This is a genomic window from Streptomyces sp. NBC_01471, assembly GCF_041438865.1.
GTDB lineage: Bacteria > Actinomycetota > Actinomycetes > Streptomycetales > Streptomycetaceae > Streptomyces.
In genome coordinates this window covers 457,039-513,291 of the sequence record NZ_CP109450.1, presented here as the reverse complement: position 1 = coordinate 513,291, position 56,253 = coordinate 457,039, and the positions used below count along the sequence as shown (strand labels likewise).

Sequence of the window (56,253 nt, the reverse complement as noted above, 5' to 3'; positions counted from 1 at the left end):
GCACCCCGACGACGCCCCGCACGTCTGGCGGATGCACGCCGAACTGGTGCGTGGCGACCGTGAGCACTACCGCGTCGAGAAGCCGTACTACCGCAACGACGGCACCGTCCTGTGGACCAATCTCACGGTGTCGCTGCTGCGGGACGCGGAGGGCAGGCCGCAGTACCAGCTGGCGCTCATCGAGGACACCACCGAGCGGCGGCTGCTCAATCTGCGGTTGCGGTACGAGGCGACGCACGACGCGCTGACCGGACTGCCCAACCGCACGCTCTTCTTCGAGCGGCTGGAGAAGGCGGTCACCGCACCCGACGCGATGCGCTTCGGTCTCTGCTACCTGGACCTCGACGGCTTCAAGGCGATCAACGACAGCCTCGGGCACTCGGCGGGCGACCGGATGCTGGTCGAGGTCGCCGACCGGCTGCAGAGCTGCGCAACGGCGTCGGGTGAGATGGTGGCCCGGCTCGGCGGTGACGAATTCGTCGCGCTCACCACGGGATACGAGTGTGCCGACGAGGTCGAGGAACTGGCCGTACGCATCCTGTCGGTGCTGGCGGCCCCCATCCGGATCGACGGCCGGGAGCTGACCGTCCGGGGGAGCATCGGGGTCGTCGAAGGGCTGTCCGGGGCGCAGAGCGCGGCCGAGGTGCTGCGCAGCGCCGACATCACGATGTACCGGGCGAAGGCCGCGGGCGGCAACCGCTTCCAGCTGGCCGACGCCGAGGCGGACGCCCGCGCCATCACCCGGCACGGACTCACCACAGCGCTGCCCGCGGCTCTGGAGCGCGGTGAGTTCTTCATCGAGTACCAGCCGCTGGTGCACCTGGGCGACGGCACCGTGCACGGCGCGGAGGCGCTGGTGCGCTGGTCGCATCCGCAGCACGGCATACTCGGGCCCGACCGGTTCATCTCGCTCGCGGAACACACCGGGCTGATCGTGCCGCTGGGCCGCTGGGTCCTGGAGGAGTCCGTACGGCAGGCGAGGGGCTGGCAGCGACTGCACCCCGCGCACAGCGACGGCGGGCCGCTGCGGATCAATGTGAACCTCTCGCCCACCCAGCTCTACCACCCGGGCCTGGTCGCCGACACGGTGGCGGTCCTGGAGCGCACCGGTCTCGATCCGGGCGCGCTCTGCCTGGAGGTCACCGAGTCGGCGCTGATCGGCGCGGACGACGATCTGCTCAAGCCGCTGCGGCAACTGGCCGACATGGGTGTGGACATCGCACTGGACGACTTCGGCACCGGTTACTCCAACCTCGCCAATCTGCGCAGGCTGCCGGTGAGCGTGCTGAAGCTGGACCGGTCGTTCACGCAGTCGATGCAGCAGCATCCGGCCGACCCGGTCGACCTCAAGATCGTCGAGGGGATCGTCGCGCTGGCACACAGCCTGGAGCTGGCGGTCACCGTCGAGGGCGTGGAGACCGGCGCGCAGGCCGACCAGCTGAAGGAGCTGGGCTGTGACACGGCCCAGGGCTGGTACTACGCGAGGCCGGGCGCCCCCGACCGGATTCACACCCTGTCGCTGGCCGACGCCGTGTGACCGGAACCGGTGCCTGCCGGGGCGCTGGCGAGCAGTACGTCCTGGAGGACCCGGGCGGCCCGCGGCGGCGCCACATCGCTGCGGTGGGCCAGCGCGATCGTACGGCGCAGTCCGGGCCGGGCCAGCGGGGTGACCCGCAGCCCGTGCCCGGCCCGCGCCGCGATCATGCTGGGCACCACCGCGATGCCGAGCCCGGCCCGTACGAAACCGAGCACCGCGTCCATCTCGCCGCCCTCGACGGTGAAGTACGGCTCGAACCCCTCGGCGCGGCAGGCCGACAGCGTGAGGTCGCGGAGGTCGTAGCCGTGCCGGAACATCACCATCGGCTCGCCCTCCAGATCGGTGATCCGCAGGGGTGAGCGCGGCGTGGCGGCAGTGGGCGACGAGACGACGACCAGGTCCTCCTGGAGCAGCTCGACGGTGGTGAGCGCGGGCGACGGGGTGGGCAGCGGGAGGACGACCAGCGCGAGGTCGAGCGCGCCGCGCGCCAGTTCCCGTACGAGGTCGTGCGAGCCGCCCTCCTCGATCATCAGCTGGATACCGGGGTGCTGTTCGTGGAAGGTGCGCAGGACGTCGGGGAGCAGACCGGTGCAGAGGCTGGGCGTCGCGCCCAGCCGTACCCGGCCGCGCCTCAGCTGGGCCAGTTCCTGCACCTCGTGGCGGGCGGTCTCGGCGTCCGCCAGGATCCGGCGGGCGAGCGGCAGGAGGGTCTCGCCGGCGTCGGTGAGGGTGATGTTGCCCCGGGCCCTGCTGAACAGCTCGGCGCCGAGCTCCTTCTCCAGCGCCCTGATCTGCTGGGACAGCGAGGGCTGGGCGACATGCAGCTCCTCGGCCGCGCGGGTGAAGTGGCGGGTCTCGGCGACGGCGACGAAGTAGCCGAGCTGCTGGAGCTGCATGTCTGCCACGGTAGCCGATCGCGATAGCGACTGCCTATGGATATGAGCTGTTCCATGTCTTGGACCTCTGGCCATCCGGAGCCGTAACGTCTTCTGACATGGCACTGGCAACAAAGACGGACCAACGGCCGTCCATGGCGCGATCGGTCTGGGGATCGACCGTCGGCAAGAAGACGATCATGGCCGTGAGCGGTCTGATCATGCTGCTGTACCTGGTCGTCCACATGTTCGGCAACCTCAAGATCTTCTTCGGCTCCGGGCAGTTCAACAGCTACGCGCACTGGCTGCGCACCATCGGCGAGCCCTTCCTGCACTACGAGTGGGCGCTCTGGATCATCCGCGTCGTGCTCGTCGCCGCCGTGGTGCTGCACGCGGTCTGCGCCTACCAGCTCAGCCGCCGTGATCTGCGCGCTCGCCCGGTCGCGTACGCACACAAGCGCGCGCGTGCCAGCTACGCCACCCGCACCATGCGCTGGGGCGGCATCATCATCGTGCTGTTCATCGTGTGGCACCTGCTGGACTTCACCACCCTCACCGTGAACACCAACGCCCAGCCCGGGCACCCGTACGAGAACGTCGTGGCGACGTTCCACACCTGGTACGGCGACGTCATCTACATCGTCGCGATGCTCGCGCTCGGCCTGCACATCAGGCACGGGTTCTGGAGCGCGGCACAGACCCTCGGCGCGGGGAAAGCCACCCGCGACCGGGCGCTGAAGGCCATAGCCAACATCCTCGCGCTGGTGCTGACGGTGGGCTTCATCTCGGTACCCGTCGCCGTCATGACCGGAGTCGTGAGCTGACATGACCGACTACACGCAGTACACGACCGGCACCCCGGCAGCCGACACCAAGGCCCCGCAGGGACCGGTCGCCGAACGCTGGGACACCCGCCGCTTCGAGGCCAAGCTCGTCAACCCGGCCAACCGCCGCAAGCACACCGTCATCGTCGTCGGCACCGGGCTCGCGGGCGGCTCCGCGGGCGCCACCCTCGCCGAACAGGGCTACCACGTCGTCCAGTTCTGCTACCAGGACTCACCGCGCCGCGCCCACTCCATCGCCGCGCAGGGCGGGATCAACGCCGCCAAGAACTACCGCAACGACGGCGACTCCGTGCACCGCCTCTTCTACGACACGGTCAAGGGCGGCGACTTCAGGTCCCGCGAGTCCAACGTGCACCGGCTCGCCCAGATCTCGGTGGAGATCATCGACCAGTGTGTCGCGCAGGGCGTGCCGTTCGCCCGTGAGTACGGCGGACTCCTCGACACCCGTTCCTTCGGCGGTGTCCAGGTCTCCCGTACCTTCTACGCCCGCGGCCAGACCGGGCAGCAACTGCTCCTGGGCGCCTACCAGGCGCTGTCCCGGCAGATCGCGGCGGGCACCGTCGAGATGCACCCGCGCACCGAGATGCTCGATCTGATCGTCGTCGACGGCAAGGCCCGGGGGATCGTCGCCCGCGACCTGATCACCGGGAAGATCTCCAGCTACTTCGCGGACGCGGTGGTGCTGGCCAGCGGGGGCTACGGCAATGTCTTCTACCTCTCGACGAACGCCATGAACTCCAACGCCACCGCGGCCTGGCGCGCCCACCGGCGCGGCGCCTGGTTCGCCAACCCGTGCTTCACCCAGATCCACCCCACCTGCATCCCGCGCACCGGCGAGCACCAGTCGAAGCTCACCCTGATGAGCGAGTCGCTGCGCAACGACGGCCGGATCTGGGTGCCGAAGGCGAAGGGCGACGACCGCCCCGCCAACGAGATCCCCGAGGAGGAGCGCGACTACTACCTGGAGCGCACCTACCCCTCGTTCGGAAACCTCGTGCCGCGCGACATCGCGTCGCGCGCCGCGAAGAACGTCTGCGACGAGGGACGCGGTGTCGGCCCCGGCGGCCAGGGCGTCTACCTGGACTTCGCCGACGCGATCAAGCGCATGGGCCGCCGGGCCGTCGAGGAGAAGTACGGCAACCTCTTCGACATGTACGCGCAGATCACCGCGGAGAACCCGTACGAGACACCGATGCGCATCTACCCGGCCGTGCACTACACGATGGGCGGACTCTGGGTCGACTACGACCTCCAGACCACCATTCCCGGCCTGTTCGCGATCGGTGAGGCCAACTTCTCCGACCACGGCGCCAACCGGCTCGGCGCCTCCGCGCTGATGCAGGGGCTCGCCGACGGCTACTTCGTCCTGCCGTCCACCATCAACGACTACCTCGCCCGCAACCCGCACCACGAGGAGGTCACCGCCGACCATCCGGCGGTGGCCGAGGCCGTCGCCGAGACCGAGGACCGGCTCAATCTGCTGCTCTCGGTCGACGGCGACCGCACCCCCGACTCCTTCCACCGGGAGATCGGTGAACTGATGTGGGAGCTCTGCGGAATGGCCCGTACGGCCGACGGCCTGCGCAAGGCGCTCGACCGGCTGCCGCAGATCCGCGAGGAGTTCTGGCGCCGCATCAAGGTGCCGGGCACCGGCGAGGAGTTCAACCAGTCGCTCGAGCGCGCCAACCGCGTCGTGGACTACCTGGAGCTCGCCGAGCTCATGTGCCTCGACGCCCTGCACCGCGCCGAGTCCTGCGGAGGCCACTTCCGCGAGGAGTCGCAGACCCCGGACGGGGAGGCGGCGCGGCGCGACGAGGAGTTCTCGTACGCCGCCGCCTGGGAGTTCACCGCCACCGGCGACGCCCCCGTCCTGCACAAGGAAGACCTGGTCTTCGACTACGTCCACCCCACTCAGCGGAGCTACGCATGAAGCTCACCCTGCGCGTCTGGCGCCAGCAGAACGCGGCCGCCGCCGGCGCCATGACGACCTACGAAGTCGAAGACATCTCACCGGACATGTCGTTCCTGGAGATGCTCGACACCCTCAACGAGGAACTCACGCTCAAGGGCGACCAGCCCGTCGCCTTCGACCACGACTGCCGCGAGGGCATCTGCGGCGCGTGCAGCCTGGTCATCAACGGCGACGCCCACGGCCCGGAGCGCACCACCACCTGCCAGCTCCACATGCGTTCCTTCCGGGACGGCGACACCATCGACGTCGAACCGTGGCGTGCTTCGGCCTTCCCGGTCGTCAAGGACCTCGTCGTGGACCGCTCGGCCTTCGACCGGATCATCCAGTCCGGCGGCTACGTCAGCGTCCCGACCGGCGCGGCGCCCGAGGCGCACGCCACGCCCGTGCCGAAGCCGGACGCCGACTACGCCTTCGAGCACGCCGAGTGCATCGGCTGCGGCGCCTGTGTGGCGGCCTGCCCCAACGGCTCGGCGATGCTGTTCACATCGGCGAAGATCAACCATCTCAACGTGCTCCCGCAGGGGGCTCCCGAGCGTGAGACCCGGGTGCTCGACATGGTGACGCAGATGGACGACGAGGGGTTCGGCGGCTGCACCCTCACCGGAGAGTGCGCCACCGCCTGCCCCAAGGGCATCCCGCTGCCGTCGATCACCGCCATGAACAAGGAGTGGCTGCGGGCCACCCGCAAGGTCGGCCGCTGACCTCTCAGCGGTCCTGATGGGTGGCCGGCCGGGGTGCGTCCGGTCACCCGCCACTCAGCGCCCGCATCAGATAGGGCGCGGTCCGGCTGCCGGGCGCGGCGGCCACCTCGGCCGGCGGGCCGGCGGCGACGATCCGGCCGCCGTCGCCGCCCCCGCCCGGCCCGAGGTCGATCACCCAGTCGGCCCCGGCCACCACCGCCATGTCGTGCTCGACCACCACCACTGTGTGGCCCGCGTCGACCAGGCCGTGCAACTGCCGCATCAGGACCTCGACATCGGCCGGATGCAGCCCGGTGGTCGGCTCGTCCAGGACGTACAGCGTGTGCGCCCCGCGTGCGCGCTGGAGCTCGCTCGCCAGCTTGATGCGCTGCGCCTCACCGCCCGACAGCTCGGTCGCGGGCTGCCCGAGCCGCAGGTACCCGAGGCCCACGTCGAGCAGGGTCCGCAGGCTGCGGGCGGCGGCCGGTGAACCGGCGAAGAACTCGGCGGCCGCCTCCACCGTCAGGTCGAGGACCTCGGCGATGCTGAGTCCCCGGTGCCTGATCTCCAGCGTCTCCGGGTTGTAGCGCGCGCCGTGGCAGTCCGGGCACGGCGTGTACGTACTGGGCAGAAACAGCAGCTCGACGGAGACGAACCCCTCGCCCTGGCAGGTCTCGCACCGCCCGCCCGGCACATTGAAGGAGAACCGGCCCGCCCGGTATCCGCGCGCCCGTGCCTCGTCGGTGGCGCTGAACAGTTTCCGTACGGTGTCGAAGAGACCGGTGTACGTGGCGAGGTTGGAACGGGGCGTACGGCCGATGGGCTTCTGATCGACCGTCACCAGACGCTTCACGCCGGGTAGTTCCTCGGTGATCTCGCCGACGAGAGTGGACTTTCCGGAGCCCGAGACGCCGGTGACGGCGGTGAGCACGCCGAGCGGAACCGTCGACCGCAGGGCGTCGAGATTGTGCCGGGTCACCGGGCCGATCTCCAGCAGCCCGGACGGCTCCCGCACCGCCCGCGCCGGCGCCGGGGACGCGTCGAAGAGATAACGCCGGGTCACCGACTCGGCCACGTCCGCGAGGAGTCCCGGCGGCCCGCTGTGCAGCACCCGGCCGCCGTGCTCACCGGCGTCCGGCCCCACATCGACCAGCCAGTCCGCACGGCGTACGACATCCAGCTGGTGCTCGACCACGAAGACCGAGTTTCCGGTGTCCCTGAGCCGGTCGAGAACCACCAGCAACGCCTCGGTGTCGGCGGGGTGCAGACCCGCCGACGGCTCGTCCAGCACGTACACGACGCCGAAGAGGCCCGACCGCAACTGCGTTGCCAGCCGCAGCCGTTGCAGTTCACCTGAGGAAAGGCTCGGGGTGCTGCGGTCCAGGCTCAGATAGCCCAGGCCCAGTTCGGTGACGACCGCGATGCGCGCCAGCAGATCGGCGGTCAGTACCGTCGCGGTCTCGCCGCCGTCCTCGCCGGCCAGCACCCCGGCCAGACCGGACAGCGGAAGCGCCGCGAGCTCCGCGATCGTACGGCCCGCGAAGGTGACCGCGAGCGACTCGGGGCGCAGCCGGTGGCCACCGCACACCGGGCACGGGTCGCTGGTCAGGAAGCGCTCGGCCCTGGCGCGCAGCGACTGGCTCCTGGAGTCCGCGAAGGTGTGCAGCACATACCGTTGTGCGCTCATGTACGTGCCCTGGTACGGGCGGTGGATCCGCCCCGCGTCCCGCACCGGGTGCACGGTCACCACCGGCTGCTCGTCGGTGAGGAGGATCCAGTCGCGGTCCTGCTGCTCCAGCTCGCGCCACGGCCGGTCGATGTCGTACCCGAGCGCGTCGAGCACGTCCCGGAGGTTCTTGCCCTGCCAGGCCCCGGGCCAGGCCGCGATGGCGCCTTCCCTGATGGAGAGCGACGGGTCGGGCACCAGCAGCGCCTCGCTGGTCCGGTGCACCCGTCCCAGGCCGTGGCACTCCGGACAGGCACCGGCCGCGGTGTTCGGTGAGAACGCGTCGGAATCGAGCCGCTCGGCTCCCGCCGGGTAGTCGCCCGCACGCGAGAAGAGCATCCGCAGTGAGTTCGAGAGCGTGGTGACCGTCCCGACAGAGGACCGGGACGTGGGGGCCGACCTGCGTTGTTCGAGCGAGACCGCGGGCGGCAGACCGCTGATCGAGCCGACCTTCGGCGCGCCGACCTGGTGGATGAGCCGCCGCGCGTACGGAGCGACCGACTCGAAGTAGCGCCGCTGGGCCTCCGCGTAGACCGTCCCGAAGGCCAGCGACGACTTGCCCGAACCCGAGACCCCCGTGAACACCACCAGGGAGTCACGGGGGATGTCCACGTCGACGCCGCGCAGATTGTGCTCGCGGGCGCCACGGACACGGACATACGGGTCATGAGGGCTTTGCATACCGGAATTCTAGGCGGCAGCCGTCCGGCAGTGCGGCTCTCACAGGCCGACATCCCGGCGCCGTACGTCGTCCAGCGACTCCCGGCGCACGAGCACCCTGGCGGCCCCGTCCCGCACCGCGACCACCGGGGGGCGGCCGATCAGGTTGTAGCCGGAGGCCATGGAGAGGTGGTAGGCCCCCGCTGCCGGTACGGCCAGCAGATCGCCCGGCCGTACGTCAGCGGGCAGCGGCACCCGGTCCGCCACGACGTCGCCCGCCTCGCAGTGCCGCCCCACGACGGTGGCCTCGGCCGGCCCGGTGGCGGAGCGGCGGCCCACGAGCCGGGGTGCGTACCCGGCCCCGTACAGCGCGGGCCTCGGGTTGTCGCTCATTCCGCCGTCCACCGCGACGAAGGTGCGCTCCCCGGTGCGCTTCACCGACAGCACCCGGTAGAGGGCCACCCCGGCGGGTCCGGTGACTGCCCGGCCCGGCTCCAGAGTGAGGCGCGGTACCGGCAGTCCGGCCCGTGCGCAGCCGTCGGCCAGCTCCGCGCGCACCCTCGCTGCCAGCGTGTCCGGGCCGAGGCTCTCCTCGCCCGGCCGGTAGGCGATGGCATGGCCGCCGCCGATGTCCAGCTGACGCAGGGTCACACCGTGCTGGTCCCGGATCCGGGCCATCAGCCCCACCATGCGCCGGACGGCGGCGGCATAGGGCTTGGCCGACGCGATCTGCGAGCCGATGTGGCAGTGCAGCCCGACGAGGTCCAGCGCCGGTTGGCCGAGGATCTTGGCGACGGCGTGCGCGGCGGACCCGTCGCTGAGGGAGAGACCGAACTTCTGGTCGTCCGTTCCGGTGCGGACCGCCGCGTGCCCGCCGGCCGAAACGCCGGGGACGACCCGCACCATGACCGCCCGGGGCGGGCCGGGCGGCACGGTCGCGGCGAGCCGGGCGATCTCGGACGCGCTGTCGACGACGATCCGTCCGACGCCGAGCCGGACCGCCGCACCGAGGTCCTTGGGGCTCTTGGCATTGCCGTGCATCACGATCCGTTCGGGCGGAAAGCCTGCGCCGACGGCCAGTTCGAGTTCGCCCGCGGAGCAGACGTCGAGCCCCAGGCCCTCCTGGTGGACCCAGCGGGCGACGGCCCGGCACAGGAACGCCTTGGCCGCGTAGATGACGTCGTCCTCGGGGAAGGCGGCCCGGTAGGCACGGCAGCGCTCCCGGACCTCGGCCTCGTCCAGCAGGTAGACGGGCGTGCCGAACTCCTCGGCGGCCTCGGTGAGGGAGACCCCGCCGACAGTGACGTCGCCGTCGGGCTGGGGGCGGGCGGAGGCCGGCCAGACGGACAGCGCGGCGGACTCGGCGGGATCCGCGGGAGCGGGCTCCACGGTCTCGGCCGCGGAGGCGGGAGCGGTGGCGGCGGATACAGCGACAGGAGCGGACATGTTTTTCCCCTCAGCCGATCAGCAGATCGAGACAGGTGGTGACGGCGCTCTCTCCGGTGCGGCCGGGAGCCCCGGCGCTCCGCTCGTCGCGGCCGGAGCGGGTCGCGGTGGGCGCCGAGAACTGCGGGTCGACGGTGAGCACGGCGATCCCCAGCGGCCCCACGAGCGCGCGCAGCGCCGGTTCGGAGAGCCTGATCCACGCCTGGTTCCGGCCGAGCGTGTCCCGCAGCCGCGCCTCCGAGGTGAAGCCGACCGCGGTGCGCACGCCGGGAGGGGTGCGGAAGACACGGGCCGTGCAGCCTGTGGGCCCCGGCCGGACGGGGACGTAGAGAGGTCCGGCCGGGGGTTGTTCGGGAGGTTCGGTGGCGGTGGCCCGGGCGCTCGTGGACATGGCGGCTCTCCTGGTGGAAGAAGGCGGTCGGCGCCCCGTCCGGGTCGGATCGCGGGCGCATCGATGACGCTATGCCCGCAGGGGGAGGTGGCCGCCGGGCCGCTGACGGACACTTGACGCGCGGCCGCCCGGTACTGACGCGATGCTGACGCGGGGCGCGGGGCGCGAGTGCGGTTCCGGCCGGTGCCGGTCAGCCCACGTGGACGCGGGGCCGCCGGGCCGGATCGGGTTCCGCCCGGCGCAGGACCTCACGGGTCACCGGGGCCACCTCGCCGTGGCCGAAGACCAGGAAGCGCAGGAGATGGCCGACCGGGCTCCCCTCGGTCCAGTTGAAGTAGGCGTGCGGCACCTGGCCGGTGCGGTCCCTGAGCTGGAGGAGCACCGCGGCGATGGTGTTGGGCACCCCGGGCCCGACGACGCGCAGGATCCGTACCCCGTACCGTTCACCGCCGGTCACCGGCATGCTCACCGTGAAGTCGGACGAGTCCTGCACGGTGACTTCGAGGAAGAGGACCGGGCTCCCCTCGGGGATGTGGGTCTCTTCGCGCTGGCTGCCCTCCTTCGCGTGGTACTCCGCCGCGTCGCGTTCGTGCGGCTCGTTGGCGATGACGCGCAGCGGCCCGAGCCGGGCGGCCGCGTCCACCAGCCGGGCCGCCGTGTCGTCGAAGGTGACGTCGGCCGCGCGCAGTTCGAAGGCGCGGTGCACCCGCGAGGCGAACGAGGTCAGCAGGATGGCGACGATGAACAGGGAAGCGATCTTGAGCCCGTCGGGACGCTCGATCACATTGGTGACCAGGGTGTACGCGAAGACCGCGGTGATCAGGCCGAACCCGGCCGCGGCCCGCCGGCGCCCCCGGTGCAGGACCGCGACCGTCGACGCGAAGGACGCGGAGAGCATCAGGACCAGCACCCCGGTGGCGTACGCGCCGCTCTGCTTGTCGACGTTCGCGTCGAACTGCCAGGTGACGAAGAAGGCGATCGCCACGAAGATGAGCACGAGCGGCCGGACGGCGCGCGCCCACTCCGGCGCCATCCCGTAGCGCGGCAGATAGCGCGGTACGAGGTTGAGCAGTCCGGCCAGGGCCGAGGCGCCGGCGAACCACAGAATCGCGATCGTGGAGACGTCGTACACCGTCCCGAAGGCCTCGCCGAGGTGCTCGTGCGCCAGATAGGCGAGCGCCCGCCCGTTGGCCCGCCCTCCGGCCTTGAACTCGGCGGCGGGGATGAGGATGGTGGTGGCCAGGCTGGAGACCAGCAGGAAACCGCTCATGATCAGTGCGGCGGTGGTGAGCAGCCTGCGGGTGTCCCGGATCCGTCCGGCGGGCTTCGCGTACGTGTCCGTCGCGTCACCCCTGATCTGCGGCATGACGGCGACGCCGGTCTCGAAACCGGACATGCCGAGTGCCAGCTTGGGGAAGACGAGCAGCGCCACGCCGATCATCGCGAGCGGCGAGGAGTGCGCGGCCCTCGCGGCCTGCCACCAGTTGGACACGTCCACCGAGTGGGTGGCCACGTTCCACACCGAGTCGGCGAGGACGACCAGGTTGAGCCCCAGGTAGATCCCGACCAGGACGACCGCGATGCCGATGGCTTCCTTGAAGCCCTTGAGGAAGATCGCGCCGAGACCGGCTACCAGCGCCAGGGTGATCCAGAGATTGGCGCCCTGGAGCCAGTGCGGTGCGAACGGGTTCTCCACCACATGGGCGGAGGCGTCTGCGGCCGACAGAGTGATGGTGATCATGAAGTCGGTCGCCGCGAAGCCGAGCAGCACGAGGACGAAGAGTTTCCCCGCCCACCACGGCAGCAGCCGCTCCAGCATGGCGATCGAACCCTCGCCGTGCGGGCTCTCACGGGCCACCCGCCGGTACACGGGAAGCGCGCCGCCGAGAGTCAGGGCGAGCAGCACCAGGGTGGCGAGCGGCGAGAGCAGGCCGGCCGCAAGCGCGGCGATCCCCGGCTGGTAGCCGAGTGTGGAGAAGTAGTCCACACCGGTGAGGCACATCACCCGCCACCAGGCATGCCCCTTGTTCTCGGCGGGTGGTGTGCCGTGCGGTCCCGGGTGCCGCGCCGACTGCTCGGTCAGCCCTTCCAGCAGCCAGGCCCGCCCGCGTGCCGCGGGGCGCGCGGGCTCCGGCGGGGGCGCGGCCTGGCTGCCGGTCATGCGGGGATCCCCCTGTTGTCTGTTGTCTGCGGTCTGCGGTCTGCGGTCTGTGGTGACCGGCGGGCGGTCGCCCTCACGGCCGAGGGGCAGCGGTGTCCCTCACATCGTCACCCGGCCTGCTGCGACGAGCGACCGCGCCGGCGTACGACGGCTGCCGCCAGCTCGCCGATCAGGCGCTCGGTCTCGTCCCAGCCGACGCAGGCGTCGGTGACGCTCCGACCGTACGTCAGTGTGCTGAGCGGGCCCGGCTCCTGGCGTCCCTCCAGCAAGAAGCTCTCCACCATCAGCCCGGCGATGCCCTGCTCGCCCGCGGCCACCCGGCCGGCGATCTCGCGGACGACCTCCGCCTGGCGCACCGGGTCCTTGCCGCTGTTGGCGTGGCTCGCGTCGACGACCAGACGGCCCGGCATCCCCGCCTTGTCCAGCAGCGCGAGCGCGTCGCTGACGTCCTGGGGGCCGTAATTGGGCCCGCCGCGGCCGCCGCGCAGGATGACATGGCAGTCGGGATTGCCGGACGTCGAGACGACCGAGCCGTGGCCTTCACCGTCGATTCCGAAGAAGACATGGCTGCCCGCGGCCGCCCGGCAGCCGTCGACCGCCGCCTGCACGTCCCCGTCCGTCGCGTTCTTGAATCCCACCGGCATCGACACCCCGGACGCGAGCTGGCGGTGCACCTGGCTCTCCGGCGTCCGCGCGCCGATCGCGCCCCAGGTCACGGCGTCCGCGATGTACTGCGGGCCGGTCGGCTCCAGGAATTCGCAGCCGACCGGGAGCCCGGTGCCGAGCACGTCGAGCAGCACCTGACGGGCGGTGCGCAGTCCCCGCTCGACGTCGTGGGTGCCGTCCAGGTCGGGGTCGTTGATGAGCCCCTTCCAGCCGAGCGTCGTCCTCGGCTTCTCGAAGTAGACGCGCATGACGACGCAGAGCTCACCGCTCAGTGGTGCGACGGCCGCCGCGAGCCGCTGGGCGTACTCCAGCGCCGCCGCCGGGTCGTGGACGGAGCAGGGGCCGACGACGAGGAGGAGCCGGTCGTCCTCCCCGGCGAGCACGGCCCGCACCGCCTCCCTGCTGTCGCGGACCAGTGCCACACGCTCGGCGTCCAGGGGGAGTTCGTTCCGCAGGGCGGACGGTGCGACGAGGCGCTGGAAGCCGGTGACCCGCAGGTCGCCGGTGTCGGGCGCGTCGGTGGTGGGGGTGTTCATGGGGGTTCCCGTTCTGCTGCGGCGGGAGGCCCTGTGCGTGCGGTGCACGCCCGCCCGGTACCAGCCCGCCTGTACGACGAAAGGCAGAGACGACGCGTCTCTGCCTTGCTGGCTCCGGGTGATCGGTCGGTCAGCGCACGTGACCTCCGGCTCCACCCGGAGCCGGCTCATAGCGCTGATACCAACGGATCACTGACATGCGGAAACCGTAGCAGAGCCCGAGCAGCGCCCGGGCGGGCAGCTTCCGCTTGATAGGCAACCGATTGGTTGCCTATGCTGTCGGGGTGAGCATGGATGAGGCGTTCCGGGCCCTGGCCGATCCGAACCGGAGGCGGCTGCTGGACCGGCTCAACACCCGGAACGGGCAGAGCCTGCGGGAGCTGAGCGAGGGCCTGGAGATGAGCCGGCAGGCGGTGAGCAAACACCTCGCAGTGCTGGCCGGGGCTCATCTGGTGACGGCCGTCAGACACGGCAGGCAGAAGCTGCACTACCTCAACCCCGTGCCCATCCAGGAGATGGCCGACCGCTGGATCGGCCGGTACGAACGCGGGCGGCTGACGGCGCTCTCGGAGCTCAAGCGGACCTTGGAAGGACCAGTCATGGACAAGCCGGAATTCGTCTACGTCACGTACATCCAGACCACTCCCGAAAAGCTCTACCAGGCCCTGACCGACTGGGAGTTCGTCAAGCGGTACATGGGCGGCTGGGGGCCCCGTTCGGACTGGGGGCCCGGTTCGGTGGTCGAGTGGAAGATGGGGGCCGACGGGGATTTCGAGGACCTCGGCCAGCGGGTCCTGGAGGCCGAACCGGGCAGGCGGCTCTCGTACACCTGGCACACACTCCAGTCCATGCACCGGGAGCTGTTCGACGAGGTGTCGGACGAGGAGTCCGAGGCGGCACGGCAGGAGCGCTCGAAGGTCACCTTCGACATCGAGCCCGCCGAGGTGCCGTCCGCGGGGGTGAGGCTGACCATCACGCACGACGGCTTCGACAGCCCCGACAGCAAGATGCTGGAGGGCGTCAGCGACGGCTGGGTCATGATGCTCTCGGCGCTGAAGACCCTGCTGGAGGGCGGCCGGACGGTCGCCGAATAGCGGCTCGGGCAGGCGCGGGCAGCCTGCTCAGCCGGTGATCCGCGCCAGTCGCCGGTAGGAGTCGAGCAGCGCCGTGCGGTCGTACGTACTGGTCGTGACCAGGAACTCGTCGGCGCCGCTGCGGCTCAGCACCTTCTCCAGGCCGTCCGCCACCTCGTCCTCGGTGCCGTGCAGCTGACCGCGCTGCGCCTCCTCGAAGAGGGAACGCTCCCGTTCGGTCATCCGCAGACCGGTGATCCGCTCGGCGGGGGCGAGCGGAGGGAAGGTGCCGTGGGTGCGCGAGTAGGCCGTGGACCAGGCCTCGGGCAGCAGGATCCGGCGGGCCTCCTCGGAGGTGGGGGCCACGGCCACGGTGCCCGAGAGCACGACGTACGGTCGCTCACCCCAGGCCGACGGCCGGAACGACTCGCGGTAGCCGTCCACGGCCCGCAGCATCTCGTCCTCCCCGCGCACCGCGGCGATCACCAGCGGCAGTCCGGCCGCGGCCGCCACCCGTGCTCCCGCGCCGGTCGCAAGAAGGAACGCGGGCACCCGCAGCCCCTCCGCCGGGCGGGCGTGGACCTGGGGGTGCGCGGTCTGGTCGCCGGAGAAGTAGCCCAGCAGCTCCGTCACCTGGGCGGCGAAGTCCTCGGCGTCCTGTCTGCCGTGCCCCAGCGCCCGGCGGATTCCGTCGGTGAACCCCACCGACCGGCCGAGCCCCATGTCGATCCGGCCGGGGAAGAGCGCTTCGAGCACCCCGAACTGCTCGGCGACGACGAGCGGCCGGTGGTTGGGCAGCATCACCCCGCCGGTACCCACCCGGATCGTCGAGGTGGCGGCCGCGACGGCCGCGGCGAGAACGGTGGGTGCGGAGCCCGCGACCCCCGGCACGCTGTGATGCTCCGAGACCCAGAACCGGTGGTAGCCGAGGGCCTCGGCCTGCTGCGCGAAGCGCACGGTGTCACGCAGGGCCTCCGGACCGTCGCGCCCCTCGCGGGTACGGGAGCGGTCCAGTACGGAGAACGGGGTCGAGGAGATCGCAGAGCTCACGAAAGGTTCAACGTCCGGGCCCGCCGTGCATTCCCCGGGGCCTCGGGGTCACCCGCCGTCCTCCAGCCGGAAGCCGACCTTCAGGCCGACCTGGTAGTGCTCGACCTGTCCGTCCACGATCTGCCCGCGCACCTGGGTGACCTCGAACCAGTCGAGGCCCCTGAGTGTGCCGGCCGCGCGCGCCAGGCCGTTGCGGATGGCCTGGTCCACGCCCTCGTGGGAGGTGCCGACGATCTCCGTCACCCGGTAGGTGTGGTCCGTCATGACCCGCTCCTTTCGTCGCCTCCCTCCACGGTGCCGTACGGAGCCGTACTCCGCGCGGTGCCGGCCGGTCACGGGACCCCGGGCGCGCAGGGCAGGTGCGGGCGCCGGGGGTCTTGACCCCGAGGATTGGTCTGTACCAAACTCCAGCCAACCCGTTCAAGCCGTCTGTGCTTCCCCCACGTCGGGTCATGAACTGCCGTGTCCGTACGACAGAGGTGACCTCCGTGAAGAACCGTCCCGGCCTGAGCTGCGCCGCCCTGCTCGCCGCCACCGCGCTCGCCGCCACCGCGCTCACCGGCTGCGGGTATCTTCCCGGCACGGGCGACAGCACCACCACGGTCACGGTGTGGCTGATGAAGGGCAGCGCGTCCGACGGATTCGTCCAGCGCTTCACCCGGGAGTACGAGAGCGAGCACAAGAACACCAAGCTGGATGTCCGGATCCAGGAGTGGGGCGGCATCGGTGCCAAGGTCACGGCGGCCCTCCGGACCGGCGACGGCCCCGACCTGATCGAGGTCGGCAACACCCAGGTCGCGATGTACGCGGAGAGCGGCGGGCTGCGTGACCTCACCCTCGAATCGGTCCGCGACCTCGGCTCCAAGGACTGGCTGCCCGGTCTCGCGGATCCCGGAAGCATCAACGGCGCCCAGTACGGAATCCCCTGGTACGCGGCCAACCGGGTCGTCATCTACAACAAGGACCTGTTCAGGGGGGCGGGGATCACCAAGGTGCCGAGGACCCGGGCGCAGTGGATCAAGGACACCGAAGAGCTGAACGGGAACGGCCGGCAAGGGATCTATCTCGCCGGGCAGGACTGGTACACCCTCTCCGGCTTCATCTGGGACGAGGGTGGTGAGCTGGCCGATGAGGCCGGCGGTAATTTCACCGGCGCCCTCGACAGCCCGGCCGCGATCAGAGGCATGGACTTCTACAAGGAGCTCCAGAGCCTCGGCAAGGGGCCCAGGAACGCGGACGAGGCCCATCCGCAGCAGGCCGACGTGTTCGCGGACGGCGACGTCGCGCAGATCATCGCGGTGCCCGGCACGGCGCAGACCATCCTGAAGAACAATCCGCAGCTCAAGGGCAAGCTCGGCTTCTTCCCGATTCCCGGGCGGACGGCGGGCAAGCCGTCGGCGGTCTTCACCGGCGGCTCCGACCTGATCATTCCCGACAAGGCCCGCCACGGTGACGCGGCGGTCGGGGTCGTGGAAGCACTGGCCGGACGCAGGTGGCAGACCGAGCTGGCCCGGGCCATGAGCTACGTCCCCAACAAGACGACGCTCGCGGGCGTCGTCAAGGGCGAGGAGGGGACGGCCGCGATGGCCGCGGGCGCGGCGCGCGGCCGGGCCACCCCGAACTCGCCGCGGTGGGCGGCGGTCGAGGCGGACAACCCGATCAAGCCCTACATGACGGACGTACTCACCGGCCAGGACGCCGAAACGGCCGCGAAGAAGGCGTCGAAGCTCCTCACGGACGAGCTGGTGGACCGCTGAGCGACAGGGCGAACCGCCCACCGGAATCCGTCCACCAGTGCTGCAACGACAGTCCCGCCGCGCCCAGTTCGGTCCGCACACGCTCCTCACGGAACTTGGCGGACACCTCCGTCCGCATCTCCTCGCCCGCCGCGAACGGCACCGCCAGATCCAGCTCCGGGATCTTCACGGTGAACGCCGTGCGGGCCCGCAGCCGCATCTCGATCCACTCGTTCTCGCGGTCCCAGACCGCGACATGGTCGAAGGCGGCCGGATCGAAGTCCGCCCCCAGCTCCCGGTCGATGACGCTCAGCACGTTCTTGTTGAACGCCGCGGTGACACCGGCCGCGTCGTCGTACGCGGGGACCAGCACGCTCTCGTCCTTCACCAGGTCCGTGCCCAGCAGCAGATGGTCGCCCGGCTCCAGCAGACCCCGGACGGACCGCAGGAACGCCGCCCGTTCGGGCGGCAGCAGATTCCCGATGGTGCCGCCCAGGAAGACGACGAGCCGGGGGCCCGGAGCGGGCGGCAGTGCCGGCTCGCGGGTGAAGTCGGCGATCAGCGCGTGCACGGAGAGGCCCGGCCGCTCGGCGAGCAGCGCGTCCGCCGCCGCGGTGAGCGCGCTCCCGCTCACGTCCACCGGGATGTACATCTCCAGCGCGGGCAGCGCGTCGAGCAGGTGCCGGGTCTTCTCCGACGACCCCGAACCCAGCTCGATCAGCGTGCGCGCGCCGGTGGCGTCCGCGATGTCGCCCGCGCGGGCGAGCAGGATCTCCCGCTCCGCCCGGGTCGGGTAGTACTCGGGCAGCGCGGTGATCTCCTCGAAGAGCTCGCTGCCCCGCGCGTCGTAGAACCACTTGGGCGGCAGCGTCTTGGGTGAGCTGGTCAGGCCCTGGAGCACGTCCGCGCGCAGTGCGGCGTCCGTCGCGTCCTCGGGCAGGGTGCGGGTCAGCTGGAACGGGCTCACGCCGTGGGCTCCTTGAGTGAAGTCAGCTGGACATCGGTGCGGGTCGCCACGAGCAGGGTGCGGTCGGGGACTTCCCGCCAGCCCGGACCGTCGTCGTACGGCTCCGATGCGACGACCGTGCGGCCGCCCGCCGCGGCGGGCGTACCGGGCTCGGTGAGATACCAGAGAGTGTCGCCCCAGGCCGTGGCGGCGACGGTGGCGCCGTCGGTCAGCAGCAGGTTGAGCCGCGAGCCGGGCGCTGCCGCGGCGAAATCGGTGACCGTGTCGGCCAGAGCCTGGCCGAGCGGATCGCCCTCCCGCAGCCGGTGCAGCAGGAGCGCCCAGACCAACCCGGAGTCACAGCGCGCCGCCAGCCCGAGCAGCTCGGCCGCCGGGAGCGTGGCGGCGAGGGGCGCCGCGCTCGCGGGCCAGCCGGTGAGCGCGCCGTTGTGGCTGAACAGCCAGGGCCCAGCGGCGAACGGGGCCGCCGCGGCCTCGCCGTCGGCCCCCGCCTCGGTGGCGTCGCGGACCGCTGCCAGCGCTGCCCCGCTGCGTACGACCCGGGCGAGATCGGCGAAGGAGAGGTCGGCCCAGATCGGTCCGGCGCGCCGGTAGCGCGCGGGCACCGGGTCGTCATCGGCGTACCAGCCGACTCCGAACCCGTCGGCGTTGACCGTGCCGTGGCGCTGTCTGCGCGGCTCCCAGGACTGGCGGACCAGTGCGTGGCGGGGCCGCACGAGCACGTCGCCGAGCGGTTCCGGCGGTCCCAGGTAAGCGATATGACGGCACATCAGGCATCCCTCGCGGTCCGGAACCCGGAGAAGATCTGACGGCGCACCGGCAGGTCCCAGTTGCGGAAGGTCGCCCGGCAGGCCACCTCGCCGACGGAGAACGCGCCGCCGCGCAGCACCTTGTGGTCCGGGCCGAAGAACACTTCCGAGTACTCGCGGTAGGGGAAGGCGACGAAGCCCGGATAGGGCAGGAAGTCGCTGGACGTCCACTCCCACACATCGCCGATCAACTGCCGTACACCGAGCGGCGATTCACCGTCCGGGTAGCTGCCCGCCGCGGCAGGACCGAGATGCCGCTGCCCCAGGTTCGCCCGCTCGGGGGTGGGGTCCTGGTCGCCCCAGGGGTAGCGGTGCGATCGGCCGGTCGCCGGATCGTGGCGTGCGGCCTTCTCCCACTCGGCCTCCGAGGGCAGCCGCCGGCCCGCCCAGCGGGCATAGGCGTCCGCCTCGTACCAGCTCACATGCAGCACCGGCTCGTCCGGCGCCACGGGCTCCACGGCGCCGAAGCGGCGGCGCAGCCACTGACCGCCCTCCCGGTGCCAGAACAGCGGCGCAGCCAGCTCGTGTCCGCGGACCAGGTCCCACCCCTGCTCCGTCCACCAGCGCTCGTCGCGGTACCCGCCGTCCTCGATGAACCGCAGGAACGCGCCGTTGGTCACCGGGGTGGTGTCGATGTGGAAGGCCGGTACGAGCCGCTGGTGCGCGGGCCGTTCGTTGTCCAGCGCCCACGGCTCGTCCGATGTGCCCATGGTGAACGGGCCCCCGGGCACGAGGATCTCGTCCGCCAGGCCGGCGCTGTCGGCGCGGGGCGGCGCCGGGGCGGTCAGCGCGGCGGGTCCGGTGCGCAGCTGGTGGGTGATGAGCATCGTCTCGTCGTGCTGCTGCTCGTGCTGGGCGATCATGCCGAAGGCGAAACCGGCGTCGACCAGCGGCCGTCCGTGCAGCGGGGCGCTCTCCAGTACGTCGACGACCCGGCCCCGTACCTCGGAGGCGTAGCGCCGCGCCTCGGTGGGCTGGAGCAGCGGCAGTGAGGGGCGGGTGGCTCTCGGGTGCTCGAAGGCGTCGTAGACCGAGTCGATCTCCGGGCGCATCGCCTCGCGGCCGGCGACGGCCCGCAGGAGCCACTGCTCCTCCTGGTTGGAGATGTGTGCCAGATCCCAGACGAGCGGGGACATCAACGGCGAGTGCTGCGCCGTGAGTTCACTGTCCTCGACGCAGTCCGTCAGGGCGCTGGTGCGGCTGCGGGCCGTGGTGAGCGCGTCGAGCGCGCTGCGGCGCACGGCGGCGGGGTCGGCGGTCATGGGCGGTGATCCTTCCCGTGGTCGGGATCCAGCAGATCATCGGCGGGGCACCTGCCCCGGGCGACATAGCGGTCGGTGAAGGCGGCGACCGCGTCCTGCACGGCGGTGGAGGCTCCGAGCCGGGGGAGTGCCTCCTGCGCGGCGGCGAAGCAGAGCGCGGCGACAGTGCGCAGCTCGGGGTCGGCGAGGCCGGACCTGGCCGCCGCCTCCCAGAGCGGGTTGCGCGGCGCGCGCGCCCTGCCCGCGGTCTCGGCGAGGGGTTTGACGGCGCGGTACACGGTCTCGGCGGCGGCCGGGTCGTCGAAGAGGGCGGTGGTCACCGCGAGCGGCACCGTCCAGCCGTCGTCGCCGGACTGTGCGTCGATCATGCGCAGTTCGAGATGGCCGCGCGGCCGCACCGGAGGAAACAGCGTGGTCAGGTGGTAGTCCAGATCCTCGCGGGTCGGTGGCCTGGGGCGGCCGGTACGCAGCCACTCCCGGAAGGAGAGGCCGTCCGGCACCGGCCAGGGCCCCGCGTCGGCCCGGATGCACATCACCGGAGCGTCCAGGACATGCGCGGCCCACGCCTCGCGGGGCTCCGGGCCGTCGTCCGGTGCGAGCGACCGCACCGGGTCGAGGTCGGCCCACTGGGACTGCCGGGTGGAGAGCCAGCCGGTGGTACGGCGCTGGCGGAGCGGCGAGTTGGCGAACGCGGCCACCAGTACCGCGCCCAGCAGATGCGCCAGCTTCCAGCGCCTGCCGTAGCCCAGCGGCCCCGGCTCGGCGTGCCCCGCGTCCAGGCAGACCTGGATGGAGGCAGAACCGCACATCATCGACCGGCCGGCGGTCCCGTGCCGGTCCAGATACTTCTCCATCGCGTCGTACCGCGGTTCGCGCAGCAGCCTGCGCGGCGGATGCCAGGGGTCCTGGCCGAGACCGGTGAGTACAAGACCCTCACCGCGCAGTGCTCCACGCACCGCGGCCAGGTCGGCGGAGACCGAGTCGACACACTCGGTCAGCGATGTGGCGGGCTGCGAGCTGAGCTCCAGCTGCCCGCCGGGCTCGAAGGTGAGCGCCGAGACGAGCGGCAGGGCGCGCACCACCGTCTGCGCCCGCCCGATCCGGTCCTCGGACACCGGCGATTCGGGGCGGTGCAGGTCGTGGACGAGCCATTCGAGCTCGACCCCGACGGTACGGGGCGGTCCTGTCTTGAAGCAGATACATCGGAGCAGGTGCTCCGCATCCACCTCGGTCAGCAGCGGCATGGTCATGATCGGCTCCTCGTGGCGAAGATACCTTCCGCCGTTGTCCGGTGCCTTACGGAAAATGCTCCGTTCCACCTAAGCCACTGCGGACGGTCCGCACAAGAGCGCCCCGGGCGGCCGGAAACACCGTTCTCCGGGAGTTCCCGCGACCTTCACGGACGGCCCCGATCCACCGGGTGACGCTCGTCCACCCGGGCGCCCCTGTCACGACCCGTGCGGTCAGCTCCAGCCGTAACGCTCCCTGAGCCGCCCCACGACGGCGTCGAACCGCGGCCGGTCGAGCGCGCAGGCCTCGCGCCGCATCCCGTCCTCGTGCACCCGCAGCACCCGGTCCAGATCGACCCAGGACTCGCGCCCCTCGCGGTCCCACGGCCCGGCGCCGATCGCCAGCCACTCCCGGTCCCGGTCGTGCGGCTTGCTGGAGAGGCGTACGGCGAGCAGGGTCCCGGTCTCCTCCCTGGCCACCACCAGGACCGGGCGGTCCTTGCCGCGGCCGTCGTCCTCCTCGTACGGCACCCAGGTCCAGACGATCTCGCCGGGGTCGGGTTCGCCGTCGTGGGCGGGGGCGTACGAGGTCCTGACGGGGCCGATGTCACGCGGTTCGGCGTCGGTCGTCGCGGTCGGGCCCGTGCTGCCGGGCAGGTCGGTGTGATCACCCTGATACGTCGTCATCCGGGTCACGTTAGGACCTGGACGGACCATCCCGCAGAGCGGGGCCCGGCAACCGCCGCCACTCTCTGGCCATGATCACTTCGCGAACATTCCGGGCTGCCCTCCCGGCGGCGGTTCTTGTCTGCGCCCTGGCCGCGGCGCTCCCGGCGCAGGCTTCCCCGGCGGACCCGCGTGACGCCCCGGCTCCCCGGGCCGACACCCGCACCGCCTCGGCCTGGCTCCCCTACTGGGACCAGGAGAACGGCTACCAGGACGCCCTGCGCCACGCCGGCCGGCTGCACACCGTCAGCCCCTTCTGGTACAAGGCCGCAGCGGCCGACCGCATCGAAGGACACCCCGGCGCCGGCGACACGCGCATCATCGACGGACTGCACAAGGCCGGGATCCACGTGGTCCCCACGGTCATGGACATGGACACGATGAAGCCGGGCGAGCTGGCGGGGATCCTCACCACACCCGCGCGGCGCGCCGCACACACCGCGGCCCTGGTCCGGCTCGCGCGCAGCCACGGCTACGACGGGATCGACCTCGACTACGAGACCATCACCACCACCGCCACGCCGGACTACCGGAAGGTGCGGTCCGCCTACGCGGACTTCGTCACCGGCCTCTGCGCGAAGCTGCACGCCGTCCGGAAGCAGTGCGTCGTCACCGTCTCGCCGCAGACACCCGCCACCGGCCGTATCTGGGACTACGCCGCGATCGGCCGGGCCGCCGACCGGATGCGGATCATGGCGTACGACCTCCACTGGTCGGGCGGCCCGCCCGGCCCCCTCTCCAGCACGGCCTGGTACGACGAGATCCTGCGCCGGGCTACCGCACTCGTACCCCCGGGAAAGATCGAGATGGCGCTGCCCGGCTACGGCTGGGACTGGCCGGCCGACGGCAGCCGCCCGGCCCGGCACGTGACCTGGAAACAGGCGGAGGCGCTGCGCCGCAAGGTCGGCGCGCCCTATGCGCTGGACCCGGAGTCGGCCACCCCGCACTTCACCTACCGGGACGGGACGGAGCCCAGGACCGTCTGGTACCAGGACGCGCGGGGAACCGCCGCGCATCTGGCGGCGGTACGCAAGTACGGGGTGCGCGACACGTCCCTCTGGGCGCTCGGTTTCGAGGACCCGGGCCTCTGGAACGTGCTCGCCCAGCAGTGATCCGGGGCGGGCGTTGACACGGAGGGAGGGCGGGCAGAGACTCGGGCGGTAACCCGTCATGAACGATTGTTCACTTGGCGAACAGCCGGGTGGCCTGGGAGAGGTCCGATGAGCATCCGCGACGTGTACATCGTCGACGCAGTCCGCACGCCGGTCGGGAAATTCGGCGGGGCGCTCTCCGGGGTGCGCCCCGACGACCTGGCGGCCCATGTCGTCAGATCGCTCGTGGACCGGGCCCCGGACCTCGATCCGTCCCGTATCGACGACGTGTACTTCGGTGACGCCAACGGCGCGGGTGAGGACAACCGCGACGTGGCCAGGATGGCGGTGCTGCTGGCCGGCCTTCCGGTCTCCGTCCCCGGTGTCACCGTCAACCGGCTCTGCGGCTCCGGACTCGAAGCCGTCATCCAGGCGGCCCGCGCCATCGCGGTGGGCGACGCCTCGGTGGCCGTGGCGGGCGGGGTCGAGTCGATGTCACGGGCCCCCTGGGTGCTGCAGAAACCCGAACGCGCCTTTCCGGCCGGACACCAGGAGCTGTACTCCACGACGCTCGGCTGGCGGATGACCAATCCGCGGATGCCCGGCGAGTGGACCGTCCCGCTCGGCGAGGGCGCCGAACTCATCGCCGACAAGCACGGCATCAGCCGGGAGCAGCAGGACGCCTTCGCCCTGGCGAGCCACGGCAAGGCCGCCGCGGCCTGGGACGCGGGACTCCACGACGGTGAGGTCGTCCCGTACGACGGTGCCGACCTCGTACGCGACGAGTGCATCCGGGCCGGGTCGAGCATGGAGGCGCTCGCCCGGCTCAAGCCGGTCTTCCGCAAGGACGGCACCGTCACCGCGGGCAACGCGTCCCCGCTCAACGACGGCGCGGCCGCCCTGCTGCTGGTCGACGACGAGGGGCTGCGGGCCACCGGCCGGGAACCGCTCGCCCGCATCCGGGCGTCAGCGGTGACCGGTGTCGAGCCGCAGCTCTTCGGGCTCGGCCCGGTCGAGGCGGTCCGGCGGGCCCTCGCCAAGGCGGGCAGGGGCTTCGCCGACCTCACCACCTTCGAGCTGAACGAGGCCTTTGCCGCCCAGTCGCTCGGCTGCCTGGCCGAGTGGCCGGAACTCGACCCGGCCGTCGTGAACCCGCGCGGCGGCGCCATCGCGATCGGCCACCCACTCGGTGCCTCGGGGGCGCGGCTCGCGGGATCCGTCGCGCACCAGCTGGCCGCGGCCGGGTCCGGCACGGGTCTGGCGGCCCTGTGCATCGGCGTCGGCCAGGGGCTCGCGCTCGTACTCGAACGCTGAGACTCGAACGCGGAACGCCGGGATCCACGACGACGCCGGAGCCCTGCCGCGGACGGTTTCAGGCCCGGTTTTCCGGTGGACAGGCATGGGACCCGCCCACCGGAAAACCGGGCCTGAGCCCTTGATCCCCGGGGTCTTTCGTGAACCGAACGCGAGGCGCTACGCCTCCTTCGCGTTCTCCACCGACTTGCGGACCTCGTCCATGTCCAGCGCGCGGGCCTGACCGATCACGTCCTCCAGCGCGGCCTCCGGAAGAGCGCCGGGCTGCGAGAAGACCGCGACATTGTCTCGCACGATCATCAGCGTGGGAATGGACTGGATCTCGAAGGCCGCGGCCAGCTCCTGCTGGGCCTCCGTGTCGACCTTCGCGAAGACGAGATCGTCGTGCCGCTCGGACGCGCCCTCGTAGACCGGGCCGAACTGACGGCACGGCCCGCACCAGGAAGCCCAGAAATCGATGAGGACGAAGTCGTTGTCGGTCACGACGTCGTCGAAGTTTTCCTTGGTGAGCTCGACCGTGCTCATGCTGTGCCCGCCTTTCGTGGCTGACCGGTGTGTCCGCCCGCGTCAACCGTGGTGTGCGCTGTCGTATTCCGACTGCCCATGTGGCCGCGCGGCACACCCCGTACCAGACTGGCCACCATGACCGATGGCATGAAGAACACGGTGTACGACGTGGTGGTGATCGGCGCGGGCCCGGTCGGCGAGAACGTGGCGGACCGCGCCCGCGCCGGCGGCCTGAGCGCGGCGGTGGTCGAGAGCGAGCTGGTCGGCGGCGAGTGCTCGTACTGGGCGTGCATGCCGAGCAAGGCCTTGCTGCGCCCGGTGACGGCACGCGCCGACGCCCGCAGGGTCCCCGGGCTGCGCGGGGCGGTGCAGGGGCCGCTCGATGTGGCCGAGGTGCTCGCTCACCGGGACGAGTACACGTCGCACTGGAAGGACGACGGCCAGGTCAGCTGGCTGGAGAACATCGGAGTGGATCTCTACCGGGGCCAGGGGCGACTCACCGGCCGCAGGACCGTCGTCGTGACCGGTCCCTCGGGGGAGCAGCGGCAGCTGACCGCACGGCACGCGGTGGCCGTGTGCACCGGATCCCGGGCGGTCGTTCCCGAGCTGCCCGGACTGGCCGACGCCCGGCCCTGGACCAGCCGTGAGGCGACGAGCGCACGGGCGGTCCCGGGACGTCTGGTGATCGTCGGCGGGGGAGTGGTGGCGACCGAGATGGCCACCGTCTGGCAGGCCCTCGGCTCCCGCGTGACGATGCTGGTGCGCGGCGGCGGGCTGCTGCCGAGGATGGAGCCCTTCGCGGGCGAGCTGGTGGCCGAGGCGCTCGGGGAGGCCGGGGCGGACCTCCGGTTCCACACGTCCGCCGCGTCGGTCGAGCGGGGCGACGGTCCGGTGACCGTGGTGCTGGAGGACGGCGGGCGGATCGAGGCCGACGAGATCCTCATCGCCACCGGCCGCGCCCCGCGCACCGATGACATCGGCCTGGACACGGTGGGGCTGACCGCCGGTTCCTGGCTGCCCGTGGACGACAGCTGCCGGGTCGACGGCAGCGACTGGCTGTACGCCGTCGGGGACGTCAACCACCGGGCCCTGCTGACCCATCAGGGCAAGTACCAGGCCCGTATCGCGGGCGCTGCGATCACCGCACGGGCACAGGGCGTCCCGCTCCTGGAGACCGACCGCTGGGGCGCCCACGCCGCCACCGCCGACCACGCCGCGGTCTCGCAGGTCGTCTTCACGGACCCGGAGGCGGCATCGTCCGGTCTCACCCTCGCGGAGGCGGAGAGCGCCGGGTACCGGGTCAGGGCAGTGGACTACGACATGGCGGGCGTCGCGGGAGCGGGCCTCTACGCCGACGGGTACCGGGGCCGTGCCCGGATGGTCGTCGACCTCGACCGCGAGGTCCTTGTCGGCGCCACCTTCGTGGGCCCGGGAGTGAGCGAGCTGCTGCACTCGGCATCGGTCGCGATCGCGGGGGAGGTCCCCGTCGAGCGGCTGTGGCACGCGGTCCCGGCGTACCCGACGATCAGCGAGGTGTGGCTGCGGCTGCTGGAGGCTTATAGGGGTTAGGAACCGCCGCTGAGTACAAACGGCCGAGGTCAAAGCGCCTGGTACGGATCGAGGCCTGACCGAATGTCCCGACGACGGAGGCGGTCGATGCCTCGTCGGGGTCCTCGGCTGTCCCAGATGTCAGCAGCCACGTCGTCCCCGCGGAGGCAACGCCACAACGTGCCGGACATCGTCGCGTCCGTCGGCGGGCACGTCATTGCCTGGGCGGACGACTGGGAGGTGTCCGGGGCGACGGACCTCCCGAGCCACATTCCGCTGGAGGCAGCGAATGATCGCGTGGCGGGTTTTTCCCTGCCCTTCCGCTGACCACAGGAGCGTCTGCAGACTGGTCAAGGAACAGCGTCGAAGCCCGGACTGCTCACCGACGAGACATGATTCGGATGGTCACCGACGGCAACACCAGACCTCATTGCTTCGCTCCGAGGGGCGAGGGTGTCGCCTGGGTGCCCGTACGAGCGATGTCACTCAGGGCCGGCGCTGCAGGTCCTTGGTGTCCCTGTGCAGGTGACAGTGACCAGCAGATTGGGCGCGCCGGTGACAGCGGCCGTGAACGTGGTCTCGGGATGCAGCGATAGTGCGGTGCTGGTCGGATCGAGATCGCCCGGGGTGACGGTGAGCCAGAGGTATGCGGTGGCGTGAAAGCCGAACCGGGCCGGCGCGATGTCCACCGCGATGTGCAGTGCCCCGGAGGACAGCCCTGTGGCGACCCGTTGCCGGTGGACCGTTTCACCCGTCCCCGCCGCGCCTGACCCGCCGACGGGACCGATCCTCCGTCTTGACTTCGAGCGCGCTCCAAATCCTAGTGTCGGAGGCGTTCGTCAGTCCTTGAGGTCAGCCCGGTCCGCCGGGCAGGAGGAGTATCCGCGCATGATCACCCGAACCACGCTCGGCTCGCCCGGTCTCACCGTCAGCGCGATGGGCCTGGGGTGTATGGGGATGAGCGAGAGCTATGGCGCCGCCGACTGGGACGGCGGCCTGGCCACCATCGACCGGGCCCTGGAGCTGGGCATCACGTTCCTGGACACCGCCGACGCCTACGGCACCGGGCACAACGAGGTGCTGGTGGGCCGGGCCATCCACGGCCGCCGGGACCAGGTGCAGCTGGCCACCAAGTTCGGCATCGACCGCAGCGCCGGCGACCGGGCACGCCGCATCCGCGGTGCCCGGGACTACGTGCTGCGCTCCTGCGACGCCTCGCTGCTGCGGCTGGGCGTCGAGGCGATCGACCTGTACTACGCCCACCGCCCGCCCCAGGATGTGGAGATCGAGGAGACAGTCGGAGCGATGGCCGAGCTGGTCGAGGCGGGCAAGGTTCGCCATCTGGGCCTGTCCGAGGTCGACGGCGAGCTGCTGCGCCGGGCGCACGCGGTGCACCCGATCACCGCGGTACAGAGCGAGTACTCGCTGTGGACCCGCGACGTCGAGGAGGTCACCCCGGTGATGGCCGAGCTGGGGATCGGGCTGGTGCCGTACTCGCCGCTGGGGCGGGGGTTCCTGACCGGCACCCTGGACCGCTCCACGCTGGGCGAGAAGGACTTCCGGCGCGCCAACCCCCGCTTCGCCGGCGAGGCGGGCGAGGCCAACGAGAAGATCGCGCAGACCGTGCGCGAGGTGGCCGCCCGGCTGGGTGCCACCCCGGCCCAGGTGGCGCTGGCCTGGGTGTACGCCCAGGCCGAGCGGCTCGGGGTGGCGGTGGCAGCCATTCCGGGCACCCGCAGCCCGGCCCGGCTGGAGCAGAACGCGGCCGCGCCGGAACTCACCCTGGACGCCGAGGCGCTGGCCGCGCTGGACCCGCTGAGTAACCAGGTGACGGGCGAGCGCTACACCCCCGTGCACACCGCCGAGGTCGCTCGGGGTTAGCCGGTGGGCTCGACGCGCACGACGTCCCGGAGTCGGGAACTGCTGCCATGGCGGCCAGGCGACCGGACAATCTCATGAGGCTTATCGCGAGTTCGGGACCGTAGGTGCGTGGATCGAGCCGAGCTAGCTCGCGAACTTGTTCGACAGCGGCCTCATCAATGGCGACTGTCTGTTCCAACGTTCGCGCCATCGCCGACGGGCCGACCGACGCTGTGGAGAGGGCTGAGACCGGTGCCCGTGGTCTGGCCTGGGGTCCTTCCATCGGGCAGTCAGAACGGACAGAAGTATTGCGCCGATGGCATGGACAGCGGCTTCCGGGCTGGGCGAGGGCGCTGCGTCACTCGCCCTGAGGTACGAGTCACTGACGGGGAACGCGTCACGATGTGGGCTGTCGATTCTGTCAATGCTGGTATCGACGACTGTGCGCAGGTTCGGCGCCGACTCGGGTGACGGGCCGTCAGTGTGGTTCACGCAAGTAGCGGCAACCCAAGGGCGCCCATCGGAGTCCAGGACCTCGTCGATGAGTTCGGTACCGCAGCCCCGCGGTGCGTCTCCTGTGACCTTGACGGTTAATCCCGGCGCGAGATGGGTCGGGGGTAAACGTCAAGATGAGAGGCCGATCGGGCCCGGCTCGCGGGGCCGCCTCAGTGGCCGCCGGGCCGGGGAACCAGCCCGTCGGCCACCAGGCCGGCGAGCACCGCCTCACCCAGGGCGTGCACCGCCGACTGTGGGCGGACCATCACGGTGAACTCCTTGATGAGGCCTGCCTCGTCGAACTGGAGCAGGTCGATACCGTGAATCTGCTTGCCGCTCACGGTGGCCCGGAAGACGAGGATCGCCGACGGGGCCTCTTCGCCGTCGGTGCTGGTCTCTGCCGTGCCCTCGAAGTCTCCGACGTAGCGGAAGTCCTCGAAGGTGCGCAGCAGGACCCCGAAGAGTCCCAGCACCATGGCACGGCCCTCGAACGGGGTGAACTTGACCGGACTGTGGAGGCAGATGTCCTCGGTGAACAGGGCTTCCAGCGCTGCGAGATCGCGTTTTTCCACGGCAGTACGGAAGTGTTCGGCAGTCTCCATGACCTCTCCTGGTGCGTGCTGCTCAAGAATGTGACTCGTGATTTCTTTGAGCATCATGCAGGGGCGGACGGCTCATGAACAGCGGTGAATGCCTTTCACACCGCCCGGCGGCAGCGCCCCGGAGTCCGCAGGGCGGCAGCCGCGTCCGCCGTGCACGGGCTGTCGCACGGCAGGCTTCAGCAGCTCACCCGGCGGCCGGGAAGAGTGTGCAGTATCCGGGTGAACCGCAGGTAGAGGCCGACGCGGTGTTGCATCTGGGCGGGATTGCCGCCGTCGCACTCGGCGGTCCCGTTGAGGCTGCGAATGGTTTCACCGAACCCGGCGTGGCGCACGATGGCCTGGTGGCCGGTCATGGTGCCGGGTCCGTCCTGGGTGTTCCAGTACCAGAGTGCGGTGGCCCAGGCGACAGCCGGATCCTGCTCGACCAGCCACGGATTGTCCAGCAGGTCGAGCCCGAGGGCGTCACCGGCGGCCTTGTAGTTGAAGTTCCAGCTCAGCATGATCGCGCCGCGCCCGTAGTACGCGTCCTGCCCGGCGGGGCAGCCGTACGGCTGGGTCGTGTCGCAGAAGACCGGGTACGTCGACTCGTCCTGGGCGACCTTGTAGTGGAGCCCGCCGGTCTCGTGACTGACATTGGCCAGGAAGGCCGCAGCCTCCTGCCGCCGCACCGGCAGGCGCCCCGTACGGGCGAACGCCGGATAGGAACGGGTGGCCTCGACGAGCCCGTCGTAGGTGAAGAACGGGTCCCGGTCGGGAAACATCCGCTCGAACTGCCCCTCGCTCACCACGAAGGGCGCGGGCCGACGCCCCTCATGCGCGCTCGCCGCGGGCGCTACGAGTCCCAGGCACGCCAGCGCCAGCACAGGGGCCAGAAGACCACGCAGACCTCGTCGGAACATTCTCTGCCACTCCTCGTCCGTGGGATGGGACGGGCACCGTGGGCGGGTGCCCCCGACTGCTGTGAGGGTTCGGGGCCCGGAGGGTCTCGTACCGGCCCGGCGCGGGTGGGCCCCTGGCTGTCCTGGGCAGGGACCCACCCGCGCGCTACCGGGCGTACGGTGCCGGTGCGGTGTCCGCGTCAGCCGACGTTCACGTCGATGCACGTGTAGAAGGCGTTACTGGTGTCCGCGATGTTCCATACGGCCAGGACCTTCTGCTTGCCCTTCAGGCCGCCGAAATTCACCGAGTGGGTGACGGTCGCTCCGGGCTTCGCACCGTGATCGTCGAACTCGGCGATCTTCTGCCCGCCGACGAAGTACTGCCAGGTGCTGGTGGCGTGCTGTGCGGTCAGCGTCCACTTGAATTCAGTGGTCGAGGACACCGGTGTGACGGCCCAGCCCTTCGAGTCGTCGTCCAGCTCGGCGTACTGGGCGTTGCCACCGCTGCAGCTCTGGAGGCCCTTGGGTCCTTCCACGCTCTGCGGCTCGTAGGTGATGGCACCGCAGCTGACGGTGTGTGCGGCGCACTGCGCCTGCCTGCTGGGAGGCGACGACACATATCCGTGCGCACTCGCGGAGCCGGCGGGCAGGCTGACCGCGAGTACCGGCGCGAGGATCGCGCCGAGGATCGAGGCTGTCTTCCTTTTCGCGTGCATGAGAACTCCTTCACATCAGGTCTTCCTGCGCGCGACCGGTCTGTGGGGGGCCGGCTGCGGCAGGTCGGCCTCTCGCGGGTGGGGCCGAGAGGCGCGAAGGGCGCGGTGCGGACCACCTCCGTACCGGCGGGAAAACGAGTGATACGGCACCGGCATCAGTGGTCTCCACCAACTTGGTCCAGACCATTTCAGGGTCGGCGTGTCCGCGTCAAGAGTGCGCGTGTGGGGGCTCTGTGGACGCCGTCGGCGCCCGGCCGGGTGCCTTCGGCCGGGCGCTGCCCCTTCCTGGCGGCCGCGCGCCCTGTCACACCCGGTCGCCCGCCACGGCTTGCGGAGGTACGCCACTGCACGTCGTATGGGTATGCCGGTGTGCGTCTTCCGGTCGTACGGTGCGTCAGTCTGCCGCCCCGCACGGCTCCGTGCCGCCGGCCGTACGTCTCAGCCCGGACTGTCTGGAGGCAGGTGTCCATGTCAAAAGGCGTAAAGAGAACCGGTCTGGTCGCTGAACTGTCCGCCGAATTCGCAGGCACCCTCATCCTCATCCTGTTCGGGTGCGGGGTGGTGGCGCAGGTGGCGGCCGCAGGTCTCGGGGACCACGACAGCATCGCCTGGGCCTGGGGCCTGGGAGTCACCCTGGGCGTGTATGTCGCCGGCCGGATCAGCGGGGCCCACATCAATCCGGCGGTCACGCTCGCCTTCGCCCTCTACCGGGGCTTCTCCTGGGCGAAGGTCGTGCCCTACATCGCGGCGCAGACCGCCGGTGCCTTCGTGGCCGCGCTGCTCGTACGGTGGAACTACACCGAAGTGCTGGCCAAGTTCGACCCCGGCCACACGTTCAAGACGCAGTTCGTCTTCTCGACGCTGCCCGGCAACGGAACCCTCCCGGTCAGCGAGTGGGGAGCCCTGCGCGACCAGATCCTCGGTACCGCGATCCTGCTCTTCGTGCTGTTCGCGCTCACCGACCTGCTCAACGACCCGCCCGGTGCCAATCTGGGGCCGCTGCTCATCGGTCTGCTCATCGTGGCCATCGGGATGGCGTTCGGTGCCGACGCCGGGTACGCCATCAACCCCGCGCGTGACTTCGGCCCCCGGCTGGCGAGCTTCATCACCGGCTATCACACGGCCTGGCGAGATCAGTACGGCAACTTGTACTTCTGGGTGCCGATCGTCGGGCCGCTGATCGGCGGCGCCCTCGGCGCGGGGCTGTACAAGCTGTTCATCGGGCGCTACCTGCCGGGACTCGGCAAGCAGGAGGCCGGGCGCATTCCCGCAGCGGACTGACGGGAAGGGTGCGGGGCCGGCAGGACCGGTTGATGAGGACCCACGTGTGCGGTGGGTCCTCATCAACCGGTCCTGCCGGCCCGTTGCCGTGCCCGGGATGGACTTTCCGTACGGACGGATGGACTCTTATCATTCAACTCACCGGTGCGGGAACAAAATTGAGAGTCTGGGCTCCGCAGAACATCGGATGACTGGACGAAGGTGCGGCCGTGAACCGTGGCTCGCACCCGAAGCCCCCGAAACCGGAGGACCCACCCATGCCTCTCAGCCGACGCCTCTTCGTCACCGCGCTCGCCGCCGTCACCGCTTCCGCCGGCTCACCTCAGCTCGCTCCGGACGCCCTGGCCGCGTCCGGACGTCCCTCCGTACCCGTCGAGCCGGGCTACCGCATTGCCATCAGTCCCGGTGACACCCCGGACGAACTGGTGGCCAAGGCTGCCGGCCTGCGCCCGACCGAGCGTCAAATAGCCTGGCAGCGGCTGGAGAAGACGGCGTTCCTGCACTTCGGCGTCAACACCTTCACCGGCCTGGAGTGGGGCACGGGCGACGAAAGCCCCGATGTCTTCCAGCCGACCGAGCTGGACACCGACCAGTGGGCGCGGGCGCTGCGCGACGGGGGCTTCGAACTCGCCATCCTCACCGTCAAGCACCACGACGGCTTCGTGCTCTACCCCTCCCGTTACACCGACCACGGTGTCGCCTCCAGCAGTTGGGAGGGCGGCCGGGGCGACGTACTGCGCTCGTTCGCCGACTCGATGCGTGCCCACGGGATCAAGGTCGGCGTCTACATCTCCCCGGCCGACGAGAACCAGTACCTGCATGGTGTCTACGCCAATGGCAGTGCCCGCACCACCCGGACGGTGCCCACCCTCGTCCACGGCGACGACCGCGCCGGAAGGAAACCGCGCAGCTTCGAACTCCAGGCCACCGACTACGGCGCCCACATGCTCAACCAGCTCTACGAAGTGCTCACGGAGTACGGGCCGGTGGACGAGGTGTGGTTCGACGGCGCGCAGGGCCGCATCCCCCCGGAGAAGGTCGAGCACTACGACTGGGACAGCTGGTACGAGATCGTCAGGGCCCTCGCGCCCGGCGCCTCCATCGCGGTGTCAGGACCGGACGTCCGCTGGGTGGGCAACGAGGGCGGACTGGCCCGCGAGGACGAGTGGAGCGCGGTCCCGGTCGCCGGGGCGGAGTACGGACGTACCGACTACGCGCTGCCCTACGACGCCCCCGACCAGGGAAGCCGCGAGGCGCTCGCCGCTTCCCGGCCGGTGGCCCAGTACCTCCAGTGGTGGCCGGCCGAGTGCGACGTGTCCATCAGGCCCGGCTGGTTCTACCACGCGGACCAGCAGCCCAAGACGGTCGACGAGCTCACCGACATCTACATGCGGTCGGTCGGCCGCAACTCCGTGCTGCTGCTGAACATTCCGCCGGACCAGCGGGGGCTGCTCCCCGCGGCCGACGTCGCCGTGCTCCGCGCCTTCGACGAGCGCATCGGCGCCGAACTCCCCACGAACCTCGCCCGCACGGCGCGGACCTGGGGCGACGGACACCACCCGGCCCTGGCGGTGGACGGCGACCCCGACACCGCATGGACCGCGCCCGCAGCCTCGAAGGGTGTGCTGTACGTCGATTTCGGCCGTCAGCGCGAGGTGGACCGGATCCGGCTGGCCGAGGACATCCGCCACGGCCAGCAGGTCGAACAGGTCGTCGTGGAGGCACGGACGGCGAAGGGGTGGACCCGGGTCGCGAGGGCGGGGACCGTCGGAGCGAGCCGCATCGTCCTGCTGCCGGCCCCGGTGGCCGCCCGGCAGTGGCGGCTGCGGGTACTCGGCTCCCGCCGGCCGGCCCGCATCGCCGAGTTCGGTCTCTACCGCTCGCTCGGCTGACGTACCGCACCGGCCGGCCCCGGCTCCCCGGGGCGGGCCGGTCCTGCTCTGCCGTCAGCGAATCTGCTGCGGGCCGAGAAAGCCCGGCGGGGCGCACGGCCGGACCGACAGTGGGGGGAAGAGCGCGGAGCCACCGTCCGCGCCCCGACAAGGAGGACCGATGCCAACTCCCCCTACCGGCTGGGGCACCCCCCTCGGCCTGCTCGCCCCCCGCGCGTCCGACGACGACAGCACACCGGCCACCCGCTTCGACGACCACCTGGCCGCACAGCTCCTCATGCAGCGCATCGTTCTCCTCGGCACCCAGGTCGACGAGGTGTCGGCCAACCGGGTCTGCGCCCAGCTGCTCCTGCTGTCGGCGGAGGACCCGAAGACCGACATCAGCCTGTACATCAACAGCCCCGGCGGTTCCGTGACGGCCGGGCTGGCGATCTACGACACCATGCGGCTCATCCCGAACGACGTCTCCACGCTCGTGATGGGATTCGCCGCCAGCATGGGCCAGTTCCTGCTCACGGTCGGAGACCGCGGCAAGCGCTTCGCCCTCCCGAACGCGCGGATCATGATGCACCAGCCGTCGGCCGGCATCGGCGGGACCGCCGCCGACATCGCCATCCAGGCGGAGAACCTCGAATTCACCAAGAAGTCCATCGAGCGGATCACCGCGGAGCACACCGGCCAGAGCGAGGAGACGATCTCCCGCGACGGCGACCGGGACCGCTGGTTCACCGCGGAGCAGGCCAGGGAGTACGGCATGGTGGACCGGGTCGTGGAGTCGCTCAGCGACGTCCGGCCGGCCGGTCCGCGGCGACGGACGGGGCTCTGAGATGGACCGGTACCCGATGGACATGGGCCACTACACGATTCCGAACGTCGTCGAGCGCACCCCGCAGGGAGAGCGGTCCTACGACGTCTTCAGCAGGCTGCTCTCCGAGCGGATCATCTTCATCGGCACCGAGATCGACGACGGTGTGGCCAATGTCGTCATCGCGCAGCTGCTGCACCTGGAGTCGGCCGGCCAGGAGACCGAGATCTCCATCTACATCAACTCGCCCGGGGGATCGGTCACTTCGCTGATGGCCATCTACGACACGATGACCTTCGTCAGCTCACCCATCTCGACCTTCTGCGTCGGCCAGGCAGCCTCGACCGCGGCGGTGCTGCTCGCCGGCGGAGACCCCGGGCGGCGGTTCGTCCTCGACCACGCGCGGGTCCTGCTGGGACAGCCTGCCAGCGGCGGCCAGCAGGGCACCGTCTCCGACCTCAGCCTGCGGGCGAAGGAGATGCTCCGGATCCGCTCGGAGATCGAGGAGGTGCTGTCCCGGCACACCCACCACGAAATCTCCGCACTGCGCGCGGACATGGACCGGGACAAGGTCTTCACCGCACGGGAAGCCGTCGCGTACGGGCTCGCCGACCAGGTGCTCAGCCGCCGGAACGCCGCCGCGTAGCAGACCGGGGGCCGGGACCGGCGGGGGAGAGGCCGGATGGGGGGCGCGGGCCGCGCCCCCCATCCGGTCCTTCCGATGGCTGAATCCTCAGGCGGCCAGGCGCACTTCACCCCGGCGCGAGACCAAGGAGGCGACCGGAGGAACGGCGGGGGCGACGACCGGCGCGACCGCCGTGCGGCGGGAGCTCAGCTCCGCCACGGACACCGCCGCACCGTCCTCCCCGGCGCGGGCGGGGGACCGCCCGGCGGCCAGGCCGCGCGCCGTGGTGGCAGGCGCGGGTGCGGCACGGGGCCCGGCAGGCCGTGGCCGGGCGTGGCGGGCCAGTTCGCGCTGGCCCCGGGCGAGCAGATCGCCGAGGCCGAGACCGAGCGCACGGGCGGCAGCGGCGAGGACCTCGGACGAGGCCTCCTTGCGGCCGCGCTCCAGCTCGGAGAGGTACGGCATCGAGATTCTGGCCGCGTCGGCCACATCCTTCAGCGTGCGCTCCTGCGCGAGTCGCTCGCGGCGCAGGACGTCTCCCACGACGTCCCGCCACAGGGGCTCTTTCGTCTCGGCCTGCGGGACCGGCGCAGCGGCGGCTGCAACCGGGCGCAGAGGAAGGACGCGGGCTTGGTTCGGCGCGTGGCTGCTCACCTCTTCAGCCTAGGAGCCCCGCGCCCGGCAGGCTGCCGGTGGCGTTCCGCCCTCGGCGAATTCCCCTGTGACGGCGGCGCCGCTGTCAGACGACGGGCAGCCCGGTGTAGTTCTCGGCGAGTGAGGCCGACGCCGCGTCGGACGAGGTGAGGTAACGGAGGTGGGAGAGCTGGAGCCGGCGGTCGAATTCGGTGGCAGCGGGGTCCGTGTGCAGCAGGCCGGTCATCGTGTACGAGAAGTGCTCGGCCCGCCAGACGCGGCGCAGCGCCGTCTCGGAGTACGCGTCGAGCAGGGTCTCGTCCTGGTGGGTGTGCCACTGGGTGAGGGCGCGCGCCAGCAGGGTGACGTCGGCGACCGCGAGGTTGAGGCCCTTGGCGCCGGTGGGCGGAACGATGTGGGCCGCGTCGCCGGCCAGGAACAGGCGGCCGTGGCGCATGGGTTCCGCCACGAAGCTGCGCATCGGGGTGATGCCCTTCTCGGTGATGGGGCCGCGCCCGAGCTTCCAGTCGCCGTCGGTCTCGAAGCGGGCGTCGAGTTCGTCCCAGATCCGCTCGTCCGGCCAGTTGTCCGTGCTGTCCGACGGATCGACCTGCAGGTAGAGGCGGCTGACGTGGGGGGACCGCATGCTGTGTAGGGCGAAACCGCGCTCGTGACGGGCGTAGATCAGCTCGTCGCAGGAGGGCGGCACATCGGCCAGGATGCCGAGCCAGGCGAACGGGTAGGTGCGCTCCGAGACGGTGAGCACGCCCTCGGGCACGGAGCGGCGCCCGACGCCGTGAAAGCCGTCGCAGGCGACGACGACATCGCAGTCCAGGGTGTGTTCGGCCCCCTCGTGGCGGTAGCGGATGGCAGGGGCCGTGGTGTCGGTCCCGCCGACGGAGAGCGCCTCGGCCTCGAACAGCACGGCGCCGCCTGCCTGTTCGCGCAGTGCGATGAGGTCCTTGACCACCTCGGTCTGCGCGTAGACCATCACCGACCGCCCCCCGCTGCCGGCGGCGAGGTCGATGCGGTGGGACCGGCGGTCGAACCGGAGCTCCACGCCCCGGTGCGGGATGCCCTGGCGGTCCATCCGCGCCCCGGCCCCCGAGGCGCGCAGCACCTCTACGGTGCCGTGTTCGAGAATGCCGGCGCGCTGGCGCTGCTCGACGTGTTCCCGGGTGCGGAGTTCCAGGACGACCGTGTCGATGCCCTGGCGGTGGAGCAGATGGGACAGCAGCAGGCCGGCCGGGCCGGCGCCGATGATCCCGACGCGTGTGCGCATACGGACTCCTGGGACGGAGAGGTGCGGTGGAGGCAGAGGTGGAGAGGTGCGGTGGAGGGCAGGAGGAGCGAGGTGGCGTCAGCCGGTCCGGTCGAGCTCCGCCAGGACGCGCTGTGCGGTGGCGAAGGCCGCGTTGGCGGCGGGGACGCCGCAGTAGACGGCGCTCTGGAGCAGGACCTCCTCGATCTCGCCGCGGGTGAGGCCGTTGCGGATCGCCGCTCCGACATGCATCGCCAGCTCGTCCAGCTGGCCGTGGGCGACCAGCGCGGTGAGGGTGATGCAGCTGCGCGTGCGCCGGTCCAGGCCGGGCCGGGTCCAGATCTCGCCCCAGGCGTAGCGGGTGATGAGGTCCTGGAACGCGGCGGTGAACGGCGTGCTGCGTTCGGCGGCCCGGTCCACATGGGTATCACCCAGCACGGCCCTGCGGACAGCGGCCCCCGCGGCGCGGCGCGTGTCGTCGTCGTGCGGTGGGGCGGCGAAGTGGGCCTGGAGCGCGGCGAGTACGGGCTGCGGCTGTTCGACCGGGGCGAGGTGGGAGGCGCCCGGCAGTTCGAGCAGCGTCGCACCGGAGATCCCGTCGGCGAGTTCCCTGGCATGGGCCGGGGGAGTCGCGGGGTCCTCGCGCCCGGCGATCACGAGGGCGGGTGCACGGATGCGGTGGAGTTCGCCCCGCAGGTCGTACGCTGCCAGCGCGTCGCAGCAGGCCGCGTACCCGCCGGGGTCGGTACCGCGCAGGTCTGCGACCGTACTGGCGGCGGTGGTCGATCCGGCGAATGCCGGGGTGAACCAGCGGCCGGGCGCACCCGGCGCGAGCGCCCCGGTCCCTTCCGCCCTGACCTCGGCGGCGCGCTCCCGCCAGCCTGCCGGGTCGCCGAAGCGGGCGGACGAGCACACCAGCGCGAGGGTCCCGATCCGCTCCGGGTGGTGCACCGCGAGGTACGCGCCGACGGCTCCGCCGAGTGAGATCCCCGCGTACCCGAAGCGTTCCCAGCCCCGGGCGTCGGCCAGCCGCAGTACGAGTCCGGCCAGGACGCCGACAGTGGCGGACCCGTCCTGCGGGAGCAGTTCGGCGGGGGAGCCGCCGTGGCCGGGCAGATCGAAGCGGAGCACCCGGTGGGTACGGGACAGGGCGGCGGCCTGGGCCGCCCAGACGGATACCGAGGTGCCCAGCGACGGCCCGAGAATGAGCGGAGCGCCGTCGGCCGGCCCGTCGAGCAGGTGGTGGGGAAGACGGTTCACGGCTGGGTCCTTCCGGCGGGCGTGCGCCGCAGTGCGTGGTCGGCCAGGTCGGCGGCGGAGCCGGAGTACCGGGCCGGGTCGGTGAGTTCGCGGAGTTCGTCGTCGCTGATCAGGCCCTTGAGGACGGGCTCGTCCCGTAGCGCGTCCACCAGGCTGAGCGAGCCGGCGGCAGCCCGGTGGGCGGCGCGGGTGAGCAGCTCTCCGGCCGGGCCGCGGCCGAGCAGACGGCCCAGCCCGGCGGCGATCCGTTCGCTGACCACCAGGCCCCGCGTGAGGCGGAGGTTCCCGGCCATCCGATCGGGGAACACGACGATGCCCTCGGTGAGTTCGGCGGCGAGCCGGGCTGCCCCGCCGGTCAGGCGGAGCAGATCGCGCAGGGGCTGCCACTCGGCGTGCCAGGCACCGGCGGGCCGTTCGTCCTCGGCGGCCAGCGAGCCCAGCAGTACGGAGGCGAGAGCCGGCGCTCTGCGGGCCGCGGACGCGATCAGGGCGGCCCGGACAGGGTTGCTCTTGTGCGGCATCGCGGACGATCCGCCCCCGCCGCCCTCGGCCAGTTCACCGATCTCGGTGCGCGAGAGCACGAGCACGTCTGCGGCGAGCTTGCCGAGTGCGCCCGTCGTGAAGGCGAGCGCCCCGCCCGCGTCCGCGACCGGGGTGCGCAGGGTGTGCCAGGGCAGGACGGGTGTGGCCAGACCGAGTTCACCGGCGAAGGCGGCGGGCAGCCGGAGGCCGCTTCCGGGCTCGTCGGCCAGCACATCGAAGGCGGCCAGGGTGCCCGCGGCGCCGCCGAGCTGGGCCGGTGGCCGCAGGGCGGACAGCCGGTCCGCGGCGTCCAGTACGAGACTGCGCCAGCCTGCCGCCTTGAGCCCGAAGGTGGTGGGCACGGCGTGCTGGGTGAGGGTGCGGCCGGCCATCGGGGTCGCCCGGTGCGCGGCGGCCGACCGCCCGAGCGCGCGGGCCGTCCGGTGCAGGTCCCCGATGATGACCGGCAGGCTGCGGGCCACGGCCAGCATGGCCGCCGTGTCGAGGATGTCCTGACTGGTGGCGCCCCGGTGCACGTACGGTGCGGCCTCGCCGGACACGGCGGCGGTGAGGTCGGCGACGAGCGGGATGACCGGATTGCCGCCCCGGCGGGCGCGCAGCGCGAGGTCGCGGACGTCGAACCGCTCGGCGCGGGCCGCGGCCGAGATCTCGGCCGCGGCCCGCGCCGGTGCGTGGCCCAGCGCCGCCTGCGCGCGGGCCAGCGCCGCTTCGGCGTCGAGCATCGCCTGCAGAAGGGCGCGGTCGCCGGTGGCCGCCTCGGTGGGCGACCCGGCCCGCACCGGGTCGAGCAGGCCCACATCGGCCGCGGCCCGCTCGCCCGGGTCCTCGCACATGCCGGCCTCACCGGTGGGCTGTTCAGCGGAAGTCAAGGAAGACCGTCTCCTCGGCGCCCTGGAGGCGGATGTCGAAGCGGTAGGTACGTGGCGCCGCTTCGACGGCGACCAGGGTCCGCCGGCGGTCCGGTTCGAGGGAGGCGAGCAGGGGGTCGGCCCCGGCGGAATCCCCGGGGAGGTAGACGCGGGTGTACAGGTGGTGCAGCAGTCCGCGGGCGAAGACGCAGACGGACAGGTACGGGACGCCGCCCGGCGGCAGGGTGCGCACCACCCACCGGCCGTCGGCGTCGGTGGCCACCCGGCCGAAGCCGGTGAAGGTGAGACCGTCACGGCCGAGATGGCCGCCGGTCACCGGATCACGGCGCATCGACCCCGGAGCCCCGGTCCGTGAACCGTCGGGTGCGGGCTGCCAGAACTCCAGTACCGCGTCGGGGACCGGCTCCCCGGCGCCGTCGAGGACGTGGCCGTGGACGGTGATCGTGCCCGGGTGTCCGGCCGGGGCGATCTCGCCGCCGCCGGGGAACGGCAGCGCGTAACCGTAGAAGGGGCCCACGGTCTGCGATGGGGTGGGGAGCACGGTCATCGGCCCTCCTCGGTCCAGGTGGCGGCGGGGCCGTCGAGGACGATGTCCCAGTGGTAGCCGAGCGACTGTTCCGGGCGGGACAGTCCGTGGTCGTACCGGGCGACCAGTCGCCCCCGGGCTTCGTCGTCGGTGACGGACTGCAGGATGGGGTCGTAGGCGAGGAGCGGGTCGCCGGGGAAGTACATCTGGGTGACCAGCCGCTGGGTGAAGGCGCTGCCGAAGAGCGAGAAGTGGATGTGCGCCGGGCGCCAGGCGTTGGCGTGGTTGCGCCAGGGGTAGGCACCGGGTTTGACCGTGGTGAAGGAGTACCGGCCCTGGTCGCTCGTCAGACAGCGGCCCGCCCCGGTGAAGTGGGGGTCGAGCGGCGCCGGGTGCCGGTCGCCCTGGTGGGCGTAGCGCCCGGAGGCGTTGGCCTGCCATATCTCCACCAGCTGGCCGCACACCGGGCGGCTGGAACGGTCGAGGACACGGCCGGTGACGGTGATCCGCTCGCCCAGCGGCTCGCCGGGGTGCTGCCGCGTCAGGTCGGCGTCCAGCGCTGTGACATCCGTGACGCCGAAGGCGGGACCCGACAACTCCACGGCCTCCGGGTCCCGCACGGCGGTCAGGGGCTGCCGGGGGTGGCGCAGCACGGTGCTGCGGTAGGGCGCGTAGCCGCGGGAGGGGTGGTGCCGGACCGTGCCGCCACTGACGTACGCCTCGTACTCCTGGTCGATCTCGCGGGAAATGTCGGACTGGGTGGGCGACATGGCGGACGGTTGCCTTTCCGGTACCGGGGATGGCGGGACAGCCTTGGGGTCCTCCCGGGCAGCGGTGCGCCGGCCGGCCATCAGCGGGCCGCCGTGCGGTCGGACGGGAGGCGTACGGGTGCGGCCGTGCGGGCCAGGACCTCACCGGGGCTCACGCCCGGGGCCGTCTCGACCAGGGCGAGGCCGTCGCCGGTCACGTCGATGACGGCGAGGTCGGTGATGATCCGGTCGACGCAGTGGCGGCCGGTCAGCGGCAGTGTGCACTCCGGGAGGATCTTCGCTGAGCCGTCCTTGGCCGTGTGCTCCATCAGGACGATGACCGTACGGGCGCCGTGGACGAGGTCCATCGCACCGCCCATCCCCTTGATCATCTTTCCGGGAACGGCCCAGTTGGCGAGGTCCCCGGCGGCGGACACCTGCATCGCGCCGAGGACCGCGACGTCGATGTGGCCGCCGCGGATCATGCCGAAGGAGAGCGCGGAGTCGAAGAAGCTCGCCCCCGGAAGCACGGTGACGGTCTCCTTGCCCGCGTTGATGAGGTCGGGGTCGACTTCGTCGTCGGCCGGGTACGGGCCGACGCCCAGCAGCCCGTTCTCCGAGTGGAGCACCACGTCGACCCCTGCGGGCAGGAAGTTGGGCACCAGCGTCGGAAGGCCGATGCCGAGGTTGGCGTAGGAGCCGTCCCGGAGTTCGCGCGCGGCGCGCGCCGCCATCTCGTTCCGTGTCCAGGCCATCAGCCGCGCCCCGTGCCCGGGGCGGCGGACACCGCGACGGTCCGTCGTTCGACGCCCTTGTCGGCTGCCTGCGCCGGGGTCAGCGCGACCACGCGCTGGACGAACACGCCGGGGACATGGACCTCGTCGGGTCCGATCGCGCCCGGCTCGACCAGCTGCTCGACCTCGGCGATGGTGATCCGCCCGGCCATCGCGGCGAGCGGGTTGAAGTTGCGGGCCGCCTTGTTGAAGACCAGGTTGCCGTGCCGGTCGCCGCGGGCGGCGCGCACCAGGGCGAAGTCGGTGGTGATGGCGCGTTCCAGTACGTAGTCGTGGCCGTCGTACGTACGCACCTCCTTGGGCGGGGAAGCCACCGAGACGCCGCCGTCGGGGGCGTACCGCCAGGGCAGCCCGCCCTCGGCGACCTGTGTGCCGACACCCGCCGGAGTGAAGAACGCCGGAATGCCGCAGCCGCCGGCCCGCAGCCGCTCGGCCAGGGTCCCCTGGGGCGCGAGTTCGAGCTCCAGCTCGCCACCGAGATAGCGGCGGGCGAACTCCTTGTTCCCGCCGACATAGCTGCCGGTCACCCGGGCGATCCGCCCGGCCGCGAGCAGAGTGCCGAGGCCTCCGCCGTCCACGCCGCAGTTGTTCGAGACGACGCTGAGCCCGGTCGAGCCCCTGGCGTACAGGGCCTGGATCAGCACGTCCGGAACTCCGCTCAGCCCGAATCCGCCGACCGCGAGGGACGCGCCATCCGGGATGTCCGCCACCGCTTCACCGGCGGTCGCCGTCAACTTGTCCATGCAAAGCCCCTGTTCGCCCAATGAACTTTTGTTCAGAATCGCCTGGGCTTGAGTCTCCGCCGAGCTTTCGGCCGTGTCAACGCCTCCGGGTACGGTTTTCCCAGCGTCACCGTCCGGTGACCGCTCCAAGGAGGTAAGGCCCATGCCGCAGGCCATGCGGGAGTCCGCAGCGGCACTCGCCGCGCCCGGTGAGGCGGTCGGCCCGCTGGAGCGCGGCCTGACCGTGCTGCGCACGATGGCCGCCGAACCGGACCCCCGCCAGCGCGCCAGCGATCTGGCCCGCACGACCGGGCTCGCGCGTTCCACCGTCGACCGGATCGCGATCACGCTGGTCCGGCTCGGCTACCTCCGCTCCGATGGCCGTGACCTGCTGCTCGCCCCCCGGCTGATGGAGCTCGGCAACGCCTACCTCGCCTCCTGCGGCCTGCCCGACGCGCTGGAGCCTTACGCGGCCGCCCTCGCCGACGAGCTGGACGAGTCCGTCTCGATCGCCGTACCCGACGGTGACGGGGTCCGCTTCATCACCCAGGCCACCCGCAGGCGCGCCATGTCACTCGCCTTCCGGATCGGCGATCTGCTGCCCGCGGAGCGCTGCGCGCCCGGCGCGATCTTCGCCGCCGGATGGGACGAGACCGACCGCGGGCGCTGGCTGGCCCGCCGCCGGGAGGACCCGCTCGACACCGCGTTCCCGGCCGTGCCGCCCCGCGTCGCGTCGTCGCATCCGGACCTGGCCGAGGCGGCGTTCGGCGCACGCGTCCGGGAGGCGGCAGGCCTCGGCTGGTCCCTGGACGACCAGTTCATCGAACCCGGTCTGGTCGCCGTGGCCCACGCCGTCCGTGACCGGACCGGGGCAGCGGTCTGCGCGCTGAGCGTCGTCAGCCACACCAGCCGCCACAGCGCGCAGTCGCTCCGCGAGTACGCCCTGCCACGTCTGCGGCGGGCCGCGGCAGCCATGGAAGAGGCGCTGCGTACGCCGTCCCGCCCCGGGCCGCAGCCCGCCACCCTCGCCCCCGGAGAGGCGGACGGCGGGCTCAAGGCGGAACTGGGCCCGGAATTCCTCCAGTCGCTGGCCAGGGGGCTCACCGTCCTGCGCGTGCTGGGCCGGGCCCGGGGCGGACTGAGCCTGACGGCGGTCGCCGGGGCCGCCGCTCTCCCGCGCGCCAGCGCGCGCCGCGCCCTCATCACCCTGGAATACCTGGGCTATGTGCGCGCCGAAGGAGGCGTCTTCGCCCTCCTGCCACGCGTACTGGAACTCGGCTACGCCCGGCTGTCCCGCCTGACCTTCGGTGAGATCGTCCGGCCACATCTCGCCGAACTTACCCGTGAGGTGCGCGAGTCGGCGTCCGTAGCGGTGCTGGAGGGCGACGAGATCCGCTATGTGGAGCGGGTGCCCACCGCCCGGATCATGAGCGTGGACATCACCGTCGGCACCCGGTTCGCCGCCTACGCGACCTCGATGGGCCGGGTCCTCCTCGCGGGCCTGCCCGCGCCGGAACGGGCCACCCGTCTCGCGCGCACCGACTTCCAGCCGCTCACCCGGCACACCGTGTCGACGGCCGATGCCCTGGCGGACATCCTCGAATCCGTCGGCCGCGACGGCCATGCGCTGGTCGACGAGGAGTTGGAGGAGGGCCTGCGCTCCGTCGCGATGCCGCTGAGGGACCGTCTGGGGCACACCGTCGCGGCCGTCAACGTCGCGCAGCACGCGGGCCGCGCCACCCGGCAGCAGTTCCTCGACACCGTGCTGCCTCCGCTGGCGTCGGCGGTCGCACGGATCGAGGCGGACCTGGCGGTCGCCTCCGAGCGGCAGTACATCTCCGCGACCTGAGGAGCCGGAGGCTGCGGCCCCACGCCTGAGGGGCGGACCGGTTCGGTCCGCCCCTCAGGCCCCGTCCGGCCGGTCTTCGCGGTCCCGCGACGCCTGGCACGGCACCTGGGCGATTCGCACCGCGCCGGGCCCGGCCGGCTCAGTCCTCGCTCTTTGCCTGTTGGTAGAGCTCGGCGATGTCGTTGCTGAAGTAGGACGCGTACGACACGTCGTCCTCGTCGCCACCGCGTTCGTAACCGCCCAGGACGCCGATCACCGTGCCGGCGGGCGTGTTCGAGGTGCCGTCGGTGACCCAGGGGCTGCCACTCGTACCGCCGGCGAAGTTCGTGCAGTGGATACGCATCTGCGTGGCGCTGAGCCGCGTGGTGCGGTTGCGGCAGGAGATCGGCGTATCCCTGTTGTTGGGGTAGCCGGTCACCTTGACCCTGTTGTGGAAGCCCTGGCTGATGCCGAGCGTGTTACCGCCGAGGACGTCCTGGATCTGCTTGCCGTCGTTGCTGTCGAGGAGGAGGAAGGCGACGTCGAGGTCCTGGTTCGCGTTCCTGGCCCAGCGGTCGTCCGCCACGGCCCTTCTCACTTTCCACAGACCGGCGGGCTTCTCGCCGGCCCGGTAGGCGGGGGCGAAGACGAGGTCGTCCTTGGGTGTGCCGTCACCGCCGAAGGCGCAGTGGGCGGCGGTGATCAGCATGTTCCGCCCCGGACTCGCGACGACACTCGCGGTGCAGAAGTGATCACCGGTGTCGTCCTTCTGGAACAGCGCGCCCACGCGGGCGTTCTGCTGCGTTCTGAGCGGGGTGTACGCGGTGCCGTCACCGACCGGCGCCGAAGGTGACTGGTCCTGATCGGTCACTTCCGCACCCGGCATTCCGGTGCTGTCGCCGACGTGCCGTTGGGCGCTGCTGGTCTCGGCCTGCGAGGCGTAACCGAGCAGCACAAGTGCCCCGACGACGGCGAGCGTCAGGGGCGCCAGGATTTTCCTGTCCTTGGGAGCCACAGCGTCATTATCAACAGGGCCGGGCCTCCATGTGTGGATTGGACGGAGCGCGCCGGTGACGCTCAACGGCCCGATCGCCGAGAAGGCCTTGCGGGACACCGCGGTTCGCCGTGTCCCGTCATCCGGCATCGGAAATCGTCGGATGACGGATGCCGTGTGTGAGCTCCGGCGTACCGTCCGCAGCGCCCTCGGCGAGGCCGAACGCCACCGGGCCGGAAGGGGGTTCGCGCATGCTGTGACCGGTGTGGCACTGACCACGGGCAGTGCGGGAAGGCAGGTGCCGGGCGCCGGAGAAGGTGGCAGACAGCGGGCCGGGCGGTGCCGTACTGGCTCAGGCGGACGTGTTTTCGCCTTTTGAGAACAGGCTGATGACCCCGGCGGGGGCGTTGGCGCCGAAGATGAAGTCGATGGTGCGGTGGGCGGCGGCAGCCGCCTCCTGGCTCCGGGGAAACATTCTGCTCTCGTGGTCGGCGAGGGCCTGCTCGATGTCGTCGGGGTGGGCTGCGATCGCCGTACCGAGCTCGGCGCCGTCGAGCATCGCGAGATTGGCTCCGTCCCCTCCGGGTACGGTCGCGTGTGCCGCGTCGCCGAGAAGTGTGACGCCGGGGACCCGCTCCCAGCGATGGTCGTCCGGCAGCTCGTAGATGCTGCGCAGGACGGGGGCGGACTCGCCGTCGGTGATCAGGGCCAGCAGTTCCGGTGCCCAGCCCTCGAACTCTGCCGCCGTCCGTGCCCTCGCCGCCGGGGCGTCGGTGAAGTCGATCGCGTCGAACCACTCCACCGGGCGGTGCAGTACGACGTAGGTGTGGACGACATCACCGGCTTCACGGTGGGCGAGGAATCCTTTGCCCGGGACCAGGGCGTACAGGGCGCCGTTCCCGACGAGGCCGGCCACGCGCGGGTGGGCCGTGCCGACTTCGTGCAGGTAGGTGTCGACGTAGCTCATGCCTGAGTACACCGGCCGCTCGTCCGACAGGAGCGCCCGGACCTTGGACCAGACCCCGTCGGCGCCCACGAGGACATCGGACACGGCCGACGATCCATCCATGAACGACAGCCGGTGTCGTCCGTTTCCGACGGCGTTTGCCGAGACGAGCTTCTTGCCCCATCGCACCGTGCCGGGCGGCAGCGATTCGAGCAGGATCCGGCGGATGTCACCGCGCAGTGTCTCCGGCCGTGCCAGGGAGCCGACGTCCGGCCGGTCGACGACGACGCGGCCCTGCTCGTTGACGACACGTCGTGCTCCGCCGCCTCGGTGGATGATCGAGCGGTACTCCTCGGTGAGCCCGGCCATCTCCAGGGCGAGCTGGCCGTCGTCTTCGTGGAGGTCGAGCTGTCCTCCCTGGGTGCGGACGTCTGCGGACTTCTCCGCCTCGTAGACGGTGGCGGGGATGTTGTGGAGGTGCAGGATCCGGGCGAGCGTGAGCCCGCCGAGGCCGGCGCCGATGATCGAGACCGAGGTCGTCATGGTGATTCCTTACGGGTTGGTTCGCTCTCCACTCTACGACGAACATTGTTCCGTCGGGGATCATTGTTCGTCAACGGGTAGAGTGGCGTCGTGGCAGGACGACGGGCAGTGCGTGACGCAATCTCCCGGGATCAGTGGGCGGCGCTGATCTCGGCCAGGAAGGCCGACTCGGAAACCGGAGCGCGCCGGGCCGCCGGCCGGGAGAAGACCCCCATCACGGTGGAGCGCATCATCGACGCCGCTCTCGGGGCCATCGAGGCGGGCGGCTTCGAGGACCTGACGATGCGCGTGGTCGCGACGAGGCTCGGGACCGGCCCCGCGTCGTTGTACGCGCACGTGCGCAACAGGGCGGAGCTCGGTGACCTGCTTATCGGCAGGCTGTGCTCCCAGGTCACTCTTCCCGCACCGGACCCCGCGTGCTGGCGGGACCAGTTCATGGACGTGTGCGCACAGCTGCGCGATCAGTTTCTGCGCTACCCCGGTATCGCGCAGGCCGCTCTCACCGTGGTGCCCGCCGATCTGGCCACTCTGCGGGTCGGCGAGGGGATGCTCGCGATCCTGCTCGCCAGTGACGCGCCCGCCCGGCAGGCGGCGTGGACCAGCGACGCGGCCTTCCTCTACATCACGGGCTACTGCCTGGAGGCATCCGCGGCCCGGCAGCAGAGCGAGGATGCCGACGGCCGTGTGATCGACCGCGCCGAAATCACGGAGCGGCTCCGGATGCTGCCGCCAGACCAGTTCCCCCATACCGTCGCCCATGCGCGGGAGCTCACCTCAGGCATCGGACACGACCGGTTCACCTTCACCCTCACCCTGCTGCTGCAGGGGCTGGCCCCGCCACGCAACCGCCGCCTCGAAGAGTGACGAAGCCGTGAGGAGGAGCTGTGCGCCGCCCGGCCACTACGAGGTGTCCGCCCGCGTCCGGCAGTCCGCCGCACGGCCACGGATCGTCAACGCGTCAGGGCAGCAGTGGCGCAGGGGCCTGGCGCCGGTCCGGCTCCGCGATGCCGGTGAGCCGGTCGCGAGCCCGCGCCCCTCAGCGCCCGGCCTCCTCCGCCGCCACCGCCGGAATGATGCCGCCGAGCAGGACGGTCCGGCGCCGGTGGTCCGGCAGCCGGTGGTGTACCCGGTAGCTCTCGTCCCGTGTGGCGTTGACGGCTGTCAACGACGGCTCGGCGTCCGGTGCGAGGGCCGCGTGCAGACCTTCCAGCCGGATCTCGTCGCCCTGCTCGACGCGGTCGTAGTCGGCAGGATCGTCGAATTCGAGAGCGAGGACACCGAAGTTGGCGAGGTTCTGCCAGTGGATCCGCGCGTACGACTTGGCGATCACCACCCGCAGCCCCAGATACCGGGGCGTGAGCGCCGCGTGCTCGCGGGAGGAGCCCTGCCCGTAGTTGTCCCCGGCCACTACGAGGTGTCCGCCCGCGTCCTGGCAGTCCGCCGCGCGGGACGGGTAGTCGGGGTCGATCCGGGTGAAGGTGAACTCCGCGAGGCGCGGGATGTTGGAGCGGTACGGCAGCGCTTTGGCGCCGGCCGGTGAGATCTCGTCGGTCGACACGTTGTCGCCCATCTTCAGCAGCACCGGGAGGCACACGGTGTCCGGAAGCGGATCCAGTTCGGGCAGCGCGGAGACCCCGGGACCGCGTTCCAGCTCCACGCGGGAAGCCTCATCGGGCGGCAGTGGGGGTTCGAGCATCGCGGTGTTGACCGGCTCCGCCCGCAGCGTCCCGACGACCGGGTACGCCAGTCCGGTCTCCGCCGCCCAGTCGCGCGGATCGGTGATGACACCCCTCAGCGCGGAGGCGGTCGCCGTCTCCGGTGAACAGAGCCACACCGCGTCGTCCTGGGTACCCGAACGGCCGGGGAAGTTGCGCGGGAACGTACGAAGGGAGTTGCGGCCCACAGCCGGTGCCTGGCCCATGCCGATACAGCCCAGGCAGCCCGCCTGATGGATCCGTGCCCCCGCCGCGATCAGATCGAAGACCGCGCCGGAATGGCTGAGGTCCTGGAGGATCTCCCGTGAGGTCGGATTGACGTCGAAACTCACCCAGGGCGGGGTCTGCCGCCCGCGGACCATCTCCGCCGCCATGGCGAAGTCGCGCAGACCGGGATTGGCGGAGGAGCCGATCACCGCCTGCCCCACCGGCTCGCCCGCGACCTCGCGCACGGGCATCACATTGCCCGGCGAGGTCGGCCGGGCGATGAGCGGCTCCAGCGCCGCGAGGTCGATCTCCTCGTCCAGGTCGTAGACCGCGTCGTCCGCTGCCCGCAGGGGCCTCCAGACGTCCTCGCGGCCCTCGCTGCGCAGGAAGTCACGTACGGCACCGTCGGAGGGGAACACCGTGGTGGTGGCGCCCAGTTCCGCACCCATGTTGGCGATCACGTGCCGGTCCATCGCGGACAGCGACGCCAGCCCCGGACCGTGGTACTCCAGGACCCGGTTCACCGCGCCCTTCACACCGTGTCTGCGCAGCATCTCCAGTACGACGTCCTTGGCGCTGACCCACTCCGGCAGGGCTCCGGTCAGCCGGACGCCCCAGATGTGCGGCATGGTGATGCGCAACGGACGGCCCGCCATGGCCAGTGCGACCTCCAGCCCCCCGGTGCCGACCGCGAACATGCCCAGCGCCCCGGCGGCGCAGGTGTGCGAGTCGGAACCCGCGAGTGTCCGGCCCGGAACGCCGAAATGCTGCATGTGGACGGGGTGCGACACACCGTTGCCCGGCTTCGAGTACCAGACGCCGAGGCGCCGGGCGGCCGAGCGGAGGAACGCGTGGTCCTCGGCGTTCCGCTCGTCGGTCTGGATGATGTTGTGGTCCACGTACTGCACACTCGCCTCGGTGCGCACCCGGTCCAGTCCGAGCGCCTCCAGCTCCTGCATGACCAGCGTGCCGGTGGCGTCCTGGGTGAGGGTCTGGTCCACCCGCAGCCCGATCTCGGTCCCGGGTTCCATCCGGCCCTCCACCAGATGGTCCGCGATCAGCTGATGGGCCACCGTGCCGTGCGCGGCCCGGTCCCGCTGACCGGACTGCCCAGGCCGCTCCGTCCGCTCCGTGTCGCCGGTGGCTCGCTCCTGCTGTCCGCTCGCCTCCATGCCGCACCTCCGCACCCTGTGCCGCGTGCCCGGCCGCCTTCTCCGGGCCCGAATACCCCATTGTCGGTGGACACGGCGTTCCCCGCCCCTCGGCGCCGCTCAGGCGTCGCCCAGGTGTCGCAGGTCGAGTCCGAGCAACTGCGCGGTGCGGGCGAGATGAACTCGCCCAGCGTCGGCAGGGCGTCCCCGCCACCTGCTCTGTCCACGGCTATCACCATGATCGTCGGTCTCGCGCCCGCGTGTTTCAGTCTCTCGTGTACACCGCCGCGTGTGCGTCCCGGTGGCCGTTCTGACGTGGAGACCGGGGGTGACCGTGCGCAGAGCACGCGGCCCCGTTCGAGTGAACGAGGTGCCGAGACCAATCCCAGCGACCGGTCCCGGCGAAATACGCGCACACACTGGGAGGCAGACCGCGGGCGAACAGACACCAACGGGCGTCCCGGAGGCGCCGTTGGACGTCTCCCCGCGGGCAGCGGTGGGCCACGGGCCGTGTCCCGCCGTCCCGACCTCTGCCAAGAAAGGCGTGTCGCATGCGAACGTTCCCCAAGCTCCTGGCCGCAAGTGCACTGATCGCTCAGGCCGTTCTGGGAAGCGCCGCCGCGGCGGCCGCGGACTCGGGTCCGGCATCCGGACCGCACAGGCCGTCCGGTCCGGCGAACCAGGCCGGTCACCGGCTCGTCTCCGAGATCCTGGGCAGCGACTTGACGTCCTACGTCACAGGAGGCGGCCGGCAGGGCGTTTCTGCCTGACGCTTCTGTCCGACATCACCTGCGCTGCGACGGGGACGCCGATGCGGTCAGATCCGCCAGGACCGGATGCGGTCGGCCGCGTCGTACGCGTCGCAGCGGCCGGTGTCGATGTCGCGGGCGAGGTCGATCAGCGCGCCGTAGGGGGCGTCGATGCCTTCACCGGCGGCGTCCATGTACGCGACGACCAGGCCCACGCCGAACAACGCGTTGCGGGCGGGCAGTGGACGCAGCCGGATGACGGCGTGCATCAGAGCGGCGGCGCGCCAGGAGTTGTCGACCGTGGCGCCGACCCTCGGGGTGTTGACGCGGTGCCGGCCGACGGCTGCCACCAGGCTGGAGAAGTCGTGGATGTGCGGATGCTTCGGCAGGGCCTCCGCCTGGCGCTCCAGCAGCCAGCGGATGTCGACGTGGAGCTCCACCTCAGGCGGCCCGCCCCGATGCGTCGAGCAAGGACGGCGCGTCCTCGGGGAAGGCACTGTCGAACGCGTCGGCGTTGTCGGTGACGAACGCACGGAACACTTCGGCGGCGCCTTCGAGACGGGGGTCGCGGACAGCGTCGTGTGCGGCACGGGTGATGAGCGCGGTCACCGTGGTTCCCTCGGCCTCGGCCCGTTCCTTGAGCAACATGTGCAACTCGTCATCGACCCGGATCGTCACTGGCTTCGACATACCCCGACCGTACAGCAGCGCGTACAGCACCGGTACAGGAGCGGCGCATCCGGTCAGAGCGCGCGGGTTCACCAGGGGGGAGCCGGGTCTCTCCCGTACGGCCACGTACCGGACGAAAATCGGAGGGAACCGCTCCGACGGACCTCACGTCGCGTTGGCCGTGCCGGGCAGACCCGGAGCCCGGTTGGCGGCATGCTGTGAATTCCACTACGGGCAACCGCACCGGGGTGACTTCAGCGATCCACGTACGTTGTAGGTGGTGTGCCGAACACTCTGCCCGCCCCTTCCATCGCCGCGGCCGTGCCTACGGCGCAGCGCGCGCCGCTGCCCCACCTGCTGACACCCTGTCAGGGGGAAGCGGCCCGCAGTCTCCTGGCCTTCGTGGGTTCGCTTCCGCTGGGGGAATCATCCGACGCACAGCTGCTCGCCGCTGTCATCGCCATCCGCGCCGCCCGGGACGGCTCCGGCAACCTGACGGGAATGGACCTGCGCGCCCTGCGCCTGGGCGATGCCGAGGGCGCCCTCGTTGCGCTGTCCGGCCTCGGGTGGCAGCCGCAGGGGGACCTGCTGGCTGGCGATCCGTCCACACCCGTGCCCGTCACCGTGCCCGAGCTCTCCGGCGAAGCCCGCCCCGGCCGCAGCCTGCTCTTCGGCAAGTCGAAGCGGTCCCGGGTCTCGGGATGGACCACCCGCACCCTGGCCGCCAAACCGGTCAAGAAGACTTCCTCATCGGCGAGGCTGGCCGCACTGTTCCTGGCCGCGTACAGCACGTCCGACCGTGACGGCATTCTTCCCGCCGGCCTCCCCGCACAGTGCCACGCGGCCCTGCCGGAGCTGCTGGCCAAGAACTTCCTGGCCGAGCTGGCGGGCGACCGATACCAGCTCTCCGAGGCCGTACGGCACTTGTCGGGACGCTACCTCGAACCCGACGGCCAACCGCCTTCGCACGGAGCTGGCAACAACTCGGCTTCGGAGCAGATGAGTTGGGACGACTGGAAGGCTCGGGCGAGTACGGCCCTGCGCCGCCACGTCGAGAACGTCGAAGGCTGTCCGCTCTGCACGTTCTCCACGGCGCGGGTGGCGGAGGCGTTCATGCGGAAGGCCGTTCCCGTCCAGCGGGGGGAGGACACGCGCTCCGCCTGCGTCGAGTGGGAGAGGACCCAGCCGGACCGAGGCCCGCGCGCGGCGGAGTTCGCTGCGGCGTTCCGCGCGGACCACGGCCACGGACCGTCCTTCAAGCAGCTGTGCAAGGGGATGGGCTGGGGGAAGCAGCCGCGCGCGCTCCGGGTCCTCGTGGTCGGCGGGCTGATCGCCGACGGGTGGCTGACCAACACGGATCCGGTGCCGTGGACGCTGCGCCCCGGTCAGGCTTACCGACCAGCCGTACAGACGGGTCTGCCGTCAGGCCGACGGGGACGATGAGGACAGTGGATTTCGTGTGCGGGTCCGGCCGGCTTGTCAGTCGGCCGGACCGAGGTGTTCGGCTTGCCCGAGGTGTTCGGGCGGCCCGAGGCGTTCGGTCGGTCCGGCGAAAGCCAGAAACGTGGCACGCGTACTGAGGAGCCACCGGCCGTCGATCTTGTGGAACGTGTCCTCGTAATGCCCCACCTGCGTGGGCGGTCGTGGGGACTCCATGCTGTCGGTATGACCGTCGACACGGTAGGTCGTGAAGTAGGTGGTCGCCGTCGCCGCAGACCCGGATGTGAGGGTCACCCGGATGTTCGTACAGATGCGCCGGGAAAGCCGGTCGGCAGGCCGAGAACCGAAGTAGGTGCGGAGCGCTTCACGGCCCTGGATCCTGCGGTCGCCCTCAAGCCACTCCCAGACCCCGTCAGCTGTGAACAGGTCAGCCACGTCGCCCGGTTCACCCAGGTCGAGCCGGTGGACGAAATCGGTGATCAGCCGTTCGCAGGCTCGCTCAGCCGTCAGCCGGTCCAGTGGATCAAGGGTTTCGGTAGCCATGCCCCTTCCTACCAGCGCGGCAGCGGACACGACGACCGGTTTTCGTTTCGCTGCAGCTGCACGGCCGCGACCGCAGGCGTCAGTTCCGGGCCCGGCGACGATCGAAGCCGCTCTGTCCGAGGCCGTCGGTTCACATGTCTCAGTTCCCGCATGACTGATCTTGATGTGGTGCACGTGTTCGTACGTCCGGACGGGGCAGGGAGCAGCCCCTTGGGTGTGGTGCGCGACGGAACTGCACTGTCCTGGCAGGCGAGTTGGGTCGTGACGTACGGATCAGCCAGGGCCGGGGTTCCGAAATCCTGGCCCGGGTCTCCGATGAGGGGTGGATCGACATCGGCGGCCGCGTAGTGGCGACGGAGATCCGTCCGCTGCAGCAGTGAACTGGGCCCCTCGAATGGGCGCACCGGGCCGGAGCGCAGGCGGGGCGTCGGGGAGCCCTGGAGATCTGCCACTAATCTGGGCGAAAGTCACCGCGCCGACCGCAGCGGTCCGCCGGTGTTCTCCCACGTCTGCGCTCCTCCGCTCCCGGGCGGCCGGACCGTTCACCCCGTAGCGAGGTCGTTCGCCGTGAGGCCCTGCGTTCCCTTGTCCGCGGTACCCCGGCTGCTTGTCGCGCTGGCCACCGGGGCGGTCGCCGGAATGATTCTCGGCCTTCTGGTGGATGCGAGGCTGGGCCTTCTCACCGGGATCTCCGTCACGGAGCTGGCCTTCGTGGTGGTGGGCTGGCTGGCATTGTGGCCGATGGACGCCGCCGGCACCCGGCACAACGCCCGCCGTGAGGACTTCCGGCCCGTGGCGGAGGAACTGGCGGTGGTGGGGACCGCTCTGGCCGGACTCTTCGCCATCGTCCTGCTGCTCCTGCTCGGTAACTCCTCCGGGGAGAGCCGAACCGCCGCCGCCCTCGCACTCGCCGGGGTATTCATGTGCTGGGCGGCGCTCCACCTGATGTACACGGCGCGGTACGCGTACCTGTACTACCGGTCGCCCGACGGAGGCATCGACTTCAACTCCGACAAGCCGCCCTCGTACCGTGACTTCATGTACTTCAGCTACAACCTGGGCATGACGTACCAGGTGTCCGACACGGACGTCTCCAGTTCGACGATCCGCTCCGTCGCGCTGCGGCACTGCCTGCTGTCCTACCTCTTCGGAACGAGCATCCTGGCCACGACCATCAACCTTGTGACCGGCATCGTCACCGGCTGACGGGGCACCTCCCCGTGCGAGGCTCAGGCACCCGGGGCGCGGCGCGTTCGCTCGCCGATCCGGTACCGCCGACCGACCCACCGCTCAGCGACACCACCACGGCGGACACCCGCCCCTCGGGTGCGTCGTAGGTCACCTGTCGCCGGGGCGGTGACCGAGGAGGGCATCACTGAGGGGGCTGTCACCGCGCGACAGCGCTTCGAATCGCGCCGCTCCGTGCCGTGTGGAAACGTGGAATGGTCAGTTACTCAGGAGGCTCCCTAAAACCACGGTGCGTCCTGGATCCGTCTATGCGCGGGAGGTGGCCCATGTCATCGAAGCGACGCCGGAAGAAGAGGGCTCGCCGCAAGCACGCCGCGAACCACGGACGGCGACCGCAGTCCTAGGATCCGCGGCAGCGCTGTTCGGAAAACGGGCGGGTCGCCGTATATGAGCGGTGATCCGCCCGCGCTTTCCCGGCCCCGTCCTCCGTCGGGCAGACGGCGCACCACCGGGGCGGCGTCCGGAAAGCGCCGATGAACTGAGACGCAGGGCGGCGAATTCGGCTGGAGGCTAGTATTCCGAGTGCCCCTGACCTTGCCCGCGGGGCGTCGTGCCATAGCGAAAACAGCTAGGAGGCAGGCTCTGTGGTCGAGTCGCAATCCGTGATCGCCCCGCCGGCCAAATCCGCTTTGTTCCTCGTGTGCACCATCGCGCCCGGCGGCGAATCCGTCGTCCGCGACCTGCTCCCCGATGTGGCCGGGCTGAAGCGATCGGTGGGTTTCCGTGCTCCGGACGCCGGGCTCACCTGCGTCGTCGGCATCGGCTCCGCCGCGTGGGACCGGCTCTTCGACGGGCCGCGCCCGCGCGATCTGCATCCCTTCGTGCCGCTGGCGGGCTCCCGTCACTGTGCACCGTGCACGCCCGGCGATCTCATCTTCCACCTGCGGGCCCGCCACATGGAC

The 56,253-nt window shown here is 71.3% G+C and carries 50 protein-coding genes and 1 pseudogene (2 of these 51 cut by a window edge); 20 read left to right on the top strand and 31 right to left on the bottom strand.

The window, feature by feature from the left end:
- Window positions 1-1,537, top strand: the 3' portion of a protein-coding gene (locus OG285_RS02190) for an EAL domain-containing protein (RefSeq protein WP_356831419.1). It extends 647 nt beyond the left edge of the window; 1,537 of the gene's 2,184 nt are visible here — the last part of the coding sequence; its start codon lies beyond the left edge, outside the window; the stop codon is at window positions 1,535-1,537.
- Here the strand turns inward: OG285_RS02190 and OG285_RS02185 are convergent.
- A complete protein-coding gene (locus OG285_RS02185) occupies window positions 1,507-2,433 on the bottom strand; it encodes a LysR family transcriptional regulator (RefSeq protein ID WP_356831417.1) in 927 nt (308 codons plus the stop codon). The two genes, OG285_RS02190 and OG285_RS02185, sit on opposite strands and share 31 nt — an antisense overlap.
- A 98-nt stretch (window positions 2,434-2,531) precedes the next feature.
- Between OG285_RS02185 and OG285_RS02180 the strand changes: the two genes are divergently transcribed.
- Genes OG285_RS02180 through OG285_RS02170 form a run of 3 tightly spaced genes read left to right on the top strand, consistent with a single transcriptional unit; the run spans window position 2,532 to window position 5,930 of the window.
- Entirely contained in the window at window positions 2,532-3,236 is a 705-nt protein-coding gene (locus tag OG285_RS02180; RefSeq protein ID WP_356831415.1) for a succinate dehydrogenase cytochrome b subunit, read from the top strand.
- A gap of 1 nt (window position 3,237) precedes the next feature.
- Window positions 3,238-5,187, top strand: a complete 1,950-nt coding sequence (locus OG285_RS02175) for a fumarate reductase/succinate dehydrogenase flavoprotein subunit (protein WP_356831413.1) — start codon at window positions 3,238-3,240, stop codon at window positions 5,185-5,187.
- Window positions 5,184-5,930 carry a succinate dehydrogenase/fumarate reductase iron-sulfur subunit gene (locus OG285_RS02170; RefSeq protein ID WP_371789982.1) on the top strand — a complete coding sequence of 249 codons (747 nt, stop codon included), beginning with the start codon at window positions 5,184-5,186 and terminating at the stop codon, window positions 5,928-5,930. The genes OG285_RS02175 and OG285_RS02170 overlap by 4 nt, the downstream gene beginning before the upstream one ends.
- 43 nt (window positions 5,931-5,973) lie before the next feature.
- On the opposite strand, the gene OG285_RS02165 is transcribed toward OG285_RS02170, so the two are convergent.
- The 5 genes from OG285_RS02165 to OG285_RS02145 all read right to left on the bottom strand — a co-directional run bounded on the left by OG285_RS02165 (window position 5,974) and on the right by OG285_RS02145 (window position 13,495).
- A complete protein-coding gene (locus tag OG285_RS02165; protein WP_356831409.1) occupies window positions 5,974-8,316 on the bottom strand; it encodes an excinuclease ABC subunit UvrA in 2,343 nt (780 codons plus the stop codon).
- Window positions 8,317-8,355: 39 nt separating this feature from the next.
- A complete protein-coding gene (gene lysA / locus OG285_RS02160) occupies window positions 8,356-9,741 on the bottom strand; it encodes a diaminopimelate decarboxylase (RefSeq protein WP_371789981.1) in 1,386 nt (461 codons plus the stop codon).
- A gap of 10 nt (window positions 9,742-9,751) precedes the next feature.
- A complete protein-coding gene (locus OG285_RS02155; RefSeq protein WP_371789980.1) occupies window positions 9,752-10,132 on the bottom strand; it encodes an SAV_915 family protein in 381 nt (126 codons plus the stop codon).
- Window positions 10,133-10,322: 190 nt separating this feature from the next.
- The gene (locus OG285_RS02150; protein ID WP_371789979.1) at window positions 10,323-12,293 is read right to left on the bottom strand and encodes an amino acid transporter; all 1,971 of its coding nucleotides are present in this window, start codon (window positions 12,291-12,293) and stop codon (window positions 10,323-10,325) included.
- 107 nt (window positions 12,294-12,400) lie between these two features.
- Complete coding sequence (locus tag OG285_RS02145; RefSeq protein WP_371789978.1) at window positions 12,401-13,495, bottom strand: 3-deoxy-7-phosphoheptulonate synthase; 1,095 nt, start codon at window positions 13,493-13,495, stop codon at window positions 12,401-12,403.
- A gap of 290 nt (window positions 13,496-13,785) precedes the next feature.
- Between OG285_RS02145 and OG285_RS02140 the strand changes: the two genes are divergently transcribed.
- Window positions 13,786-14,589: an ArsR/SmtB family transcription factor gene (locus tag OG285_RS02140; protein ID WP_371793432.1), complete on the top strand. Its 804-nt coding sequence runs from the start codon at window positions 13,786-13,788 to the stop codon at window positions 14,587-14,589.
- A 27-nt stretch (window positions 14,590-14,616) separates the two neighbouring features.
- Here OG285_RS02140 and OG285_RS02135 read toward each other — a convergent pair whose 3' ends face one another.
- Complete coding sequence (locus tag OG285_RS02135; protein WP_371789977.1) at window positions 14,617-15,618, bottom strand: MsnO8 family LLM class oxidoreductase; 1,002 nt, start codon at window positions 15,616-15,618, stop codon at window positions 14,617-14,619.
- Window positions 15,619-15,666: 48 nt separating this feature from the next.
- Window positions 15,667-15,882 (bottom strand): dodecin, encoded by a 216-nt coding sequence (locus OG285_RS02130; RefSeq protein WP_356831397.1) that lies wholly within the window; start codon window positions 15,880-15,882, stop codon window positions 15,667-15,669.
- Between the two features lie 224 nt (window positions 15,883-16,106).
- On the opposite strand from OG285_RS02130, the gene OG285_RS02125 reads away from it, so the two are divergent.
- Window positions 16,107-17,375 (top strand): extracellular solute-binding protein, encoded by a 1,269-nt coding sequence (locus OG285_RS02125; RefSeq protein WP_356831395.1) that lies wholly within the window; start codon window positions 16,107-16,109, stop codon window positions 17,373-17,375.
- On the opposite strand, the gene egtD is transcribed toward OG285_RS02125, so the two are convergent.
- The 5 genes from egtD to OG285_RS02100 all read right to left on the bottom strand — a co-directional run bounded on the left by egtD (window position 17,350) and on the right by OG285_RS02100 (window position 22,308).
- Entirely contained in the window at window positions 17,350-18,321 is a 972-nt protein-coding gene (gene egtD, locus OG285_RS02120; protein ID WP_356831393.1) for an L-histidine N(alpha)-methyltransferase, read from the bottom strand. The two genes, OG285_RS02125 and egtD, sit on opposite strands and share 26 nt — an antisense overlap.
- Window positions 18,318-19,091: an ergothioneine biosynthesis protein EgtC gene (gene egtC, locus OG285_RS02115; RefSeq protein ID WP_356831391.1), complete on the bottom strand. Its 774-nt coding sequence runs from the start codon at window positions 19,089-19,091 to the stop codon at window positions 18,318-18,320. The genes egtD and egtC overlap by 4 nt, the downstream gene beginning before the upstream one ends.
- Window positions 19,091-20,392 carry an ergothioneine biosynthesis protein EgtB gene (egtB, locus tag OG285_RS02110; RefSeq protein ID WP_371789976.1) on the bottom strand — a complete coding sequence of 434 codons (1,302 nt, stop codon included), beginning with the start codon at window positions 20,390-20,392 and terminating at the stop codon, window positions 19,091-19,093. Before egtB ends, egtC begins: the two co-directional genes overlap by 1 nt.
- Window positions 20,389-21,642, bottom strand: coding sequence for an ergothioneine biosynthesis glutamate--cysteine ligase EgtA (gene egtA / locus OG285_RS02105; protein ID WP_356831387.1), 1,254 nt, complete (start codon window positions 21,640-21,642; stop codon window positions 20,389-20,391). Before egtA ends, egtB begins: the two co-directional genes overlap by 4 nt.
- A 213-nt stretch (window positions 21,643-21,855) precedes the next feature.
- On the bottom strand, window positions 21,856-22,308 hold the full coding sequence (locus OG285_RS02100; RefSeq protein ID WP_356831385.1) for a type II toxin-antitoxin system PemK/MazF family toxin: 453 nt from the start codon (window positions 22,306-22,308) through the stop codon (window positions 21,856-21,858).
- A 71-nt stretch (window positions 22,309-22,379) separates the two neighbouring features.
- Here OG285_RS02100 and OG285_RS02095 point away from each other — a divergent pair, with 71 nt between their 5' ends.
- Both OG285_RS02095 and OG285_RS02090 read left to right on the top strand, forming a co-directional pair.
- Window positions 22,380-23,459 (top strand): glycosyl hydrolase family 18 protein, encoded by a 1,080-nt coding sequence (locus OG285_RS02095; RefSeq protein ID WP_371789975.1) that lies wholly within the window; start codon window positions 22,380-22,382, stop codon window positions 23,457-23,459.
- A 108-nt stretch (window positions 23,460-23,567) separates the two neighbouring features.
- Entirely contained in the window at window positions 23,568-24,752 is a 1,185-nt protein-coding gene (locus OG285_RS02090) for an acetyl-CoA C-acyltransferase (RefSeq protein WP_371789974.1), read from the top strand.
- Window positions 24,753-24,911: 159 nt separating this feature from the next.
- Here OG285_RS02090 and trxA read toward each other — a convergent pair whose 3' ends face one another.
- Window positions 24,912-25,277: a thioredoxin gene (gene trxA / locus OG285_RS02085; protein ID WP_356831379.1), complete on the bottom strand. Its 366-nt coding sequence runs from the start codon at window positions 25,275-25,277 to the stop codon at window positions 24,912-24,914.
- Between the two features lie 117 nt (window positions 25,278-25,394).
- Between trxA and OG285_RS02080 the strand changes: the two genes are divergently transcribed.
- From OG285_RS02080 to OG285_RS02070, 3 genes are all read left to right on the top strand, one after another.
- Window positions 25,395-26,828 carry an NAD(P)/FAD-dependent oxidoreductase gene (locus OG285_RS02080; protein WP_356831377.1) on the top strand — a complete coding sequence of 478 codons (1,434 nt, stop codon included), beginning with the start codon at window positions 25,395-25,397 and terminating at the stop codon, window positions 26,826-26,828.
- A 159-nt stretch (window positions 26,829-26,987) separates the two neighbouring features.
- Window positions 26,988-27,134: a hypothetical protein gene (locus OG285_RS02075; RefSeq protein WP_356831375.1), complete on the top strand. Its 147-nt coding sequence runs from the start codon at window positions 26,988-26,990 to the stop codon at window positions 27,132-27,134.
- A 561-nt stretch (window positions 27,135-27,695) separates the two neighbouring features.
- A complete protein-coding gene (locus OG285_RS02070; RefSeq protein ID WP_371789973.1) occupies window positions 27,696-28,688 on the top strand; it encodes an aldo/keto reductase in 993 nt (330 codons plus the stop codon).
- Window positions 28,689-29,332: 644 nt separating this feature from the next.
- On the opposite strand, the gene OG285_RS02065 is transcribed toward OG285_RS02070, so the two are convergent.
- The 3 genes from OG285_RS02065 to OG285_RS02055 form a co-directional block, all read right to left on the bottom strand.
- Window positions 29,333-29,764 (bottom strand): nuclear transport factor 2 family protein, encoded by a 432-nt coding sequence (locus tag OG285_RS02065; protein WP_371789972.1) that lies wholly within the window; start codon window positions 29,762-29,764, stop codon window positions 29,333-29,335.
- Between the two features lie 176 nt (window positions 29,765-29,940).
- Window positions 29,941-30,663 carry a chitinase gene (locus OG285_RS02060; protein ID WP_356831367.1) on the bottom strand — a complete coding sequence of 241 codons (723 nt, stop codon included), beginning with the start codon at window positions 30,661-30,663 and terminating at the stop codon, window positions 29,941-29,943.
- Between the two features lie 179 nt (window positions 30,664-30,842).
- Window positions 30,843-31,358 carry a lytic polysaccharide monooxygenase auxiliary activity family 9 protein gene (locus OG285_RS02055; protein ID WP_356831365.1) on the bottom strand — a complete coding sequence of 172 codons (516 nt, stop codon included), beginning with the start codon at window positions 31,356-31,358 and terminating at the stop codon, window positions 30,843-30,845.
- A 468-nt stretch (window positions 31,359-31,826) separates the two neighbouring features.
- Here OG285_RS02055 and OG285_RS02050 point away from each other — a divergent pair, with 468 nt between their 5' ends.
- The 4 genes from OG285_RS02050 (at window position 31,827) to OG285_RS02035 (ending at window position 35,982) form a co-directional block, all read left to right on the top strand.
- Window positions 31,827-32,639 (top strand): MIP/aquaporin family protein, encoded by an 813-nt coding sequence (locus OG285_RS02050; RefSeq protein ID WP_356831363.1) that lies wholly within the window; start codon window positions 31,827-31,829, stop codon window positions 32,637-32,639.
- A 257-nt stretch (window positions 32,640-32,896) separates the two neighbouring features.
- Entirely contained in the window at window positions 32,897-34,531 is a 1,635-nt protein-coding gene (locus tag OG285_RS02045) for an alpha-L-fucosidase (protein WP_371789971.1), read from the top strand.
- A 160-nt stretch (window positions 34,532-34,691) separates the two neighbouring features.
- Complete coding sequence (locus OG285_RS02040; protein WP_356831359.1) at window positions 34,692-35,357, top strand: ATP-dependent Clp protease proteolytic subunit; 666 nt, start codon at window positions 34,692-34,694, stop codon at window positions 35,355-35,357.
- A gap of 22 nt (window positions 35,358-35,379) precedes the next feature.
- Complete coding sequence (locus OG285_RS02035; RefSeq protein WP_371793431.1) at window positions 35,380-35,982, top strand: ClpP family protease; 603 nt, start codon at window positions 35,380-35,382, stop codon at window positions 35,980-35,982.
- Between the two features lie 276 nt (window positions 35,983-36,258).
- Here the strand turns inward: OG285_RS02035 and OG285_RS02030 are convergent.
- From OG285_RS02030 to OG285_RS01995, 8 genes and pseudogenes are all read right to left on the bottom strand, one after another.
- Window positions 36,259-36,615: pseudogene (locus tag OG285_RS02030) on the bottom strand (helix-turn-helix domain-containing protein); the annotation flags it as partial.
- Window positions 36,616-36,700: 85 nt separating this feature from the next.
- Window positions 36,701-37,876 (bottom strand): 4-hydroxybenzoate 3-monooxygenase, encoded by a 1,176-nt coding sequence (locus OG285_RS02025; protein WP_371789970.1) that lies wholly within the window; start codon window positions 37,874-37,876, stop codon window positions 36,701-36,703.
- A gap of 78 nt (window positions 37,877-37,954) precedes the next feature.
- The gene (gene pcaC / locus OG285_RS02020) at window positions 37,955-39,115 is read right to left on the bottom strand and encodes a 4-carboxymuconolactone decarboxylase (RefSeq protein WP_371789969.1); all 1,161 of its coding nucleotides are present in this window, start codon (window positions 39,113-39,115) and stop codon (window positions 37,955-37,957) included.
- Window positions 39,112-40,491 carry a 3-carboxy-cis,cis-muconate cycloisomerase gene (gene pcaB / locus OG285_RS02015; protein WP_371793430.1) on the bottom strand — a complete coding sequence of 460 codons (1,380 nt, stop codon included), beginning with the start codon at window positions 40,489-40,491 and terminating at the stop codon, window positions 39,112-39,114. Before pcaB ends, pcaC begins: the two co-directional genes overlap by 4 nt.
- Window positions 40,492-40,513: 22 nt before the next feature.
- Complete coding sequence (pcaG, locus tag OG285_RS02010; RefSeq protein ID WP_371789968.1) at window positions 40,514-41,074, bottom strand: protocatechuate 3,4-dioxygenase subunit alpha; 561 nt, start codon at window positions 41,072-41,074, stop codon at window positions 40,514-40,516.
- Window positions 41,071-41,823, bottom strand: coding sequence for a protocatechuate 3,4-dioxygenase subunit beta (pcaH, locus tag OG285_RS02005; RefSeq protein WP_371789967.1), 753 nt, complete (start codon window positions 41,821-41,823; stop codon window positions 41,071-41,073). The genes pcaG and pcaH overlap by 4 nt, the downstream gene beginning before the upstream one ends.
- 80 nt (window positions 41,824-41,903) lie before the next feature.
- Window positions 41,904-42,557 carry a CoA transferase subunit B gene (locus OG285_RS02000; protein WP_356835230.1) on the bottom strand — a complete coding sequence of 218 codons (654 nt, stop codon included), beginning with the start codon at window positions 42,555-42,557 and terminating at the stop codon, window positions 41,904-41,906.
- Window positions 42,557-43,339, bottom strand: a complete 783-nt coding sequence (locus tag OG285_RS01995; RefSeq protein WP_371789966.1) for a CoA transferase subunit A — start codon at window positions 43,337-43,339, stop codon at window positions 42,557-42,559. The genes OG285_RS02000 and OG285_RS01995 overlap by 1 nt, the downstream gene beginning before the upstream one ends.
- 142 nt (window positions 43,340-43,481) lie before the next feature.
- Here OG285_RS01995 and OG285_RS01990 point away from each other — a divergent pair, with 142 nt between their 5' ends.
- Window positions 43,482-45,167: an IclR family transcriptional regulator C-terminal domain-containing protein gene (locus OG285_RS01990; RefSeq protein WP_371789965.1), complete on the top strand. Its 1,686-nt coding sequence runs from the start codon at window positions 43,482-43,484 to the stop codon at window positions 45,165-45,167.
- Window positions 45,168-45,306: 139 nt separating this feature from the next.
- Here the strand turns inward: OG285_RS01990 and OG285_RS01985 are convergent, their stop codons facing one another.
- Together OG285_RS01985 and OG285_RS01980 are read right to left on the bottom strand one after the other, a co-directional pair.
- Entirely contained in the window at window positions 45,307-46,161 is an 855-nt protein-coding gene (locus OG285_RS01985; protein WP_371789964.1) for a serine protease, read from the bottom strand.
- Between the two features lie 331 nt (window positions 46,162-46,492).
- On the bottom strand, window positions 46,493-47,629 hold the full coding sequence (locus OG285_RS01980) for an FAD-dependent oxidoreductase (protein ID WP_371789963.1): 1,137 nt from the start codon (window positions 47,627-47,629) through the stop codon (window positions 46,493-46,495).
- A 108-nt stretch (window positions 47,630-47,737) separates the two neighbouring features.
- Between OG285_RS01980 and OG285_RS01975 the strand changes: the two genes are divergently transcribed.
- A complete protein-coding gene (locus tag OG285_RS01975; RefSeq protein ID WP_371789962.1) occupies window positions 47,738-48,493 on the top strand; it encodes a TetR/AcrR family transcriptional regulator in 756 nt (251 codons plus the stop codon).
- 172 nt (window positions 48,494-48,665) lie between these two features.
- On the opposite strand, the gene OG285_RS01970 is transcribed toward OG285_RS01975, so the two are convergent.
- The 3 genes from OG285_RS01970 to OG285_RS01960 all read right to left on the bottom strand — a co-directional run bounded on the left by OG285_RS01970 (window position 48,666) and on the right by OG285_RS01960 (window position 52,141).
- Window positions 48,666-50,723, bottom strand: coding sequence for an aconitate hydratase (locus OG285_RS01970; RefSeq protein ID WP_371789961.1), 2,058 nt, complete (start codon window positions 50,721-50,723; stop codon window positions 48,666-48,668).
- 796 nt (window positions 50,724-51,519) lie between these two features.
- The gene (locus OG285_RS01965) at window positions 51,520-51,891 is read right to left on the bottom strand and encodes a toxin Doc (RefSeq protein WP_164263198.1); all 372 of its coding nucleotides are present in this window, start codon (window positions 51,889-51,891) and stop codon (window positions 51,520-51,522) included.
- A gap of 1 nt (window position 51,892) precedes the next feature.
- Window positions 51,893-52,141 (bottom strand): hypothetical protein, encoded by a 249-nt coding sequence (locus OG285_RS01960; protein ID WP_356835246.1) that lies wholly within the window; start codon window positions 52,139-52,141, stop codon window positions 51,893-51,895.
- A 261-nt stretch (window positions 52,142-52,402) separates the two neighbouring features.
- Between OG285_RS01960 and OG285_RS01955 the strand changes: the two genes are divergently transcribed.
- Window positions 52,403-53,563: a hypothetical protein gene (locus tag OG285_RS01955; protein WP_371789960.1), complete on the top strand. Its 1,161-nt coding sequence runs from the start codon at window positions 52,403-52,405 to the stop codon at window positions 53,561-53,563.
- Between the two features lie 36 nt (window positions 53,564-53,599).
- On the opposite strand, the gene OG285_RS01950 is transcribed toward OG285_RS01955, so the two are convergent.
- Window positions 53,600-54,103: a nuclear transport factor 2 family protein gene (locus OG285_RS01950; RefSeq protein ID WP_371789959.1), complete on the bottom strand. Its 504-nt coding sequence runs from the start codon at window positions 54,101-54,103 to the stop codon at window positions 53,600-53,602.
- A 639-nt stretch (window positions 54,104-54,742) separates the two neighbouring features.
- Between OG285_RS01950 and OG285_RS01945 the strand changes: the two genes are divergently transcribed.
- Entirely contained in the window at window positions 54,743-55,309 is a 567-nt protein-coding gene (locus OG285_RS01945) for a DUF1345 domain-containing protein (protein ID WP_356835378.1), read from the top strand.
- A 626-nt stretch (window positions 55,310-55,935) separates the two neighbouring features.
- Window positions 55,936-56,253 carry the start of a Dyp-type peroxidase gene (locus tag OG285_RS01940; RefSeq protein ID WP_371789958.1) on the top strand. 666 nt of this gene lie beyond the right edge of the window, so only the first 318 of its 984 coding nucleotides appear in the window; its start codon is at window positions 55,936-55,938; the stop codon falls past the right edge of the window.

Excerpts from the sequence above, each read along its gene's own strand:
- OG285_RS02025 (WP_371789970.1), bottom strand. The coding sequence starts at position 37,876 with ATGCGCACACGCGTCGGGATCATCGGCGCCGGCCCGGCCGGCCTGCTG.
- pcaH (WP_371789967.1), bottom strand. The coding sequence starts at position 41,823 with ATGTCGCCCACCCAGTCCGACATTTCCCGCGAGATCGACCAGGAGTAC.
- OG285_RS02055 (WP_356831365.1), bottom strand. The coding sequence starts at position 31,358 with ATGCACGCGAAAAGGAAGACAGCCTCGATCCTCGGCGCGATCCTCGCG.
- OG285_RS02180 (WP_356831415.1), top strand. The coding sequence starts at position 2,532 with ATGGCACTGGCAACAAAGACGGACCAACGGCCGTCCATGGCGCGATCG.
- OG285_RS01990 (WP_371789965.1), top strand. The coding sequence starts at position 43,482 with ATGCCGCAGGCCATGCGGGAGTCCGCAGCGGCACTCGCCGCGCCCGGT.
- OG285_RS02095 (WP_371789975.1), top strand. The coding sequence starts at position 22,380 with ATGATCACTTCGCGAACATTCCGGGCTGCCCTCCCGGCGGCGGTTCTT.
- OG285_RS02040 (WP_356831359.1), top strand. The coding sequence starts at position 34,692 with ATGCCAACTCCCCCTACCGGCTGGGGCACCCCCCTCGGCCTGCTCGCC.
- OG285_RS02045 (WP_371789971.1), top strand. The coding sequence starts at position 32,897 with ATGCCTCTCAGCCGACGCCTCTTCGTCACCGCGCTCGCCGCCGTCACC.
- OG285_RS02155 (WP_371789980.1), bottom strand. The coding sequence starts at position 10,132 with ATGTCCACGAGCGCCCGGGCCACCGCCACCGAACCTCCCGAACAACCC.
- OG285_RS02145 (WP_371789978.1), bottom strand. The coding sequence starts at position 13,495 with ATGAACACCCCCACCACCGACGCGCCCGACACCGGCGACCTGCGGGTC.
- OG285_RS02050 (WP_356831363.1), top strand. The coding sequence starts at position 31,827 with ATGTCAAAAGGCGTAAAGAGAACCGGTCTGGTCGCTGAACTGTCCGCC.
- OG285_RS02070 (WP_371789973.1), top strand. The coding sequence starts at position 27,696 with ATGATCACCCGAACCACGCTCGGCTCGCCCGGTCTCACCGTCAGCGCG.
- OG285_RS01950 (WP_371789959.1), bottom strand. The coding sequence starts at position 54,103 with ATGGCTACCGAAACCCTTGATCCACTGGACCGGCTGACGGCTGAGCGA.
- OG285_RS02150 (WP_371789979.1), bottom strand. The coding sequence starts at position 12,293 with ATGACCGGCAGCCAGGCCGCGCCCCCGCCGGAGCCCGCGCGCCCCGCG.
- OG285_RS02080 (WP_356831377.1), top strand. The coding sequence starts at position 25,395 with ATGACCGATGGCATGAAGAACACGGTGTACGACGTGGTGGTGATCGGC.
- OG285_RS02000 (WP_356835230.1), bottom strand. The coding sequence starts at position 42,557 with ATGGCCTGGACACGGAACGAGATGGCGGCGCGCGCCGCGCGCGAACTC.
- OG285_RS02035 (WP_371793431.1), top strand. The coding sequence starts at position 35,380 with ATGGGCCACTACACGATTCCGAACGTCGTCGAGCGCACCCCGCAGGGA.
- OG285_RS02065 (WP_371789972.1), bottom strand. The coding sequence starts at position 29,764 with ATGGAGACTGCCGAACACTTCCGTACTGCCGTGGAAAAACGCGATCTC.
- OG285_RS01970 (WP_371789961.1), bottom strand. The coding sequence starts at position 50,723 with ATGGAGGCGAGCGGACAGCAGGAGCGAGCCACCGGCGACACGGAGCGG.
- OG285_RS01980 (WP_371789963.1), bottom strand. The coding sequence starts at position 47,629 with ATGACGACCTCGGTCTCGATCATCGGCGCCGGCCTCGGCGGGCTCACG.
- pcaB (WP_371793430.1), bottom strand. The coding sequence starts at position 40,491 with ATGTGCGAGGACCCGGGCGAGCGGGCCGCGGCCGATGTGGGCCTGCTC.
- pcaG (WP_371789968.1), bottom strand. The coding sequence starts at position 41,074 with ATGACCGTGCTCCCCACCCCATCGCAGACCGTGGGCCCCTTCTACGGT.
- OG285_RS02140 (WP_371793432.1), top strand. The coding sequence starts at position 13,786 with ATGGATGAGGCGTTCCGGGCCCTGGCCGATCCGAACCGGAGGCGGCTG.
- OG285_RS01995 (WP_371789966.1), bottom strand. The coding sequence starts at position 43,339 with ATGGACAAGTTGACGGCGACCGCCGGTGAAGCGGTGGCGGACATCCCG.
- OG285_RS02170 (WP_371789982.1), top strand. The coding sequence starts at position 5,184 with ATGAAGCTCACCCTGCGCGTCTGGCGCCAGCAGAACGCGGCCGCCGCC.
- OG285_RS02130 (WP_356831397.1), bottom strand. The coding sequence starts at position 15,882 with ATGACGGACCACACCTACCGGGTGACGGAGATCGTCGGCACCTCCCAC.
- OG285_RS02165 (WP_356831409.1), bottom strand. The coding sequence starts at position 8,316 with ATGCAAAGCCCTCATGACCCGTATGTCCGTGTCCGTGGCGCCCGCGAG.
- OG285_RS02060 (WP_356831367.1), bottom strand. The coding sequence starts at position 30,663 with ATGTTCCGACGAGGTCTGCGTGGTCTTCTGGCCCCTGTGCTGGCGCTG.
- OG285_RS01945 (WP_356835378.1), top strand. The coding sequence starts at position 54,743 with ATGATTCTCGGCCTTCTGGTGGATGCGAGGCTGGGCCTTCTCACCGGG.
- egtA (WP_356831387.1), bottom strand. The coding sequence starts at position 21,642 with ATGACCATGCCGCTGCTGACCGAGGTGGATGCGGAGCACCTGCTCCGA.
- OG285_RS02090 (WP_371789974.1), top strand. The coding sequence starts at position 23,568 with ATGAGCATCCGCGACGTGTACATCGTCGACGCAGTCCGCACGCCGGTC.
- OG285_RS02175 (WP_356831413.1), top strand. The coding sequence starts at position 3,238 with ATGACCGACTACACGCAGTACACGACCGGCACCCCGGCAGCCGACACC.
- lysA (WP_371789981.1), bottom strand. The coding sequence starts at position 9,741 with ATGTCCGCTCCTGTCGCTGTATCCGCCGCCACCGCTCCCGCCTCCGCG.
- OG285_RS02100 (WP_356831385.1), bottom strand. The coding sequence starts at position 22,308 with ATGACGACGTATCAGGGTGATCACACCGACCTGCCCGGCAGCACGGGC.
- egtC (WP_356831391.1), bottom strand. The coding sequence starts at position 19,091 with ATGTGCCGTCATATCGCTTACCTGGGACCGCCGGAACCGCTCGGCGAC.
- egtB (WP_371789976.1), bottom strand. The coding sequence starts at position 20,392 with ATGACCGCCGACCCCGCCGCCGTGCGCCGCAGCGCGCTCGACGCGCTC.
- OG285_RS01960 (WP_356835246.1), bottom strand. The coding sequence starts at position 52,141 with ATGTCGAAGCCAGTGACGATCCGGGTCGATGACGAGTTGCACATGTTG.
- trxA (WP_356831379.1), bottom strand. The coding sequence starts at position 25,277 with ATGAGCACGGTCGAGCTCACCAAGGAAAACTTCGACGACGTCGTGACC.
- OG285_RS02185 (WP_356831417.1), bottom strand. The coding sequence starts at position 2,433 with ATGCAGCTCCAGCAGCTCGGCTACTTCGTCGCCGTCGCCGAGACCCGC.